Origin of the sequence: Pseudomonas sp. MF7453, assembly GCF_016405455.1 — a bacterium.
Lineage (GTDB): Bacteria > Pseudomonadota > Gammaproteobacteria > Pseudomonadales > Pseudomonadaceae > Aquipseudomonas > Aquipseudomonas paralactis.
In genome coordinates, this window is the sequence record NZ_JAEKCN010000016.1 from 1 (window position 1) to 56706 (window position 56706).

Annotated in this window: 55 protein-coding genes and 1 pseudogene (1 of these 56 only partly in view); 29 read left to right on the forward strand and 27 right to left on the reverse strand. The window is 60.1% G+C overall.

Annotated features, from left to right (window positions below):
* From JFT63_RS22735 to JFT63_RS22755, 5 genes are all read right to left on the reverse strand, one after another.
* Positions 1–562: substrate-binding domain-containing protein (locus tag JFT63_RS22735; protein ID WP_198844822.1), on the reverse strand; the 562-nt coding region annotated here is incomplete at its 3' end.
* A 138-nt stretch (positions 563–700) separates the two neighbouring features.
* Positions 701–1564 (reverse strand): SMP-30/gluconolactonase/LRE family protein, encoded by an 864-nt coding sequence (locus JFT63_RS22740; protein WP_057704153.1) that lies wholly within the window; start codon positions 1562–1564, stop codon positions 701–703.
* Between the two features lie 16 nt (positions 1565–1580).
* The gene (locus JFT63_RS22745) at positions 1581–3161 is read right to left on the reverse strand and encodes an aldehyde dehydrogenase (NADP(+)) (protein WP_198844823.1); all 1581 of its coding nucleotides are present in this window, start codon (positions 3159–3161) and stop codon (positions 1581–1583) included.
* A 10-nt stretch (positions 3162–3171) separates the two neighbouring features.
* The gene (gene araD1 / locus JFT63_RS22750; protein ID WP_198844824.1) at positions 3172–4164 is read right to left on the reverse strand and encodes an AraD1 family protein; all 993 of its coding nucleotides are present in this window, start codon (positions 4162–4164) and stop codon (positions 3172–3174) included.
* 16 nt (positions 4165–4180) lie between these two features.
* Positions 4181–5503, reverse strand: a complete 1323-nt coding sequence (locus JFT63_RS22755) for an MFS transporter (protein ID WP_198844825.1) — start codon at positions 5501–5503, stop codon at positions 4181–4183.
* A gap of 192 nt (positions 5504–5695) precedes the next feature.
* Between JFT63_RS22755 and JFT63_RS22760 the strand changes: the two genes are divergently transcribed.
* Together JFT63_RS22760 and JFT63_RS22765 are read left to right on the forward strand one after the other, a co-directional pair.
* A complete protein-coding gene (locus JFT63_RS22760) occupies positions 5696–7432 on the forward strand; it encodes an IlvD/Edd family dehydratase (RefSeq protein ID WP_057704149.1) in 1737 nt (578 codons plus the stop codon).
* 48 nt (positions 7433–7480) lie between these two features.
* Entirely contained in the window at positions 7481–8203 is a 723-nt protein-coding gene (locus JFT63_RS22765; RefSeq protein WP_057704148.1) for a FadR/GntR family transcriptional regulator, read from the forward strand.
* A gap of 15 nt (positions 8204–8218) precedes the next feature.
* Here JFT63_RS22765 and JFT63_RS22770 read toward each other — a convergent pair whose 3' ends face one another.
* From JFT63_RS22770 to JFT63_RS22780, 3 genes are all read right to left on the reverse strand, one after another.
* Positions 8219–8824 (reverse strand): hypothetical protein, encoded by a 606-nt coding sequence (locus JFT63_RS22770; RefSeq protein ID WP_057704147.1) that lies wholly within the window; start codon positions 8822–8824, stop codon positions 8219–8221.
* 294 nt (positions 8825–9118) lie between these two features.
* Positions 9119–11260, reverse strand: coding sequence for a TonB-dependent siderophore receptor (locus JFT63_RS22775; RefSeq protein WP_198844826.1), 2142 nt, complete (start codon positions 11258–11260; stop codon positions 9119–9121).
* Positions 11261–11445: 185 nt separating this feature from the next.
* Positions 11446–12537: an NADH:flavin oxidoreductase/NADH oxidase gene (locus JFT63_RS22780; RefSeq protein ID WP_198844827.1), complete on the reverse strand. Its 1092-nt coding sequence runs from the start codon at positions 12535–12537 to the stop codon at positions 11446–11448.
* Positions 12538–12628: 91 nt separating this feature from the next.
* Here JFT63_RS22780 and JFT63_RS22785 point away from each other — a divergent pair, with 91 nt between their 5' ends.
* Positions 12629–12928 (forward strand): ArsR/SmtB family transcription factor, encoded by a 300-nt coding sequence (locus JFT63_RS22785; RefSeq protein WP_233102382.1) that lies wholly within the window; start codon positions 12629–12631, stop codon positions 12926–12928.
* Between the two features lie 122 nt (positions 12929–13050).
* On the opposite strand, the gene JFT63_RS22790 is transcribed toward JFT63_RS22785, so the two are convergent.
* Together JFT63_RS22790 and JFT63_RS22795 are read right to left on the reverse strand one after the other, a co-directional pair.
* Entirely contained in the window at positions 13051–14079 is a 1029-nt protein-coding gene (locus tag JFT63_RS22790) for a GGDEF domain-containing protein (protein ID WP_198844829.1), read from the reverse strand.
* Between the two features lie 2 nt (positions 14080–14081).
* Positions 14082–14933: a hypothetical protein gene (locus JFT63_RS22795; protein WP_186561871.1), complete on the reverse strand. Its 852-nt coding sequence runs from the start codon at positions 14931–14933 to the stop codon at positions 14082–14084.
* Positions 14934–15265: 332 nt separating this feature from the next.
* On the opposite strand from JFT63_RS22795, the gene JFT63_RS22800 reads away from it, so the two are divergent.
* Positions 15266–16156: a bestrophin family protein gene (locus JFT63_RS22800; RefSeq protein WP_057704141.1), complete on the forward strand. Its 891-nt coding sequence runs from the start codon at positions 15266–15268 to the stop codon at positions 16154–16156.
* Positions 16157–16240: 84 nt separating this feature from the next.
* On the opposite strand, the gene JFT63_RS22805 is transcribed toward JFT63_RS22800, so the two are convergent.
* Complete coding sequence (locus JFT63_RS22805; protein ID WP_157243940.1) at positions 16241–16450, reverse strand: hypothetical protein; 210 nt, start codon at positions 16448–16450, stop codon at positions 16241–16243.
* A 281-nt stretch (positions 16451–16731) separates the two neighbouring features.
* Here JFT63_RS22805 and JFT63_RS22810 point away from each other — a divergent pair, with 281 nt between their 5' ends.
* Entirely contained in the window at positions 16732–19140 is a 2409-nt protein-coding gene (locus JFT63_RS22810) for a glucose/quinate/shikimate family membrane-bound PQQ-dependent dehydrogenase (protein ID WP_198844830.1), read from the forward strand.
* A 56-nt stretch (positions 19141–19196) separates the two neighbouring features.
* Positions 19197–20441: a carbohydrate porin gene (locus tag JFT63_RS22815; RefSeq protein WP_057704138.1), complete on the forward strand. Its 1245-nt coding sequence runs from the start codon at positions 19197–19199 to the stop codon at positions 20439–20441.
* On the opposite strand, the gene JFT63_RS22820 is transcribed toward JFT63_RS22815, so the two are convergent.
* From JFT63_RS22820 to JFT63_RS22840, 5 genes are all read right to left on the reverse strand, one after another.
* On the reverse strand, positions 20438–21613 hold the full coding sequence (locus tag JFT63_RS22820; protein WP_198844831.1) for a XylR family transcriptional regulator: 1176 nt from the start codon (positions 21611–21613) through the stop codon (positions 20438–20440). The two genes, JFT63_RS22815 and JFT63_RS22820, sit on opposite strands and share 4 nt — an antisense overlap.
* Positions 21614–21807: 194 nt before the next feature.
* Complete coding sequence (locus JFT63_RS22825) at positions 21808–22197, reverse strand: hypothetical protein (RefSeq protein WP_057704136.1); 390 nt, start codon at positions 22195–22197, stop codon at positions 21808–21810.
* Positions 22198–22334: 137 nt separating this feature from the next.
* Positions 22335–22724 (reverse strand): hypothetical protein, encoded by a 390-nt coding sequence (locus JFT63_RS22830; protein ID WP_057704135.1) that lies wholly within the window; start codon positions 22722–22724, stop codon positions 22335–22337.
* Positions 22721–24133 (reverse strand): PAAR domain-containing protein, encoded by a 1413-nt coding sequence (locus JFT63_RS22835; protein WP_057704134.1) that lies wholly within the window; start codon positions 24131–24133, stop codon positions 22721–22723. The genes JFT63_RS22830 and JFT63_RS22835 overlap by 4 nt, the downstream gene beginning before the upstream one ends.
* A 62-nt stretch (positions 24134–24195) precedes the next feature.
* A complete protein-coding gene (locus JFT63_RS22840) occupies positions 24196–24678 on the reverse strand; it encodes a hypothetical protein (protein WP_057704133.1) in 483 nt (160 codons plus the stop codon).
* Between the two features lie 213 nt (positions 24679–24891).
* Between JFT63_RS22840 and xylA the strand changes: the two genes are divergently transcribed.
* The 8 genes and pseudogenes from xylA (at position 24892) to JFT63_RS22880 (ending at position 34212) form a co-directional block, all read left to right on the forward strand.
* Positions 24892–26208: a xylose isomerase gene (gene xylA / locus JFT63_RS22845; protein ID WP_198844832.1), complete on the forward strand. Its 1317-nt coding sequence runs from the start codon at positions 24892–24894 to the stop codon at positions 26206–26208.
* 67 nt (positions 26209–26275) lie between these two features.
* Positions 26276–27273 (forward strand): annotated as a pseudogene (xylF, locus tag JFT63_RS22850) (D-xylose ABC transporter substrate-binding protein).
* Between the two features lie 129 nt (positions 27274–27402).
* Complete coding sequence (gene xylG / locus JFT63_RS22855; protein WP_198707346.1) at positions 27403–28947, forward strand: D-xylose ABC transporter ATP-binding protein; 1545 nt, start codon at positions 27403–27405, stop codon at positions 28945–28947.
* Entirely contained in the window at positions 28948–30084 is a 1137-nt protein-coding gene (locus JFT63_RS22860) for a sugar ABC transporter permease (protein ID WP_057704129.1), read from the forward strand. It begins immediately after the preceding gene.
* A gap of 755 nt (positions 30085–30839) precedes the next feature.
* Positions 30840–31148: a DUF6124 family protein gene (locus tag JFT63_RS22865; protein WP_057704128.1), complete on the forward strand. Its 309-nt coding sequence runs from the start codon at positions 30840–30842 to the stop codon at positions 31146–31148.
* Positions 31149–31393: 245 nt separating this feature from the next.
* On the forward strand, positions 31394–32335 hold the full coding sequence (locus JFT63_RS22870) for an ornithine cyclodeaminase family protein (protein ID WP_057704127.1): 942 nt from the start codon (positions 31394–31396) through the stop codon (positions 32333–32335).
* Between the two features lie 117 nt (positions 32336–32452).
* On the forward strand, positions 32453–33586 hold the full coding sequence (locus JFT63_RS22875; protein WP_198844833.1) for an NAD(P)/FAD-dependent oxidoreductase: 1134 nt from the start codon (positions 32453–32455) through the stop codon (positions 33584–33586).
* The gene (locus JFT63_RS22880; RefSeq protein WP_198844834.1) at positions 33586–34212 is read left to right on the forward strand and encodes a helix-turn-helix transcriptional regulator; all 627 of its coding nucleotides are present in this window, start codon (positions 33586–33588) and stop codon (positions 34210–34212) included. The genes JFT63_RS22875 and JFT63_RS22880 overlap by 1 nt, the downstream gene beginning before the upstream one ends.
* 106 nt (positions 34213–34318) lie before the next feature.
* Here the strand turns inward: JFT63_RS22880 and JFT63_RS22885 are convergent, their stop codons facing one another.
* Entirely contained in the window at positions 34319–35095 is a 777-nt protein-coding gene (locus tag JFT63_RS22885; RefSeq protein ID WP_057704124.1) for an ABC transporter substrate-binding protein, read from the reverse strand.
* 245 nt (positions 35096–35340) lie between these two features.
* Positions 35341–36840, reverse strand: a complete 1500-nt coding sequence (locus JFT63_RS22890; protein WP_198844835.1) for a CoA-acylating methylmalonate-semialdehyde dehydrogenase — start codon at positions 36838–36840, stop codon at positions 35341–35343.
* Between the two features lie 109 nt (positions 36841–36949).
* Between JFT63_RS22890 and JFT63_RS22895 the strand changes: the two genes are divergently transcribed.
* The 6 genes from JFT63_RS22895 (at position 36950) to JFT63_RS22920 (ending at position 45005) form a co-directional block, all read left to right on the forward strand.
* Positions 36950–37891 carry a LysR family transcriptional regulator gene (locus JFT63_RS22895; RefSeq protein WP_186561937.1) on the forward strand — a complete coding sequence of 314 codons (942 nt, stop codon included), beginning with the start codon at positions 36950–36952 and terminating at the stop codon, positions 37889–37891.
* A 281-nt stretch (positions 37892–38172) separates the two neighbouring features.
* On the forward strand, positions 38173–38631 hold the full coding sequence (locus tag JFT63_RS22900; protein WP_032876571.1) for a (2Fe-2S)-binding protein: 459 nt from the start codon (positions 38173–38175) through the stop codon (positions 38629–38631).
* Positions 38631–40865: a xanthine dehydrogenase family protein molybdopterin-binding subunit gene (locus JFT63_RS22905; protein WP_198844836.1), complete on the forward strand. Its 2235-nt coding sequence runs from the start codon at positions 38631–38633 to the stop codon at positions 40863–40865. Before JFT63_RS22900 ends, JFT63_RS22905 begins: the two co-directional genes overlap by 1 nt.
* A gap of 16 nt (positions 40866–40881) precedes the next feature.
* Positions 40882–42222: a c-type cytochrome gene (locus tag JFT63_RS22910; RefSeq protein ID WP_198844837.1), complete on the forward strand. Its 1341-nt coding sequence runs from the start codon at positions 40882–40884 to the stop codon at positions 42220–42222.
* A gap of 464 nt (positions 42223–42686) precedes the next feature.
* Complete coding sequence (locus JFT63_RS22915; RefSeq protein WP_057704119.1) at positions 42687–43013, forward strand: hypothetical protein; 327 nt, start codon at positions 42687–42689, stop codon at positions 43011–43013.
* Positions 43014–43139: 126 nt separating this feature from the next.
* Complete coding sequence (locus JFT63_RS22920; RefSeq protein ID WP_198844838.1) at positions 43140–45005, forward strand: D-arabinono-1,4-lactone oxidase; 1866 nt, start codon at positions 43140–43142, stop codon at positions 45003–45005.
* Positions 45006–45023: 18 nt separating this feature from the next.
* Here JFT63_RS22920 and JFT63_RS22925 read toward each other — a convergent pair whose 3' ends face one another.
* Positions 45024–45173, reverse strand: a complete 150-nt coding sequence (locus JFT63_RS22925) for a hypothetical protein (protein ID WP_167346951.1) — start codon at positions 45171–45173, stop codon at positions 45024–45026.
* Between the two features lie 186 nt (positions 45174–45359).
* Here JFT63_RS22925 and JFT63_RS22930 point away from each other — a divergent pair, with 186 nt between their 5' ends.
* Together JFT63_RS22930 and JFT63_RS22935 are read left to right on the forward strand one after the other, a co-directional pair.
* Entirely contained in the window at positions 45360–45614 is a 255-nt protein-coding gene (locus tag JFT63_RS22930; RefSeq protein WP_057704165.1) for a hypothetical protein, read from the forward strand.
* Positions 45615–45637: 23 nt separating this feature from the next.
* Positions 45638–45916 (forward strand): hypothetical protein, encoded by a 279-nt coding sequence (locus JFT63_RS22935; RefSeq protein WP_198844839.1) that lies wholly within the window; start codon positions 45638–45640, stop codon positions 45914–45916.
* 7 nt (positions 45917–45923) lie between these two features.
* On the opposite strand, the gene JFT63_RS22940 is transcribed toward JFT63_RS22935, so the two are convergent.
* Positions 45924–46424: a CinA family protein gene (locus JFT63_RS22940; protein WP_057704116.1), complete on the reverse strand. Its 501-nt coding sequence runs from the start codon at positions 46422–46424 to the stop codon at positions 45924–45926.
* 26 nt (positions 46425–46450) lie between these two features.
* Complete coding sequence (locus JFT63_RS22945; protein ID WP_416146417.1) at positions 46451–46693, reverse strand: hypothetical protein; 243 nt, start codon at positions 46691–46693, stop codon at positions 46451–46453.
* A 131-nt stretch (positions 46694–46824) separates the two neighbouring features.
* Between JFT63_RS22945 and JFT63_RS22950 the strand changes: the two genes are divergently transcribed.
* The 4 genes from JFT63_RS22950 (at position 46825) to JFT63_RS22965 (ending at position 48562) form a co-directional block, all read left to right on the forward strand.
* Positions 46825–47589: an OBAP family protein gene (locus JFT63_RS22950; RefSeq protein ID WP_186561947.1), complete on the forward strand. Its 765-nt coding sequence runs from the start codon at positions 46825–46827 to the stop codon at positions 47587–47589.
* 98 nt (positions 47590–47687) lie between these two features.
* Positions 47688–47969 (forward strand): hypothetical protein, encoded by a 282-nt coding sequence (locus JFT63_RS22955; protein ID WP_057704113.1) that lies wholly within the window; start codon positions 47688–47690, stop codon positions 47967–47969.
* 99 nt (positions 47970–48068) lie between these two features.
* A complete protein-coding gene (locus JFT63_RS22960) occupies positions 48069–48326 on the forward strand; it encodes a DUF6555 family protein (RefSeq protein ID WP_198844840.1) in 258 nt (85 codons plus the stop codon).
* On the forward strand, positions 48323–48562 hold the full coding sequence (locus tag JFT63_RS22965; RefSeq protein WP_057704112.1) for a hypothetical protein: 240 nt from the start codon (positions 48323–48325) through the stop codon (positions 48560–48562). The genes JFT63_RS22960 and JFT63_RS22965 overlap by 4 nt, the downstream gene beginning before the upstream one ends.
* A 599-nt stretch (positions 48563–49161) precedes the next feature.
* On the opposite strand, the gene JFT63_RS22970 is transcribed toward JFT63_RS22965, so the two are convergent.
* On the reverse strand, positions 49162–50019 hold the full coding sequence (locus tag JFT63_RS22970) for an SDR family oxidoreductase (protein WP_057704111.1): 858 nt from the start codon (positions 50017–50019) through the stop codon (positions 49162–49164).
* Between the two features lie 305 nt (positions 50020–50324).
* Here JFT63_RS22970 and JFT63_RS22975 point away from each other — a divergent pair, with 305 nt between their 5' ends.
* Positions 50325–50777, forward strand: coding sequence for a GNAT family N-acetyltransferase (locus tag JFT63_RS22975; protein ID WP_057704110.1), 453 nt, complete (start codon positions 50325–50327; stop codon positions 50775–50777).
* 6 nt (positions 50778–50783) lie between these two features.
* Here JFT63_RS22975 and JFT63_RS22980 read toward each other — a convergent pair whose 3' ends face one another.
* Complete coding sequence (locus JFT63_RS22980; RefSeq protein WP_057704109.1) at positions 50784–51278, reverse strand: DUF2938 domain-containing protein; 495 nt, start codon at positions 51276–51278, stop codon at positions 50784–50786.
* Positions 51279–51359: 81 nt separating this feature from the next.
* Between JFT63_RS22980 and JFT63_RS22985 the strand changes: the two genes are divergently transcribed.
* Positions 51360–51809: a helix-turn-helix domain-containing protein gene (locus JFT63_RS22985; RefSeq protein ID WP_057704108.1), complete on the forward strand. Its 450-nt coding sequence runs from the start codon at positions 51360–51362 to the stop codon at positions 51807–51809.
* Positions 51806–52255, forward strand: a complete 450-nt coding sequence (locus tag JFT63_RS22990) for an N-acetyltransferase (RefSeq protein ID WP_057704107.1) — start codon at positions 51806–51808, stop codon at positions 52253–52255. Before JFT63_RS22985 ends, JFT63_RS22990 begins: the two co-directional genes overlap by 4 nt.
* Here the strand turns inward: JFT63_RS22990 and JFT63_RS22995 are convergent.
* The 4 genes in view from JFT63_RS22995 to JFT63_RS23010 are tightly spaced (at most 33 nt apart) and all read right to left on the reverse strand, a layout consistent with a single transcriptional unit that may run on beyond the window.
* The gene (locus JFT63_RS22995) at positions 52198–52650 is read right to left on the reverse strand and encodes a hypothetical protein (protein WP_057704106.1); all 453 of its coding nucleotides are present in this window, start codon (positions 52648–52650) and stop codon (positions 52198–52200) included. The two genes, JFT63_RS22990 and JFT63_RS22995, sit on opposite strands and share 58 nt — an antisense overlap.
* Before the next feature lie 11 nt (positions 52651–52661).
* Complete coding sequence (locus tag JFT63_RS23000; RefSeq protein WP_057704105.1) at positions 52662–53786, reverse strand: fimbrial protein; 1125 nt, start codon at positions 53784–53786, stop codon at positions 52662–52664.
* Positions 53783–56380, reverse strand: a complete 2598-nt coding sequence (locus tag JFT63_RS23005) for a fimbria/pilus outer membrane usher protein (protein WP_082629691.1) — start codon at positions 56378–56380, stop codon at positions 53783–53785. Before JFT63_RS23005 ends, JFT63_RS23000 begins: the two co-directional genes overlap by 4 nt.
* A gap of 33 nt (positions 56381–56413) precedes the next feature.
* A protein-coding gene (locus tag JFT63_RS23010; RefSeq protein ID WP_198844841.1) for a fimbria/pilus periplasmic chaperone crosses the window boundary here: on the reverse strand, positions 56414–56706 show its 3' end. It continues 454 nt past the right edge of the window; 293 of the gene's 747 nt are visible here — the last part of the coding sequence; its start codon lies beyond the right edge, outside the window; its stop codon occupies positions 56414–56416.

The window sequence follows — 56706 nt, forward strand, 5'->3', positions numbered from 1 at the left end:
GGGATTTGATCGAGCCGTCGGTGCGCTTCTTGCCGGTGTCGAGTTCGTTGAAGGTGTTGATCACCGCATAGGTGTCCTTCCAGTCCCAACCGCGTTTTTTCGCTTCGGCGGCCATCGCCGCGCCCTGTTTCTGGCCCACTTCAAACGCAGCCATGCCCAGGTACGGCACGTCCTCCATGAAGTTGCCCTTGGCGTCGACAAAGCGGTCATCCACGGCCATCACTTTCAGGCCGTTGACCTTGGCCTTGGCGACGATGGCCGGGCCCAGGGACACGTCCGGTGGGCAGATCACAAAACCCTTGGCGCCGTTGGCGGCCAGGCTGTCGATGGCCGAGAGGGTCTTCTCGCCATCGGGCACGGCGATCTTGATCACCGTGAAGCCATGCTCCTTGCCGGCTTTTTCGGCAAAGGCCCATTCAGTCTGGAACCAAGGCTCTTCGGCCTGCTTGACCAGAAAACCGATCTTCACTTCTTCAGCAGCCAGCAACAGGCCGCTCAAGCTCATGGCCGAGACCGCCACAGCGGCGCAGCACAGGGAACGCAAACCACGACGATGATTCATACGGGTGACTCCTTGTTGTTGTTTTAGGTAGAGCTTTGTAGGAGCAAGCTTGCTCGCGAAAAACCCGAGGGCGACGCGTTCATTCAGCATGAACGCGTTATCGTTGACGTTTTTCGCGGGCAAGCCCGCTCCTACAGGTTATCCAGCGAAGCGGTGACAGGGTTTGCCTGGCACATCGACTTCAATCGCCAACAGCGCACCGTCCAAAGGGTGGTCCAAGGGACTCGCGGCACTGGTGATATACAAGGTGGTGAGGCCGGGCCCACCGAACACGCAGCTGGTGGGACGGCTGACCGGCAGTTCGATGATGCGATCCACTTCACCCGAGGGCGTCAGACGCAGCAAGCAACTGCCGTCCCAACGGGCATTCCAGATGTAGCCCTCGCTGTCCATGGCTGAGCCGTCCGGCCCACCGCGCTCGTGGGGTGCAAACCACACCTGGGCGGGTTCGAGCTGGCCGTCGGCCTGGATCGAATGCTGATAGAGCGTGCCGTCCATGCTGTCGCCGAAGTGCACCTGGCTGCCCTCCTCGTTCCAAAGCAAGGTGTTGGGAATGCCCAGGCCGGTCAGCAACGGCGTGACGCGCGCATCGGCATCGACACGAAACAGGCCACCGGAACGCCGGGTGATGGGCAGGTCTTCGCCCTGCTCACCGATATTGTTCTGCATGGTGCCCAGCCACAGCCGGCCCTGAGCATCGCAGCGCGCTTCGTTGCCACGGTTGCCCGGCTGCGGGTCGGCCACGCACAGCAGGGTCAGCGCTTTCGTCGCCAGGTCCAGGCGGTACACGCCGCTGCTCAAGGTCACCAACGCATCGCCGCTTTCACACGGAATAAACGCCGAGACATGCTCGGGCAACTGCCACACCTGCAACTGCCCGTCCATCCAGCGCAGAGCCTGTTTGGCGGCGATATCCACCCAATAAAGCGCCTGGGATCGAACATCCCAGAACGGCCCTTCGCCCAACCGCGCACGGTGTGGGGTGACTGCGCTCAACGACATGAAACCTCCTGATGACTTACAGCGATTCTCGAGACGGTGCGCCATCCACCAAGCGCTGGATACGCAACGGGTTGGCGTTTTTCAACGCGTCGGGCAGCAGGCTATCAGGGTAATTCTGGAAGCACACGGGGCGCAGGAAACGGTCGATGGCCAGGGTGCCGACCGAGGTGCCCCGGGCGTCGGAGGTCGCCGGGTACGGCCCGCCGTGCACCATCGAATCGCAGACTTCCACCCCCGTGGGGTAACCATTGAGCAGGATGCGCCCGACCTTCTGCTCCAGCAGCGGCGTCAGCTCGGCGAACTGTTGCAGGTCAGCCGGTTCGCCGATGATCGTGGCGGTCAACTGGCCGTGCAGCCCACGCAGGGCGGCGCCGAGCTGGGCCTGGTCGGCCACTTCGACAAACACCGTGGTAGGCCCGAACACCTCTTCTTGCAGCACTTCGTCGCCGTCGATCAACAAGCGTACATCCGCCTTGAACAGTTGCGGTTGAGCCTGGTTGCCCGCTTGCGCGCTGCCCGCCAAATGCTGGACGCCCGGGTGAGACAGGAGTTTTTCCAGACCCTTGCCGTAGCTGGCCAAAGTGCCGCTGTTGAGCATGGTTTGCGCCGGTTGCTCACCGATCAATTGCGCGACCTGCTGCGTAAACGCGGTGAACGCAGGCGTTGCGATACCGATCACCAGTCCGGGGTTGGTGCAGAACTGGCCGCAGCCTTGCACCACCGAGGCCGTCAGGTCACGGGCGATGCTCTCGGCGCGCGTTTGCAGGGCCTGAGGCAGCACGATGACCGGGTTGATGCTCGACATTTCGGCAAACACCGGGATCGGTTGCGGGCGTGCGGCCGCCATATCGCACAGGGCGCGACCGCCCTTGAGCGAACCGGTGAAGCCAACCGCCTGGATGGCCGGGTGCTTGACCAACGCTTCACCGACACCGCCGCCGAAGATCATGTTGAACACGCCCGCAGGCATTTCGGTAGTTTCGGCTGCACGGATAATCGCATCGGCCACGTGCTCGGCGGTCGCCATGTGCCCGCTGTGCGCCTTGAACACCACCGGGCAACCGGCGGCCAGCGCAGCGGCGGTGTCACCACCGGCGGTAGAAAACGCCAGGGGAAAGTTACTGGCGCCGAACACGGCCACCGGGCCCAGGCCGATACGGTATTGGCGCAGGTCCGGACGCGGCAACGGCTGGCGATCCGGCAGGGCTTTGTCGATACGCGCACCGTAGAAATCACCACGGCGCAGCACGGTGGCGAACAGGCGCATCTGGCCGCTGGTACGCCCGCGCTCGCCTTTGATGCGGGCGGCCGGCAATGCGGTTTCGCGGCAGACCAACTCGACAAAATCATCACCCAGGGCGTCCAGTTCATCGGCCACCGCATCCAGGAACTGCGCACGCCGTGCGGCGCTCAAGGCGCGGTAGGCCGGGTAAGCGGCCGCTGCGGCTTTGGCGGCGGCATCCACCTCTTGCGGGGTGGCCTGGAAGAAATCCTGTGGCAAGGCTTCGCCGGTGGTGGCATCGATACTCTGCAGCTTGACACTGCCGTTGGCGCTGCGCTGGCCGCCGATGTAGTTGTGGCCGAGAAACTGGGTCATGGAGATCTCCTTAAAGGGTGGTGACTTGGCCGGGTTCGAATACCGCGTCCACCGTGCCGATACCGTTGATCAATGGCGCACCGAATTCGGCCTGGCTGATCTGGAACACATCGCCCGGTTGGGTACGTATACCGTCGGCGAATGACAGGGTGGCGGTGCCGAAGAAGTGAATATGCACATCGCCCGGTTTGAGGAACTGGCTGTATTTGAAGTGGTGGTATTCAAGGTTTTCCAGGCTGTGGCACATGTTGGCCTCGCCGCTGAGGAACTCGTTCTGCCAGATCACTTCGTCGTTACGCAGGATGCGGCTGGTGCCGGCCAGATGCGCGGGCAACTCGCCCACGCGCAGCTCCGGGCCATAGCTGCAACTGCGCAGTTTGGAATGGGCCAGGTACAGGTAGTTCTTGCGCTCCATCACATGGTCGGAGAACTCGTTGCCCACCGCGAAGCCCAGGCGATACGGCTTACGGTCGTGACCGATCACGTAGAGGCCGCCAATTTCCGGCTCTTCGCCGGCGTCTTCGGCAAACGGCGGCACCGGGAAGGCTGCGCCTGGGCGCACGACGATGCTGCCGTCGCCCTTGTAGAACCACTCCGGTTGCACACCGGCCTGGCCAGCCGCGGGTTTGCCGCCTTCCACGCCCCATTTGAAGATGCGCATGGTGTCGGTCATCGCACTGTCGTCACCGGCCTGCTGGTGCATCTTGTCGCGGGCCGAGGCACTGCCCAGATGGGTCAGGCCGGTGCCGCTGATCAGCATATGGGCTGGGTCCGGGTGGTCCAGCGGCGGCAGGATTTTCAGCTCGGCCAGCAGCGCCGCGTAGTCATGACTGGCGCCCAGGCCCAGGCTCTGTACCTTTTGCTGCAAGTTAACCCCGGCTTCGATGGCGGCCAGGGCCAATTCGCGCACGCTGTGTGCGCCCTGCACTTCCCGCAGGGTGTTGCCTCCCACCACGCCGACGCGGCGCTCACCGTTGCTCAACTCGAACTGAACTAAACGCATACAGGTTCTCCTGGATTTAAGTACGTGTGGCGCCACGGGCGCTGGCGGCAAATTGATCGACGGGCAGGACGTGCTTGCGCTCCAGCAAGCGGTAGACCACAAAGGTCAGCAGCAAGCCGAACAGCATCACGCCGCACAGGAAATACAGGCCCGAGGCCAGGTTGCCGGTGTATTCCTTGAGCGCGCCGATCACGAACGGGCCGATATAGCCGCCAAGGTTGCCCACCGAGTTGATCAAGGCGATGCCGGCCGCCGCGCTGGCTCCGGCAAAAAACCGCCCTGGCAAAGTCCAGAACACGGCGGTGCAGGAAAACATCGCAAACGCCGCCAGGCACAGCGCAGCCATCTGCAGCACCGGCACACTCAGCCAGGCGCTGCAAAACAGGCCGATGGCGCCGAGCACATAGAGCACGGCGAGGTGGCCGTAACGGTCGTTCAAACGATCGGAACTGCGCGGGATGATCAGCAGGCCGATGATGCCGAAGATATACGGCACCGCAGAGATGAAGCCGGTGGTGAGGTCGCTGCCACCGAACTGCTTGATCAGGGTCGGCAACCACAGGCCCAGGCCGTAGATGCTCAGGGTCACCGGCAAATAGAACAGTGCCAGCAGCAGCACGCGTTTGTCTTTGAGCGCATGCAGCGGGTTGCCATGCCGGGTCTGCCCGTAGGCTTGCAGGTCTTTTTCCAGCTCACCGGTAAGCCAGGTCTTCTCTTGCTCGCTCATCCAGTTGACCTGTTTGGGACCGTCGGGCAGGTAGCGCAGCACCGGCCAGGTCAGCAGGATCGCCGGGGTGCCGATCACGATAAACAGCCACTGCCAGCCGTGCAGGCCGAGGATGCCGTCCATGCCGAGCAAACCGCCGGACACGGGGCCGGTGATCATCATTGCAATGGGTTGGGAGAGAATGAATAGCCCGAGGATCTTGCCGCGATGGCGCACCGGGAACCACTGGGTGATGTAGTACAGCACGCCAGGAAAGAACCCGGCTTCCGCCGCGCCCAGCAGAAAGCGCATCACGTAGAAACTGTGCGGCCCTTGCACGAAGGCCATGCCGATGGTGATGGCGCCCCAGGTAATCATGATGCGCGCGAACCAGCGCCGTGCGCCGAAGCGGTCGAGCATCAGGTTGCTGGGGATCTCGAACAGAAAGTAGCCGATGAAAAACAAGCCTGCGCCCAAGCCATAGGCAGCATCACCGATGCCGACGTCGGCGCCCATGTGCAACTTGGCGAACCCTACAGCGGAACGGTCCACATAGGCGATCAGGTACAGCAGGATCAGGAAGGGAATCAGTTTCAGCGTGAAGCGCCGAATAAGCCGCAGTTCCTGGCTCATGGGGGTCGATCTCCGATTGTTGTTTTTATAGAAGCTCGGGGGACGCCTCTCGCGAAATCCGCCAGGGTCATACCTCAGTTGAGAAAGACTATATAGTATGACTATTTGCAAAACAACACTTCCAAATCAGCGATTTTGCGCTTATGTTTAAGCACGCATAGAACATATAGTCATACAATAAGAGAATCGATCATGCCTGACAAAAAGCCCGGCCTACGCTCCGCCCAGTGGTTTGGTACCGCCGATAAAAACGGCTTCATGTACCGCAGCTGGATGAAGAACCAGGGCATTGCCGACCACCAATTCCATGGCAAGCCGATCATCGGCATCTGCAACACCTGGTCGGAGCTGACCCCATGCAACGCGCATTTCCGCCAGATCGCCGAGCACGTCAAGCGCGGCGTGATCGAGGCCGGCGGTTTCCCGGTGGAGTTCCCGGTGTTCTCCAACGGCGAATCCAACCTGCGCCCTACCGCGATGCTCACTCGCAACCTGGCGAGCATGGATGTGGAAGAAGCGATTCGCGGCAACCCGATTGATGGTGTGGTGCTGCTGACCGGCTGCGACAAAACCACCCCGGCGCTGCTGATGGGCGCCGCCAGTTGTGATGTCCCGGCTATCGTGGTCACCGGCGGGCCGATGCTCAATGGCAAACACAAGGGCCAGGACATCGGCTCGGGCACGGTGGTGTGGCAGCTGAGCGAGCAGGTCAAGGCCGGCACCATCACCCTGGATGACTTCCTCGCGGCCGAAGGCGGTATGTCGCGCTCGGCAGGCACCTGCAACACCATGGGCACCGCATCGACCATGGCGTGCATGGCCGAGGCACTGGGCACGTCCCTGCCCCACAACGCGGCGATCCCGGCGGTGGATGCGCGGCGATATGTGCTGGCGCATATGTCCGGTATGCGTGCGGTGGAGATGGTGCGCGAAGACTTGAAGCTGTCGAAGATCCTCACCAAAGAAGCGTTTGAAAACGCGATTCGCGTAAACGCAGCCATCGGCGGTTCGACCAACGCGGTGATTCACCTTAAAGCCATCGCCGGGCGCATCGGCGTGGAGCTGGACCTGGATGACTGGACCCGCATCGGGCGCGGTATGCCGACCATCGTCGACCTGCAACCCTCGGGGCGCTTCCTGATGGAAGAGTTCTACTACGCCGGCGGCCTGCCTGCCGTGCTGCGTCGTCTGGGTGAAGCCAACCTGATCCCCCACCCGAACGCCTTGACCGTCAACGGCAAGTCTCTGGGCGAGAACACCAAGGATTCACCGATCTACGGCCAGGACGAAGTAATCCGCACCCTCGACAACCCGATTCGCGCCGACGGCGGCATCTGCGTGTTGCGCGGCAACCTGGCGCCGTTGGGTGCGGTGCTCAAGCCATCCGCCGCCAGCGCCGAACTGATGCAACACCGTGGCCGTGCGGTGGTGTTCGAAAACTTCGACATGTACAAGGCGCGCATCAACGACCCGGAGCTGGACGTGGATGCCAACTCGATCCTGGTCATGAAGAACTGCGGCCCCAAGGGTTACCCAGGCATGGCCGAGGTCGGCAATATGGGCCTGCCGGCCAAACTGCTGGCCCAGGGCGTGACCGACATGGTGCGTATTTCCGATGCACGCATGAGCGGCACCGCCTACGGCACGGTGGTCTTGCACGTGGCCCCGGAAGCTGCTGCCGGCGGGCCGTTGGCGACTGTGAAGGAAGGTGACTGGATCGAACTTGATTGCGCCAATGGCCGCCTGCACCTGGACATCCCCGACGCCGAGCTGGCGGCACGCATGGCTGATCTGGCGCCACCGCAAAAGCTGATCGTCGGCGGCTATCGCCAGCTGTATATCGACCATGTGCTGCAAGCCGACCAGGGCTGCGACTTTGACTTCCTGGTGGGCTGTCGCGGAGCAGAAGTCCCACGGCATTCCCACTAATTGGGATGCTATGATGCGGCGAATTTAAGCCAGAGCCTGCCCGTCGTTATGGATCACCAGCCGCCCAAGCCGCGCAAGAGCCAGCATGCCCAGATCGTTCAGGACCTGGGCATGCACATCGTTTCCGGTCGCTTCAAGCCCGAGGAACGGTTGCCCATGGAAGCCACGCTGTGCGAGGAATACCAGGTCAGCCGCTCGGTATTGCGCGAGGCGACGCGAGTGCTCAGCGCCAAGGGCCTGGTGTATTCCAAGCCACGGGTGGGCGCGGTGGTACGGCCACGCTTGAAATGGCACCTGCTCGACCCGGACGTGCTGTCCTGGTTGATGCAGTCCACGCCCCACAGTGAGTTCTTCAACACCCTGGCCGGGGTGCGGCGCATCCTCGAACCGGAAATCGCCGCCATGGCAGCGACTACCGCCACCGATGAAGACATCGCCACCATCGAACACGCCTACCAGGGCATGGAAACCGCCAAGACCCACGAGGACCTGTTGCAGGCCGACCTGGACTTCCACCGGGCGATTGCCGACGCCACCCGTAACGACCTGCTCGCCTATATGTGCAACATGCTCTCGCTGCCGCTGCGCGAGTCGATCAATATCACCAACCGCCGCCCGGATATCCAGGGCCTGAGCCTGCCCCGGCACAAGGCAATCCTCACCGCCATCCAGAACCGTGATGCGCTGGGTGCAAGGCATGCCTCGCTGGTGCAACTGGATGACACGCGGGTGGCGCTGGATACGGTGATGAATGTGTTGACGCCTTTGTAATCCGCGCTGGCGCACTCATTCCTGATTGTTACTGTTGTTGTTGGCTCTGGGGCAAGTGTTATCACCCTCTTTTTTCAGCGCCAGCACTGCCTGTCGCTCAGACAACAAATGCGTAATGGCCCCGCCGATAGCGGCGGAAATAAGCGCCAGGGCCTCTTTGGGCAGATTGATCGCCGCCCAGGTCAACCCGCCGATCAGCAGGATGACAAACAGGATGTTGAAGCGCGACACGCCGAGTTTGATCGAGCGCACGATATCGGAGGTGTCTTGCATTTTTTCGAAGCGTTTGAGGTTTTCAAACTTGCGCACCGATTCCAGCGTTTCCAAATAGTGTGTTTCGGCCCTCTTCAGTTTCTTGATCACATCGGCCTCCGTCATGACCTCCTCGATCTCGATCCTGACCAGGCTGATATTGGCCGCTGGCCGACTAAGGATTTCCGAACTCAACGAACTCTCGGCAAGCTCGGCCAAGAGATACGTGTATGACGTCTCGCTGATCTCCTTGGCATATTTTTGCATGGCTGAGGTGTAGCACTTGGTGGCGTACCGGGTGAACAGCCGTTCGGCATCGTTGGTTTTTTTAATCAGTTCATCGGTTTCACTGGCCAGTTCCCGTTCCATTTTTAATATCCCTATTAAGCGTGGCTTCGAAAAGCGATAAGCGCCGACTACTACGCTGACACGTTAGCGGCAAACATCCCTCGCGGGGCGTTCACTGTCTACTGTCAAACCTGACAGTAGCGCACATGAAAAGGTGTGAGGGAGCTTGCTCCCACGCCTGTGTAGGAGCGAGCTTGCTCGCGAAAAACTCACAGGCGCGGCTTTTATTCAGGAAGCTTGCGCTATCGTTGACGATTTTCGCGAGCAAGCTCGCTCCTACAGAGGGCGAGCCTACATTTGGAACCGTGTACAGCGTCAGAGGGTGTAGGAGATTCCGACCTGCACTGTGCGTGGCGCACCGGGATACGCGTAGATATTGCCGAACGCGCCTTCCTCATACTCGCGGTTGAACAGGTTCTTCACGTCCAGGTTCAGGCGCACCTGCTCGTTGACCTTGTAGTAACCCAGCAGGTCGACCACGGTGTAGGCGTCCATCGAGAAGGCCGTATTAGCAGTCTGGCCGGCGCGCTGGTCGACGTACTTGCCGCCCGCGCCCAGGCCCAGCCCTTTCAGTGCGCCGTCCTGGAACTCGTAGACGTTGAGCAGGCTGAAGCTGTTGCGCGGGATGTTCATCAAGCGGGTGCCGGAGCGCAGCGTGGTGTCGCGGGTCACTTCGGCGTCCACGTAGGCGTAACCGCCAATCACACGCCACTCGGGTGTGAGGTTGCCCGCCACGTTCAGGTCAAATCCGCGGCTGCGCACCTGGCCGGTCGCGACATTGAGAGTGCTGGTGGGATCAGCCGGGTCGATGGCCAGCACGTTTTTCTTTTCGATCTGGTAGATAGCGGCGTCGACGCTCAGTTGGCGATCAAGTGCTTCCCACTTGATCCCCATCTCGTAGGACTTGCCTTTCTCCGGCGCGAAACCACCGCCTTCGCGGCTGGCGCCGGTGTTGGGCTTGAACGAACGGGCGGCGTCGGCATAAACCGCGACGGTATCGGTGAGGTCGTAGATCACGCCCACACGCGGGGTGACGGCGTTGTCGGCGGCCTGCCAGTTTTTATCGCGTGACACATAGTTTTCGTAATCATGCTCAAAGCGTTCGAAGCGCGCACCGGCCAGCACTTTCAAACGTTCGGTCAAGGCGACCTGATCCTGCACAAAAGCGGCGTAGGTCTTGAGGTTTTCTTTATCGTGGGTGGGCGTGCGGGTCAGTGCCGGACGCGTTTGGCCGTACACCGGGTCAAAGATGTCAATTGGATAGGTGCCGGCATCAGCGCTTGAACGCTGAATGATCGACTTATAGTCGTAATCCTCGTACTCGATACCGGTGAGCAAGGTGTGATCGAACCCGCCGGTGGAGAAGTGGCCGGTCAGATTGAGCTGATAGTCCTTGTCGGTCCATTCCAGCTTGCGGTAGTTGAAGTTGCGTTGCAGGGTCCGGCCATCGGCGCCCAGGCTACCCGGCCCATTGGCCTCGATGGCGTTGCCCTTCAGGCTGCCGTCCAACCATTGGAAACCGCCGCCCAGGGTCCAGTTGTCGTTAAGCGCGTGTTCGAAACGCAACTGCGCCATGTTGTTGTCGTTGTGCAGTTTGCCGGCATCCTTGTCGCCCCAGAATGTATCGCGCGAGGGGGTGCCACGCTGGCTGGGGAAACGCGTCAGGCCGCGGTCCAGCGGGTGGTTGTTGCGCATGAAATCGCCTTCGAAGGTCACCTTGGTGTCATCGGTGGCCTGCCAGGTGATCACCGGCGTCACGCCGTAGCGCTCGGTCTCGACATGATCACGGAAGGTGTCGCCGCCCTCGCCCACTACGTTGAGGCGATACGCCAGGCGGCCCTCTTCGTCCAGCGGGCCGGACGCATCCAGGGTGCCGCGCTTCATGCCCTGATCATTCAACTGGCTGCCCAGGGTCACGGTGCGTTCGGCCAAGGGTTGCTTGGACACCACGTTGAACGTACCACCGGGGTCGCCACGGCCGTAAAGCATGGTCGCAGGGCCACGCAAGACCTCAAGACGTTCGATGGTGTTGGCATCCGGCATGTTCGGGTAACCGCGGTTGATCGGGAAACCATTGCGGTAGAACTCACCGGTGGTGAAGCCACGCACGGTGAAGGTGGTCAGGCCCTGGCCGCCAAAGTTGTTGGCGCGGCCCACGCCGCCGGCATAGTCAAGGGCATCTTGCAGGCGTGTTGCGCCGATATCCTCGACCACATCTTTGGAGACCACGCTGATGGACTGCGGGGTTTCATGAATGGAGGTGTCGGTGCGCGTCGCACTGGCTGAACGGGTGGCGTGGTAGCCCTGGACCGGGCCTTGCGCCGTCTCGAAGTGCGCGGTGGCAGTCACATTGGTGGCTTGCAGTTCGATACTGGCTTTTTCAGCAGGAGCATCCTCTGCCCAGGTGAAGGGGGAAAACGCCTGAAGCACACAGATTGAAATCAGGGTACGACGCATGGATGTAAACCTAGTGAATGAGCCAGATGGGGCGGCAAACCTGCCAATAATTCGCCGCGCATCATATCTCAGCGCATTCTCGTTTGATATCGGTTCTCATTTGTTATTTTTCGAGTATCGGCGTTGTAACGAGCGGCGAAAAAAAGCCACTCAATCGAGTGGCTCATATCACCGGCTGGCTGGCCTCAACGGTAGCGTTCCAACCAATGCGCGTAAGGCGCCGGCAAGGTCCAGGACGACTTGTCCACGCCCAGCTCCTTGGCAGCAAAATACGCCCAATGCGGATCGGCCAAGTGCGCACGCCCTACCGAAACCAGATCCAGGTGACCGGCCTGCAGCGCGCCTTCGGCCAGTTGCGGAGTACCAAAACCCCACGCCGAAGTCACCGCAATACCGGCCTCACGGCGCACACGCTCAGCGATTGGCCCCATGAACGCCGGGCCCCACGGGATGTTGGTGTCGGGGATGGTGAAGCCGACACTGACGCTCAACAGGTCCAGGCCACCGGCCTTGAAGCGGCGCGCCAGTTCGATGGATTCAGTAAGTGTCTGCTCGTCGCGGCCGTCGTATTCGATCACGCCAAAGCGTGCGGTCAGTGGCAGGTTTTCCGGCCAGACTTCACGCACGGCGGCCAGGGTTTCCAGGAGGAAACGGCTACGGTTATCGAAGCTGCCACCGTAGGCATCGGTGCGCTGGTTGGAGTGCTCGGAGAAAAAGCTCTGGCCCAGGTAACCGTGGGCGAAGTGCAGCTCGATCCATTCAAAACCGGCATCGCGGGCGCGACGGGCGGCATCGACGAAGTCTTGCTGGACGCGGGCGATGTCTTCCAGGGTCATAGCACGCGGCACGTTGGGCAAATGGGCGCCAAACGCAATGGCCGACGGCGCGATAGTTTCCCAACCGCGGGCATCGGACGCCGGGATGTGGTCATCGCCTTCCCATGGGCGGTTGGCGCTGGCTTTACGGCCCGCGTGGGCGATCTGGATGCCCGGCACCGAACCTGCGGCCTTGATGGCCTTGACCATCGGCACGAACGCCTGTGCATGGGCATCGCTCCAGATACCGGCGCAGCCAGGGGTGATACGTCCTTCCGGCGCGACTGCCGTGGCCTCGACCACCAGCAGGCCGGCGCCGCCACGGGCCATGCCGGCCAGGTGCACGTGGTGCCAGTCGTTGACCATGCCGTCCTCGGCCATGTATTGGCACATCGGCGGGATGGCAATGCGATTGCGCAAGGTAACGTCTTTGAGTTTGAACGGTTCGAACAATGCGGACATCAGATACTCCGAGAGAAGGGTGTGTGATTCGATAGTTCGATGGTAATCGAACTATGGTATTGAACGCTACCCCCCTGTTATGATCCGCCCCATGCGAGCCTTCAAACACCCTACCCTGCAAGAATTAACGCTTGAGCGCGTGCTTTACGCCCTGAGCGACCCCGTGCGCCTGGACATCGTGCGCTGCCTGGCCGGCGTGGCCGAAGCCACCTGTGGTGAACTGGACGGCGGGCGGCCCAAGTCCAGCATGTCCCACCACTTCAGGGTGTTACGTGATGCCGGCCTGGTGCACACGCGCAATGTGGGCACCACCCATATGAACTCGTTGCGCCATGAAGAGCTGGAAAGCCGCTTTCCCGGCTTGCTGGCGAGTGTTCTCGCGCAATCCTAGCCGGGGCTTGGCCTGTGTAGGAGCGAGCTTGCTCGCGAAAAACGTCAACGATGACGCGTGCTTTCTGAATAAACGCGGCGCCTGTGGTTTCTTCGCGAGCAAGCTCGCTCCTACGGCCCTCCTCAGGACGCCACAGGTTGCAGCCGCCCGCCATTAATATGCACACAGTCCTTGCCATTGCGCTTGGCACCGTAGAGGTTTTTGTCCGCCATCTTGAGCACCGCCGATAGCTCGTCACCTGGTGTGAAGCGTGCCATGCCGGCACTGCAGGTGTAGTTGTGAGGCGCGGCGACACTTGAGCGTATGGCCTGCAACAAATCCAGCACGAAGTCGCGGGCGAAGCGCGGGTCATCGTCCTGCAACAACACACCGAACTCTTCCCCGCCGATCCTGCCAAAGCTGTGGCTGCCTTTAGCGTTTTTCAGGCACACGGCCATGGCTCGCAGAATCTTGTCACCGACATCGTGACCGTACAGGTCATTTTTTGCCTTGAAGCTGTCGATATCCAACATGATGAAGTAGCCAGCCTGGCCGCTGTCGAGCAACTGTTCGAAGCTTTGCATAAAGGCACGACGGTTAAGGATGGAGGTCAAGTAATCGGTCTCGGCCAAGGCGCGAAACTCGCTTTCCACCAACAACACCGAACGCAGGTTCTTCAAATACGAATAACTCAGGATAAAACCGATAGAGACCGACGATGCACAAAATATCAGCAGATAAGCCTGTGTCCCCGCATATGTATCGGCCTGCATCGGCGACCATAAGATGAGCCAGACCAACAGCGCGCCGACCAGATAGTCCTGAACACTGATAAACAAGATAGCGCTGCCGACCACCAGGGTGACGGCCAGGGGCAAACCGTAGATACGCAATTCCTGATTCAAGCCAATCACATAGGCAAACCCCACCGACAACATCACGATGTAGGTAACTCCCAGCACTCGCCACAACAGGAAGTTGGCGGTTCTGCAGTGAAACCGGCACACCAGCAACAAGCCAATGGTGACGCCCAACATCGACAGGTCGAACTGCATGGCCGGATGAATCAACCAAATACCGATCCAGGCAATGATCCCGATCCACTCCGCTTGCGTCACCGCAGGCGACAACAACCTGCGCATCCTGGGCCTTAACTTCAAGTTAGCAGGCATCCTTACGCTCCCATCTCAATAGCATGCAGGCCCAGCGCAAATGAAAAGGCCATAAAGCGTTTTACCAGGCTGACGAAGGGCGGCAGCACTTCCAACCGGGTCTTGGAGTGAGCTTTGAAATACCCCTTCTCGACGCCCTCCTGGACCATTCGAATAATGTGGGTCTTGGACACGGAAAGTTGCTTGGCCAAGGCCAGGTAGGACGATGACCGGAACGTGGCCCGGTCATTTTCCGGTGCGAAGGCATCGTTATAGATGGCCAACATCAACAGGTGCCCGGCGTCTCTTTTCACCAGCCAATAACACTCGGGTAGCAGAACATCCACCGTAAGATCGGCGTCGAGAATAATGGCAAAACCCTTGAAATAGAGCGACAGGAAGCCACGGTCATCCAACTCGCGCATTTGCCGGAAAATCGCCCTTTCAGGGTACAGCCGCGCCAATGACTCGGTGAGCGAGGTCAACATCAGACGCGCTTCACGACAGGCCTCATCCGACGGCGCGTAAACCCGGAAGCGACTGTCTTCCGGGTGCGGTGCAACCTCCATGAAGCCCAGCGCCCGCAATAACAGGAACATCGATTCCAGGCTGTTTTTCGAACAATACCTGCGCGTCACACACAGGGTTTTAACTTCCGACAATAACGGTACGGGCGTGGCGAAGTATTCACTCAATAACGCAAACGACACCATCAAACGGCTGTATTTAAGTGCACTCTTGTAGAAAAACGGCCTTCGGGAATAGGGCACGAGCAGCACGTGGTAATGCGCTCTCAGGCACGATTCAAAATCCTTATGACGTTCGAGCGCTTGCGCGGTATTACACATAGCCGACTTCAACGAACTGACACGCATGAAAGAGCCCTGATCATCCAACTTGATTCCACTGATCTCAGCTACGAAATCCCTGCAGCCCGGCCCCAAAACAAAATCACGTGGTAAACCCTGCGGTTAATGGCTTTTTGCCTCGAACGCAATGTACAGCGATTGCCGGACAAGACGTCATCAGTACCAAAGTTGTTCCAGATTCAAGTGGGCCTTGCGCACGCAGTTGCGCGTAACTTCCCGTTACATTCACCCAAGCCACTGACTCGCCGACGAATCGATTCAGCAAGCTGCGAACCTTTCTCCCTGAAGTGGCGTCGTAACAAAGCATTGTTGCCAACCGCCCGCCGCGAGGTTCTCGTTTGAAAGCTGCCCTCATGAAGAAATACCGTCTGATCATCAAGACCATGGGCTATGTAGGCTGGTCCCTGTTCTGGCTGTTGCTATGGGATGTGGCGGTCACTGTGGACTTCATGTTGTTTCTCACCACCAAGATCAACCTGCCGCTGATGCCCCTGACATTGCTGGGCTCGGCGCTGGTGGTATTAATCAGTTTTCGCAACAGCAGCGCGTACAACCGCTGGTGGGAGGCGCGCACGTTATGGGGGGCGATGGTCAATAATTCGCGCAGCTTTGCGCGCCAGGTGCTGACGCTGCTGGATGACCCCGACCGCGAAGTCAATCCGATCAAGTCCACGCTGCTGCGCCGCCATGTGGCCTATGTGAATTGCCTGGCCGCCCACCTCAAGGGCCAACCCTGCCCGGATGAAGTGCGCGCATTTATCCCCGCCGAGGAGTTCGCTCGCAATGGCGCCACCAACAATTTTGCCAATGACATCCTGACCGGTTCTGCGGCGTTGCTGGCCAGGGAATACAAGGCCGGCCACCTGGACAGCATTCGCCTGGCGCGGCTGGAGTCGACCCTGGTCGACCTGTCCAATGCCCAGGGCGGCATGGAGCGCATCGCCAATACGCCACTGCCCTACCCCTACGTGTATTTCCCGCGGCTGTTCATCTCGCTGTTCTGCCTGATCGTGCCGGTGGGCCTGGTGGAATCCCTCGGCTGGTTTACCCCGCTGGCTTCCACCGTGGTGGGCTTTATGCTGCTGGCCATCGAGCGTATCGGCACCGACCTGCAAAGCCCATTTCGCTCCAGCGAGCATCAGATCCAAATGGAGGCGATTTGCGAAACCATTGAGAAGAATCTGCAATCGATGCGCCGTGACGCACTGGCAGGCGATCAAATCGGTTGAGCACCCTTTCCCCCTGAAGTACTTGCCTTCACCCGAAAAATACGGCGAGGCGAGTGCAAGGGGACCTGAAACAAGGCACCCGCTTTATAGCGCTAGTCCACCAAGCTTGCCGTCGTTACGGGCAAACGTGACCTTGTCTCCCACTTTGAGATACGGATTGTGGTCAACAATGATAAGCACCTCTGCGGTTTCGTCGTCGGGCTTAATCCTCACATGATAACTGCTGAATTGCTGAAAGAAATATTCTTTGATCTCGGTAACTGTGCCGGGGTGCAGCGTAATTTTAATTGTCATGGTGTTAGGTCTCATCGTGAGTGGGGATATTTGTTCTGACACCATTGAACCCCTCTTTAAAACTCGCTTCTACTGTCAAGGTTCACAGGTATCACGAGCGCCGCACGGTGCGATTCTCCGTTTATTGCTTGGAGACGCTTCCCCCCAAGGAGGACGTTCTGCGCGACCTCTCCTCATCATCGCCGCACCTGTAAAAGACTATTACCAGGAACAATGTACTAACCAGTTACTTATCTTGCTAAAATCGCGTCTTTGCCCTCTCTCACTCGAGCCTATTCGACATGAAACGAGCATCGCGCGCCGCTGGCGTCTCTAGATTTCTACTCCTGGGCCTGGGCGTTGTCATCGCCCTGCTCGGCCTTGCGCTCGCCGTCGGCGGCGCCAAACTCGTGAGCCTGGGAGGCTCCTGGTACTTTCTGGCCGGTGGCGTGGTCATGGCGGTCTCCGGCCTGCTGATCGCTCGGCGCAAGCCTGCCGGTGCCTGGCTGTTTGCCGCGTTTCTGGCCGGTACCGCCGTATGGGCAGTAGCCGACGTGGGCCTGGTGTACTGGCCGCTGTTCTCGCGGCTGTTCATGTTCGCGGTAATCGGCGTGGTGGTGGCGCTGGTGTATCCGTTGCTGGCCGGCAAACCGGCGCGTGGCGCTTATGCGGTGGCGGCCTTGTTGGCCGTCGGCGTGGCGGTGGCGGCAGGCAATATGTTCGTCGCTCACCCAAGCGTGGCGCCGACCGGTGCCGGCCCTGGCATCACGCCGGTAGCCGAAGCCGAGGCACAGAAAGACTGGGCGCATTACGGTAACACCGAAGGCGGCAGCCGCTTCGCCGCGCTGGACCAGATCAATCGCGACAATATCGACAAACTCAAAGTCGCCTGGACCTACCACACCGGTGACGTGGCCCTCAGCGACGGCAACGGCGCAGAAGACCAGCTGACGCCCTTGCAGATCGGCAACAAAGTCTTCATCTGCACCCCACACAACAACCTGATCGCCCTGGACGCCGACACTGGCAAGGAGCTGTGGAAGAACGAGGTCAATGCCCAGTCGGCGGTGTGGCAACGTTGCCGTGGCATGGCCTACTTCGACGCCACCGCGCCGATTGCCCAACCGACCCAGCCCAACAGCTCGCCGATCATCGCCGCCAGCGTGCCTGCCGGTGCGCAGTGCCAGCGTCGCCTGCTGACCAACACCATTGATGCGCGCCTGATCGCCGTAGACGCCGACACCGGCAAGTTCTGCGAAGACTTCGGCACCCACGGCCTAGTGGATTTGAAGGCTGGCCTGGGTAATGTGCCGGACAGCTACTACCAACTGTCTTCGGCACCCTTGATCGCCGGCACCACCGTCGTCGTCGGTGGCCGTGTCGCCGACAACGTGCAGACCGATATGCCAGGCGGCGTGATTCGTGGTTTTGATGTAATCAGCGGCCAGATGCGTTGGGCGTTCGACCCAGGCAACCCTGAAGACAAGCAAGCGCCGGCCGCTGGCAGCACCTATGTGCGCAGCACCCCCAACAGCTGGGCGCCGATGTCTTACGACCCGCTGATGAACACCGTTTTCCTGCCGATGGGCAGCTCTTCCACTGACATTTACGGCGTGGAACGCACCCAACTGAACCATAAATATGGCGCCTCCGTGCTGGCGCTCGACGCGTCCACCGGCGCCGAAAAGTGGGTCTACCAGACCGTCCACAACGACCTGTGGGACTTCGACCTGCCGATGCAGCCGAGCCTGATCGACTTCACCCCGCCGGGCAGCGACAAGGCGGTACCGGCCGTGGTGATCGGCACCAAGGCCGGGCAGATCTACGTGCTCGACCGCGCCACCGGCAAGCCGCTGACCGACGTGCAGGAAGTACCGGTCAAAGCCGCGAACATTCCCAACGAACCCTACTCCCCAACCCAGCCAAAATCGGTGGGTATGCCGCAGATAGGCGCGCAGACCCTGACCGAGTCGGACATGTGGGGTGCCACGCCGTACGACCAACTGCTGTGCCGCATCGACTTCAAAGGCATGCGCTACGACGGCCTTTACACAGCGCCAGGCACCGATAAATCCCTGAGCTTCCCGGGTTCCCTGGGCGGCATGAACTGGGGCAGCATTTCCACCGACCCGGTACACGGTTTTATCTTCGTCAACGACATGCGCCTGGGCCTGTGGATCCAGATGATACCGTCGCAGAACAAGGCCCAGGCTTCTTCCGGGGGTGAAGCGCTGAACACCGGCATGGGCGCCGTGCCGCTCAAGGGCACGCCGTATGCGGTCAACAAGAACCGCTTCCTGTCGGTGGCCGGTATTCCATGCCAGGCACCGCCATTCGGCACCCTGACCGCCATCGACATGAAGACGCAAAAGGTCGCCTGGCAAGTGCCGGTGGGCACGGTTGAAGACACCGGCCCCCTGGGCATCCGCATGCACCTGCCGATCAAGGTCGGCCTGCCGACACTGGGCGGTACGCTGTCCACCCAAGGCGGCCTGATCTTTATCGCCGGCACCCAGGACTTCTACCTGCGCGCCTTCAACAGCGGTAACGGTGAAGAAATCTGGAAAGCCCGCCTGCCCGTCGGCAGCCAGGGTGGCCCGATGACCTACGTGTCGCCGAAAACCGGCAAGCAATACATCGTCGTCACCGCCGGCGGCGCGCGCCAGTCCACCGACCGTGGCGACTACGTGATCGCCTACGCCCTGCCGTAACTGCCCTCTGTTCGCGCGGTGCTCCCGCACCGCGCTTTGTGTTTGGAACCCCCCGCATGAACCCTACTTCTCATACGTCCCTTGGGCGCCTGGTGCTCGGCCTGGCGTTGACTGCCGCCCTGCCCGTTCAAGCCGACGACACCACCTTGACCGGCGACTGGGGCGGCCTGCGCCGGGAGCTTGACGCGCAAGGCATCCGCTTTACCGGCGACTACAGCGGCGAGACCGCCTACAACGCCCATGGCGGCCAACATCGCTCGGCGCGCTATTCGCAAAACCTCAAGCTTGGCGTGCAGTTCGACCTGGGCAAGCTCTACGGCTTCAACAACGGCGACCGCATTCAGTTGACCATCAACGACCGACGCGGCAACAGCGCTTCTGAAGACCTGGTGGGTAACCGCCTGCCGATCCAGGAAAACTACGGCGGCCTCTACACACGCCTCACCGAGTTGAGCTACGAACGCACCCTGTTCACCCCCGCGCTCAACGTCAAGCTCGGCTACATGGCCATGGGCAATGACCTCGGCGGGCTGGACAGCGGCATTTTGTGCAATTTCATGAACGCCGGTTTCTGCGGGCATCCGCTGAACATGTCGGGCGGCAGTGGCTGGGCCAACTACCCGAATGCGCACCTGGGCGCGCGGGTGAAATATGACTTTTCGCCAAACTGGCAACTGCGGGTGGCGGCGTTCAACGTCGACCCTTCCAGCAATGGCAACTCCAGCCGCGCCTGGCACCTGGGACCCAAGCACACCACCGGCACCGTGGTGCCCATCGAACTGATCTACAAACACACGGGCAACCTGCCGGGTGAATACAAGCTCGGTTATTACTACGACAGCTCCGATGTAAAACGCATTGGCAGCAACAAGGACGTCAGCGGGCGTGGCGGTCACTACCTGTTGATCGACCAGGCGGTGTGGGCCTCCCAAACCTCCCAGGGCCGCAGCCTGCACGCCTTCGGCCAATACTCCGCCGCCAGCGAAGCGGCTTCGCCGTTCACCAAGTGGTATGGCGCGGGGCTGGTGCTGTACAAACCGTTCGAAGGTCGCCCGCGGGATACCGTCGCCCTGGGTTATGGCCGTGCAGTGCCCAACCCGCGCAGCCGGGATAACGCGGATGCGGCCTACGCCAACCTGGACAACGCTGAACAGCTGATCGAACTCAGCTACGGCTACCAGGCCACGCCGTGGCTGACCCTGCGCCCGGATGTGCAATACATCATCGAGCCGGGGGCGTTTTCCGCACAGAACATCGACAACGCGCTGGTGCTCGGCTTGCAAGTCAAGGCGGTGTTCTAAGCGGTGTCCTGCTGGTATTGCCTGGGCGTACAACCGAACTCGCGACGAAACACCGTGTGCAGGTATTGCGCCGACTTGAACCCACAGTTCTGAGCAATATCGGCGATCGCCAGCGCTTGGTTCTCCAGGCCCTTGGCGGCCGCCGCGAGTTTGAAGCGCAGGATCTCGTCATGCACGCTGCACCCGCGCACCTTGCGAAAGTGCGCTTCCAATGACGAGCGTGAGACGCCGACATAGGCAGCGACCTGGTCGGTCTTGATCCCCTGGCACGCGTACTGGCGGATAAACAACAACGCCTGCATCACATAAGGGTTACCCAAAGGCTGATGCAGGCTGGAGGCTTGCACGTTGATCGCGTCCGGCGGCACCAGCACCTGCGTACCGGCACAGGGTTTGCCATGCAGCATCTGGTGCAGCAAGGCCGCAGCGGTACGGCCCATGGTCTCGGTGCCCTGGATCACCGAACTCAGCGGCACCCGCGTGAGGGTGCGAGTCAGCGGGTCGTTGTCGATACCGATCAACGCCACCTCCTCCGGCACCGCAATGCCCGCCGTCAGGCAGGCTTGCAACAACTGCCGGGCGCGGGCATCGGTGACCGCGATAATGCCGATGGGCTTGGGCAGGCTATGCAGCCAGGCAATCTGCTGCTCCACCGCGCTGTCCCACAACGGCGCACTGGTACCCAGGCCGCGATAGATTTCCACCGGCAATCCATCGCGTTGCACCAGGCCGCGAAAGGCTTTCTCACGCTCCTGCGCCCAGCGATTGGCCTGGGCCTCGGGCAGGCTGAAACAGGCAAACCGCGTCAGCCCGGCCTCGATCAGGTGTTCATAGGCCAGCTTTATCAAGGCGTGGTTATCGGTCGCCACATAGGGAATGCCTTTGGGGTACGCGCTGACGTCCTCATAAGACCCGCCCACCGCCACCACGGGTATCTGGCTCCCGGCCAGCGCCTCGCCAATCAGCGGGTCATCGAAGTCAGCAATGATGCCGTCTCCCTGCCAACGCTCGATACCGCGCAGGCGGCAGAGAAAATCCTCTTCCAGGAACAAGTCCCAGGATGCGCGGGTACTGCTCAGGTAATTGCCGATACCGGTGATGATGCCGCGGTCGTAGATTTTGCTGCCGTTGAAGAGCAAGGCGATGCGGTGCACGGGCGGTAGGGTTTTCATTGTTTTTGTCCTGGGGCCGGTGGGTGCAGATTAGGCGGGTGGGTCGGGGTTCTCAATGGGTAGGTGGGAGAATTGGCTAGCATAAACAGTGCCTCGATCTGAGGTTTACCTCGGCGTACCAACCGAAACCAATGATGCGGCAGGCTGAGGTTGGAAATGCCGAGGCTTTACAGTCATGTTTGTCGCTCTTCAAACTACCTTAACTTAAGCAGTGCAACACCGATTAACATCCAAATGAAGGCAATGATCATTATCTTCAAATTAACGGTGAGACGACGCTTTAAGTAAGGTGGAAAATTTTTCAGATCGACTGGGTCCAATTCTCCAAGAATGAGAGAAGCTTTTGGCCACATTATCATTCCAGTGATTTTCGACATTTCCAAGAGAGACCAAATCAAACCTCGTTTTCCGAGACTTGGGCCCCAGATATAAATATAACGGCTGTTCTTTAAAGCCTCTTTTATGGCATCCAAATGTCGATGGGTCAGGTAAAGGCTGTATGCAAGAGTCCAAGCTGCAAGCAGCATGGGGCCGCCCAGAAAAGCGATTGCAACCCACGGAGACCACGTGTCGATATTGCTCATGGTTGATTAAGCCGATAGCATTTCTCTCTAAATAGTTTCACCAATCACCTTCCAGGCGTACCAACCGAGATCTAATGACTTTCAGGCCACGACTGGGACGCCAATAACACTTACGGCCAAGGCCGTCACTACCCAAACTACCTATATTTCACCAGCAAGGCTGCAACTATTCCCCAAGTTAGGGCTGTGAAGGCCATGGTCGTAATGGTAGTAAGGTGTCGCTTCAAGTAAGGAGGAAAATTTTGAAGATCAATTGGATCCAGCTCCCCGTTTATAATAGAAGCCTTCGGCCACACCACCATTCCGGCAATTTTTGCCATTTCCAGTAGGGACCAAATTAAACCTCGCCTCCCCAAACTATTTCCCCAAATATAAATGTAGCGACTATTTTTTAAAGCTTCCTTGATAGCATCCAAGTGACGATGGGTCATGTACAGACTGTAAGCAAGACCAATTACGGAGAGCAGACCGGGACCTCCCGTGATAATGATCGCGACCCACCTTGGCCAAGTATCGATGCTGGTCATGGCTGTGTAGCCTCGTAAATCATTTCGCCTATGTATTCGCCACCTATACCACCGGCAGTAGTCCCCGCCCAAGCTCCGGCTCCGACTAAAGCTGCAACACAGACGACACCTCCGATACCACCTGTAGCTACGCCAATTCCCAGGCAGACTGGAGCACTGGCAGCACCCGCTGCCCAACCGCTGAAAACACCAAGAGCGGTGGATAAGCCGAACTTCCCCGCTTCCGTAAACTTGATCCTCTTGCACGCCTGCGCAGAGTCGCCGTTACACACTTGCTGAACAGCCAATAACGAAGACACCCCACCAAGGCCTATACCGATGTAACCACCTGCCTTCATATACTTCGTGGCACGACTAACAGCCTCCACGTGAGCCGCATACCCCGGAATCTGCCCCGGCCCGCCGGCCTTGTCCCAGTGATGCACCAGGCTGCGGCTGGAAATACCCAGGGCCGTTTTCAACTTCGGGTGATCGCCCAAAGTTGTCTGGCCGCGCAGGCGCGTGGAGTTAAGCAAATGGGCATCCAGCTGGTTCATCAGCCGCTGACGATCAGCAAAGAACTGCGGTGATCTAAGGTGGCCGTGCTGCCGATAGCTTTCCTGATGCAGGCGCTCCATCGCCTGGAGTGTGTCGCGCAGATTACTCAGGTGCTTCTCCATCACCACCGCACTCACGCCGAGCCAGGTTGAGGTATGGCCGATGAAACCGGCGATTTCGGCGCCGTGGCGAAACAGGAAGTCGGCCTCGTCTGGCGTCAAGGCATCCAGGGAGGCATCGACCTGCCGAGCGGCCTGCATCAATTGCGCTTCCTGATAGGTGCAGGAGGTATTGCTCGGATCGCTGAGCACGATCATCGAGCCGGCTTTGACGTGACTTGTATTGGGATTCAGTGATTGAAACTTGCGCATCACAGCCGGGTCACGAATCGGAAACAGCGTGGCCTCCAGTGCTTCGCGAGTCATGCTTTTGGGCACGATATAAAAACCTGGTTCCTGGCTCGAGAGGTTGTTAAATGCGGGCGGCGCCGAATGGCTTGTCGGTGTGTAAGCGTTTTGAGACGGCGCTGCCCGGTGAGTCGTTGGCCGGACCGGCTCGGCGGCTTGCCTGTTGGCACTCACCACCGAGCCACCTCTGCTGTGATACTTGGCTGAAAACACCGAAGGCACCAGCTCGGCTTTACAGGGACAGTCACTGTAGCTATCCAAGGTACCGGCCATAAGCCGGCCATGGCTATTCATGAAGGAAATGCCACCGACGATCCTATAAGTTTGGCCATCCTTGCCACAGGTAACTCGGTCACCTTCGCACGCATGGAAAAGGCCATGTATATTGATTCTTTTATCGCCGTCCAGCACTTCCCCGCCGCAGGTGGTTTTATCACCCAGGCCAATGAAATAACCTACGCTCATTGTTTTTTCCTTAATCTGTTCCGGACGTCCCGGCATATTTTCAACAGGGCATTGCGCCCCTGCTACTTCATAGACGGTAGAAAGTCTTCCGCCAGTGGAACGCCCTGACGTTCAATAAATATTGATGAGTCTTGAGGCGTATTAATAATCTGGTCGCCATTGCTGAGATAACTGCCTACCAGCGCGAGATGGCCATTATCTTCGCCCGATCCTGTCACGATAGGCGCTTGAGTGCCGTCGGCATATTCCACGTAATCACCCTTGTGTGCCGCACGTACTTGCGAGCCGTCGGCCAATCTAAACTCAAGCCCCGAAGCGCTTTTCTTGATGACACCACCGTTACGGGTCTGACTGCCTTCGGCGGCAATTCGGTAAATAGCAATAGGCGGGTGAGCGTTGCAATAAGCCTGCTGATCCTTAACGAGCTGCAAAGCGCGCTCATTGAAGTTGGATAACTGCTGCTCCGTAAAGGGTGATTTATTTAATTGATTGAGTAAGTCAGGCGTCATTTCATTGGTATATGGCGAAAAGTGCGTTGCGTTCATGATGTCCTCCTAATTGGTGGTCTTAGCTGACACCCGAACTTTGAAGAGGCATATCCCCACCGTAAAGTCAGACGTTTCCTTAAATCCTGTACTCCCTGAGCCGTTCTGAGCCCTTCACTCAAAATCGCACTACCCCTTGGTGATTTTCATAATCGGCACCCCAGGTGCCGTTGCTAGTATCCAGACACCGCCCAGAACAATAAGGAAACCGCCATGCCGTACTTCCCCGGTGTCGAGAAGGTTCGCTTCGAAGGCCCTGCCAGCGCATCCCCCCTCGCCTTTCGCCATTACGACGCCAACAAGCTGATCCTCGGTAAACCCATGCGTGAGCACCTGCGCATGGCCGCCTGTTACTGGCATACCTTTGTGTGGCCAGGGGCGGATATGTTTGGCATGGGTACGTTCAAGCGCCCATGGCAACGCAGTGGCGATCCGATGGAGCTGGCGATGGGCAAGGCGGAGGCGGCCTTCGAGTTTTTTTCCAAGCTGGGTATCGACTACTACAGCTTTCACGATACCGACGTCGCACCGGAGGGCAGCTCGCTCAAGGAATACCGCAACCATTTCGCACAGATGGTCGACCAGCTGGAGCGCCATCAGGAACAGACCGGCATCAAGCTGCTGTGGGGCACCGCCAATTGCTTCAGCAACCCGCGCTTTGCCGCCGGGGCCGCGAGCAACCCAGACCCAGAGGTATTTGCCTACGCCGCCGCCCAGGTGTTCAGCGCGATGAATGCCACGCTGCGCCTCAATGGCGCCAACTATGTGCTGTGGGGTGGCCGTGAGGGTTATGAAACCCTGCTCAACACCGACCTCAAGCGCGAGCGCGAACAACTCGGCCGGTTTATGCGCATGGTGGTGGAGCACAAGCACAAGATCGGCTTTACGGGTGACCTGTTGATCGAGCCCAAACCCCAGGAGCCGACCAAGCACCAGTACGACTACGACAGCGCCACGGTGTTCGGCTTCCTGCAGGAGTACGGCCTGGAGAAAGAAATCAAGGTGAACATCGAGGCCAACCACGCAACCCTGGCCGGGCACAGTTTTCATCATGAGATCGCCACCGCGGTATCGCTGGGGATCTTTGGCAGCATCGACGCCAACCGCGGCGACCCGCAGAACGGCTGGGACACTGACCAGTTCCCCAACAGCGTCGAAGAAATGACCCTGGCCACCTATGAAATCCTCAAGGCCGGCGGGTTCAAGAACGGCGGCTACAATTTCGACTCCAAGGTGCGCCGCCAGAGCCTGGACGAGGTGGACCTGTTCCACGGGCATGTGGCAGCCATGGATGTACTGGCGCTGGCCCTGGAACGTGCGGCGGCGATGGTGCAGAACGACACGTTGCAGCAGTTCAAGGACCAGCGTTACGCCGGGTGGAACCAGCCATTGGGCCAGGCGGTGCTGGCAGGTCAGTTCAGTCTGGAATCATTGGCTGAACATGCGTTTGCCCACGAGCTGAATCCGCAGGCCGTGAGTGGTCGACAGGAGATGCTTGAGGGCGTTGTGAATCGGTTTATCTACACCTGAGCGCCCTCGCCACAATGAGAGTCTTCACCTAGTGTCTTTTCCAACAACAATAAAAGGACGCACCACCATGAAGTCATTCAAGCGCACCCTGCTCGCCACTGCCCTGGCCCTGCTCGCCTTGCCGGTGATGGCCGATCCAGCCCATCCTAAAATCGGTTTCTCCATTGATGACTTGCGCCTGGAGCGCTGGTCCCGCGACCGCGATTACTTTGTTGCGGCGGCGGAAAAACTCGACGCCAAGGTGTTCGTACAGTCCGCCGATGCCAACGAGCAGAAGCAGATTTCCCAGATCGAAAACCTGATCTCCCGGGGCGTCGATGTGATTGTGATCGTGCCGTTCAACGCCACGGTGCTGACCAACGCCGTCGCCGAAGCCAAGAAGGCCGGGATCAAAGTGGTGTCTTACGATCGCCTGATCCTCAACGCAGACATCGACGCATACATCTCCTTCGATAATGAAAAAGTTGGCGAAATGCAGGCCAACGGCGTGCTGCAAGCGGCGCCCAAGGGCAATTACTTCCTGCTCGGCGGCGCACCGACGGACAACAACGCCAAGGTGCTGCGCGAAGGCCAAATGAAGGTGCTGCAACCGGCCATCGACAAGGGAGATATCAAGATTGTCGGCCAGCAGTGGGTCAAGGAGTGGAACCCTACCGAAGCCTTGAGCATTGTCGAAAACGCCCTGACCCGTAACGACAACAAGATCGACGCCATCGTCGCCTCCAACGACGCCACCGCCGGCGGCGCGATCCAGGCCCTGGCCGCACAGAAACTGGCGGGCAAGGTGCCGATCTCCGGCCAGGACGCTGACCTCGCGGCGATCAAACGCGTGATTGACGGCACCCAGACCATGACCGTCTCAAGCCGCTCAAGCTGATCGCCACCGAAGCCGCCAAGCTTTCGGTGCAACTGGCGCGCAGTGAAGAACCGACCTACAGCTCGCAGTACGACAACGGCAGCAAGAAAGTCGACACCATCCTGCTCACCCCGACGCCGCTGACCAAAGCCAATATCGATGTATTGGAAAAAGACGGTTTCTATACCAAAGAGCAGATCGGTCTGTAGGAGCGGGCTTGCCCGCGAAAAACGTTAACGATAACGCAGCGCTATCGGGCAACCCGTGTCGTCTATGAGTTTTTCGCGAGCAAGCTCGCTCCTACAGTAGTGTCGTCAGCCCTTGTGTGAGCAATAGTAATGCCCGACTACCTGCTGCAAATGAACGGCATCGTCAAAAGCTTTGGCGGTGTCAACGCCCTCAATGGCATCGATATCAAGGTACGTCCGGGCGAATGCGTCGGGCTGTGCGGTGAAAACGGTGCTGGTAAATCCACCCTGATGAAGGTGCTGTCGGCGGTCTACCCCTACGGCACCTGGGCGGGTGAAATCCTTTGGGACGGGCAGCCGCTCAAGGCCCAGTCCATCCGCGAAACCGAGGCTGCCGGCATCGTCATTATTCACCAGGAACTGACCCTGGTGCCCGACCTCTCGGTGGCCGAGAACATCTTCATGGGCCACGAGCTGACCTTGCCCGGCGGGCGCATGAATTACCCGGCAATGCTGCAGCGCGCCGAGGCCTTGATGCGCGAACTCCAGGTGCCGGACATGAATGTGGCACTGCCGGTGTCGCAATACGGCGGCGGTTACCAGCAGTTGGTGGAAATCGCCAAGGCCCTCAACAAGCAGGCGCGCCTGTTGATCCTTGACGAGCCCTCCTCGGCCCTGACCCGCTCGGAAATCGAGGTGCTGCTGAACATCATCCGAGGCCTCAAGGCCAAGGGCGTGGCCTGCGTGTATATCTCGCACAAGCTCGATGAAGTGGCGGCAGTGTGCGACACCATCGCCGTGATTCGCGATGGCAAGCACATCGCAACCACCGCCATGGCCGACATGGACATCGCGCAGATCATCACCCAGATGGTCGGCCGCGAGATGAGCAACCTCTACCCCACCGAGCCCCATGCAGTGGGCGAGGTGATTTTTGAAGCGCGCAACGTCACCTGCTACGACGTCGATAACCCCAAGCGCAAGCGTGTCGACGATATTTCCTTTGTGCTCAAGCGCGGCGAAATCCTCGGTATCGCAGGCCTTGTGGGCGCCGGGCGCACCGAACTGGTGTCGGCCCTGTTCGGTGCGTACCCAGGCCGCTACAGCGCCGAGGTGTGGCTGGACGGCCAGGTCATCGATACGCGCACGCCGCTCAAATCGATCCGCGCCGGGTTGTGCATGGTGCCCGAAGACCGCAAGCGCCAAGGCATCATTCCCGACCTGGGCGTCGGCCATAACATCACCCTGGCGGTGCTCGACACCTACGCGCACCTGAGCCGCATCGACGCCGAGGCCGAACTGGGCAGCATCGATCAGCAAATCGCGCGTATGCACCTCAAGACTGCCAGCCCGTTCCTGCCGATTACCAGCCTGTCCGGCGGCAATCAGCAAAAGGCCGTGCTGGCGAAAATGCTGATGGCCAAGCCCAGGGTGCTGATCCTCGACGAGCCCACACGCGGCGTGGATGTAGGCGCCAAGTATGAGATCTACAAACTGATGGGCGCGCTGGCAGCCGAAGGCGTGTCGATCATCATGGTCTCTTCGGAGCTGGCCGAAGTGCTCGGCGTGTCCAACCGCGTCCTGGTGATCGGCGACGGCCAACTGCGCGGTGACTTCATCAACGAGGGGCTGACCCAGGAACAGGTGCTCGCCGCTGCGCTCAGCCAACACAATAACAATCGGAAGACCGCGTAGATGAATCAGGTCAAACACCTTTTCACCCGCTACAAAATGCTCGCCCTGGTGATTGCCGTGGCGTTCATCTGGCTGTTTTTCAGTTGGCAGACCGAGGGCGGCTTCGTCACGCCGCGCAACTTGTCCAACCTGCTGCGGCAGATGTCGATCACCGGCATATTGGCGTGCGGCATGGTGTTGGTGATCATCAGCGGCGAGATTGATTTGTCGGTGGGGTCGTTGCTCGGGCTGTTGGGCGGGCTGGCGGCGATTCTCGACGTGGTTTACCACGTGCCGCTGCTGGCCAACCTCAGCCTGGTGGCGCTGTGCGGCTTGATGATCGGCCTGGCCAACGGTTACATGACCGCCTACCTGCGCATCCCCTCGTTTATCGTCGGCCTGGGCGGGATGCTGGCGTTTCGCGGGATTTTGCTGGGGATTACCGGCGGCACCACCATTGCGCCGGTGTCGCCTTCGCTGGTGTATGTAGGCCAGGGGTATTTGCCCCACACCGTCGGCCTTGGGCTTGGGGTGTTGCTGTTTGCCCTGACGGTGTTCCTCACCTGGAAACAGCGGCGCAACCGCGCACTGCACGGCTTGGCCGCGCATTCACTGATGCGTGACGGGTTGCGCGTGGTGCTGATCGGGGCGGTGCTGGCCGGGTTCGTCACCACGCTCAACCGCTACGATGGCATTCCGGTACCGGTGCTGTTGTTACTCATACTGCTCGGCGTATTCAGCTACGTCACCCGCCAGACCGTGTTCGGGCGCCGGGTGTATGCGGTGGGCAGCAATATGGAAGCCACACGCCTGTCGGGCATCAATGTGCAAGCGGTGAAACTGTGGATCTTCGGCATCATGGGCGTGATGTGCGCGCTCGCCGGCCTGGTGAACACCGCGAGGCTGGCGGCGGGTTCGCCGTCGGCGGGCAACATGGGCGAACTCGACGCCATCGCCGCGTGCTTTATTGGCGGCACTTCGATGCGCGGTGGGTCGGGCACGGTGTATGGCGCGTTGTTGGGGGCGTTGGTGATTACCAGTTTGGATAACGGCATGTCGATGCTGGATGTGGACAGCTACTGGCAGATGATCGTCAAGGGCAGCATTTTGGTGCTGGCGGTGTGGGTGGATGTGAGTACGCGCTCGGGCAGGCGGTAAGTTATCCGCCAGAGCACCACTGATCACCCTGTGGGAGCTGGCTTGCCTGCGATGGCGGCCTAACAGTCGACATCTATCTGCCTGACACTCCAATGATCCCACTGTGGGAGCGGGCTTGCTCGCGAAGGCGGCCTGACAGTCAACACAGTTGGATGGTGTACATATCCATTGCTGCGGTCACGGCCACTTAGGGTTCCGCCCTGACGGCGGCTCACTTTTGAGAAGCCGGAATGCCGGCCCAGACAAAAGTAAGCAAAACGCTCTTGCCCCACCACTCGGCACCTCGCCTAGGCTCGGTGTGCCCGTAATCCGCCAGCGTGGTTTGACGGGGCGCCTAAGATCAAAAGCAGATCAAGATCAAGAGCGGCTCGCTTCGCATCGTGGTTAGCGGCGATCGCAGGCAAGCCACATTGATCGCATTGCACGCGTGGGTTAGTGGCATTTGGTCATGGTTTGTAAAGGGCCAGCAAGGCGTGTCTCTTTAAATTGCAGGACATTTCCTAGACAATCCTTGCCGCCTTGTGCCTGCTGGAATCGGTGGCTAGTCTGCGGTCCGTCACTGCCAAATCAGTGATCGGGTTTAGTCGCCCGGATTCGAGCAAGCGTTTGGTCCCATAACGTTTTTATGGTGGCTGTGCGCGGGGCGCCTTCGGGTGCGCCGGATGCTCTGGACCGGTCGACTAACCTGCGTACAGCCGCCACCCTACGTTTAGTCGCGAAGCGTGTCGGCTCCATGATCATTCCGGAGCTATACCATGAATAAAGTACTACCTGATCCACCCATCGATCCCGCAAAAGACCGCGCCGCGTTCAACCGCGCCATCGACCATTACCTGCCTACCCAAGGCTTCCACTGTGTCAACGAAGACCTGAGTTTCGAAGACGCCCTGCTCTACACCGCCAGCCTGCTCGACAGTGCCTCTGCCACGGCACTCGATTGCGGTGAGCTGCTGCAAAGCCCTGAACGGGCGAAGATCCTGGCAGTGTGGCATTTGCTCGAAATTGCCAAGACCACAGTTGATCGCTCAATCGAGTGCCTGACCAGCACCAAGGCCACTGCCTAAACGCGCTTAAAACTGTGGGAGGGCACAAGCCTTAGTACCACCTGTAGGAGCGAGCTTGCTCGCGAAAAACGCAAAGGCGCCGCGTTTATTCAGGAAGCACGCGTTATCGTTGACGTTTTTCGCGAGCAAGCTCGCTCCTACAATGGGTGGGGGGACAGCCCTCATAAGCCTCATTTTTCCCTCGGGTTATTGCGGACAAAAACTAAAAGTCCATAATGGACAAATTAGTTCATCCGGAGAACCCCATGTCCACGACGCCCCTCGTTATCGACCAGGCCCAGGCTCGTACCTTGCTGGCTCAAGTCGACGTGCCGTTGATCTTGCGCAAATTGTTTTGCGACCTCGCCGCCGGGCAAGCGGTACAGCCGGCGCAACAATTGGTGGAGTTTCCCCAGGGTGCCGGGGATTTCATCAACTACCTGGGCGTACTGGCCGAAGACGGGGTGTACGGGGTCAAAACTTCGCCCTACATCGTGCGCGAGCAAGGCCCGTTGGTGACGGCCTGGACCCTGTTGATGTCGATGCACAGCGGCCAGCCGTTGCTGTTGTGCGATGCCGCTGAATTGACCACTGCCCGCACCGCCGCCACCACGGCCTTGGCGGTGGATGCGCTGGCCCCGGCGGCGGCGCAACGCCTGGCGATCATCGGCAGCGGCAAGGTCGCCCAGGCGCACCTGCGTTACGTACAGAACCTGCGCGACTGGCAGCAAATCCGCCTGTACTCGCCGAGCCTGAGCAGCGCCAGCGCCGAAACGCGTATGCAGTGGGCCTGCCTGGACCCGCGCCTGACCCTCGCCGCCACCTGCGAGGCCGCCCTGGAAGACGCGGATGTGATCCTGCTGTGCACCTCGTCCGCCGGCCCGGTCATCGACCCGTCACGCTTGAGCAAACCCGCGTTGATCACCTCCATCAGCACCAACGCGCCGCGTGCACATGAAGTGCCGCCACACTGCCTCAACCAGATGCACGTGTTCTGCGACTACCGCCAGACCACCCCGGATTCGGCCGGTGAGATGCTGATCGCCAGCGAACAGCACGGCTGGGACAAACGCACGATTGTCGGCGACTTGCCCGAATTGTTCAGCGACATGGCCCAACGCCCGGCCTACGACCGTCACGTCTTTTTCCGCTCCATCGGCCTGGGCCTGGAAGACATCGCCCTGGCCAATGCCCTCTACAAACTGTAGGAGCGAGCTTGCTCGCGAAGACCTCACAGGCACTGCGTTTACACAGGATGGACGCGTTATCGTTAACGTTTTTCGCGAGCAAGCTCGCTCCTACAATGCTTATTTCAGGAGTTCTTCATGAGCCAGGCAGACTTCATCATTATCGGCGGCGGCATTGCCGGCGCGTCCACTGGTTTCTGGCTGTCGCAGCACGCCAAGGTGTTGGTGCTGGAGCGTGAAAACCATCCCGCCTATCACTCAACCGGGCGCTCGGCGGCACTCTACACGGCCGCGTACGGCACCCCGCAAGTGCGTGCGCTGACCCTGGCCAGCCGGGCGTTTTTCGACCAGCCACCAGCAGGTTTCTGCGAACACCCACTGCTCACACCCCGAGGCGAAATGACCGTCGATTTCACCGGCGATCCTGCCGAACTCGATAGCCAATACCTGAGCGCCAAAGCCACCGTGGCACAGGTGGAACGCTTGAGCGCCGACGAGGCCTGTCAGCGCTTGCCGATCCTGCGCCGGGAAAAAGTCCACGGCGCAATTTATGACCCAACGGCGTGCGACATCGATACCGACGCCCTGCACCAGGGCTACCTGCGCGGCATCCGTCGCAACCAGGGCGAAGTACGCACCGACAGCCATGTATTGGGCTTGAGCCGTGACGCCAATGGCCTGTGGCATGTGCGTACCCAGGATGCGACCTTCACCGCGCCGGTCATCATCAACGCTGCCGGCGCCTGGGCCGACCATATCGGCGGGCTGGCAGGCGCAGCCTCCATCGGCTTGCAACCCAAGCGCCGCTCGGCGTTTATCTTCGCCGGCCCGGACGGCGTCGATACCCATCACTGGCCGATGCTGGTGGCCCTCGACGAAGCCTTCTACATGAAACCCGACGCCGGCATGTTCCTCGGCTCGCCGGCCAATGCCGACCCGGTCCAGGCTCAGGACGTGCAACCCGAAGAACTGGATATCGCCATGGGCATCTACCAGATCGAGGAAGCCACCACCCTGACGATCCGCCGCCCGACACGCACCTGGGCCGGCCTGCGCAGTTTCGTAGCCGACGGTGATTTGCTCAGCGGTTTTGACCCCCAGGTGCCGGGGCTGTTTTGGGTCGCGGCGCAGGGCGGTTATGGTATCCAGACCTCCCCGGCCATGGGCCAGGCCAGCGCTGCGCTGGTGCGCGGCGAACCGCTGCCCGAGCAGCTCACGCGGTTCGGGCTGGACGCTGGTATGCTCTCCCCCGTCCGCCTGGAGCCCCATTGATGAACACCGCTGAACAAGACAAGGTCATGCAGAACTTTCGGGCGATTGCCGATGCGATCGCCACGCTGTTCTTTCCCCATGCAGAAGTGGTGCTACACGACCTGCGCACGCAAACCGTCGACTATATCGCCAACAACCTGTCCAAGCGCAGCCTGGGTGACGACTCGTCGCTGGAGGACATGTTGGACGGCGACGTCAGCGAAGTGAATATCGGGCCTTATGAAAAGCTCAACTGGGACGGTCAGAAAATCCGCAGCCTGAGCACCGTGCTGCACGACCACAAAGGTCGCAGACTGGCCGTGCTGTGCATCAACCTGAACATCTCACTGCTGGAAAACGCCAAGGCCGCGCTGGATCTGTTCCTGTCGCCGAGCAAGCTGATCGCCCAGCCGGACGCGCTGTTTCGCGATGATTGGCAGGAGCGTATCAACACCTTTCTGCATGGCTGGCTGCGTGAGCGTCAGTTGAGCCTGAACCTGCTGACCCGCGATCACAAACGTGAGCTGGTGTTGGCGCTGCATGCCGAAGGTGCGTTCAAGGGCAAGAGCGCCTCCAACTATGTCGCCAACGTACTGGGCATGGGACGGGCGACGGTCTATAAGCATTTGAAAGAATTAAAAGCTTGACCACCTGTAGGAGCAAGCTTGCTCGCGAAGGACCTCAACGATAACGCGTGCGTGCTGGGTAAACGCGGTGCCTGTGAGTCCTTCGCGAGCAAGCTCGCTCCTACAATCAGTCGCCGTAGATATCGGCCTTGAAGTACTGCTGTGAAATCTTCTGGTATTCACCACTGGCACGAATGCCGTCGATGGCCGCGTTCAACTCGCTGACCAACGCCGTGTTGCCCTTGCGCACAGCAATTCCCGAGCCCTCACCGACGTATTTCGGATCCTTGAGTTCCGGGCCCACAAACGCATAACCCTGGCCGCGTGGCATCGACAGGAAGTCACTCAGGGGGATGGTGTCGGCAAAAATCGCATCCAGGCGCCCCGCTGCCAGGTCCATGTAGATTTCTTCGTTATTGCTGTAGCGCTTGACGTTGATGCCCTTGGGCTCGAACACCTCGGTGGCATAACGGTCGGTGGTGGTGGCGCGTTGAACGCCGACGTTCTTGCCCTTGAGGCTGGCGTACTGGTCATCCACCACCGCGCCGTCCTTCATCACCAGGCGTGAGGAGGTGAAGTAGTACTTGTGGGTGAAATCCACCGACTTCTTGCGGTCTTCGTTGATGGTCATGGACGACAGCGCCATGTCGATTTTCTTGACCTTGAGGGAAGGAATCAGACCGTCAAACTCACCTTCAACCCACACGCACTTGACCTTCATTTGCGCGCACAGGGCGTTGCCGATGTCGTAGTCAAAACCGACGATCTTGCCGTCGCCCGTCTTGGACGCAAACGGTGGGTAAGCCGCCTCGATACCGATGCGCAGGGTTTTCTCGGCGGCCAGCAGGTGGCTGGAAGCGAACAGGCTCAGGGCCAGGGCGGGAATAAGGTGGCGTTTCTTCATGATCGGGTTCTCGCGGGTTGTTGTTGGTTTGGCAAGAGTGAAGAAAAACGAGCAGCAACTGTTTTGTACTTATAATTCCATACTGGACTTTTAAGATCACCGCGTCAATTCAGAGCGAACCCATCCAAAATGTGGGAGGGGGCTTGCTCCCGATAACGGTGTTTCAGGCACAAAGACAGTGACTGACACTCTGCTATCGGGAGCAAGCCCCCTCCCACACTTGGACTTGCAGTACTTGTAAGACCTTACCTGGAGACTGGCATCGCAAACTCCGCACCCTGTTCAATGCTCTCCGACCAACGCTGCATGATCGACTTCTGCTTGGTGTAAAAACGCACTCCCTCGGTTCCGTAGGCATGCATGTCGCCAAACAGGCTTTTCTTCCAGCCGCCAAAACCATGCCAGGCCATCGGCACCGGAATCGGCACGTTGATGCCAACCATGCCCACTTCGATGCGCCGCGCAAATTCGCGGGCGATGTTGCCGTCGCGGGTGAAGCAGCTGACGCCGTTGCCGAACTCATGGTCGTTGACCAGCTTCACGGCCTCGGCAAAATCATTCACACGTACGCAGGCCAGCACCGGACCGAAGATTTCTTCGCGGTAGATGCTCATGTCTTGGGTCACATGGTCGAACAAGGTCGCGCCGAGCCAGAAGCCGTTTTCCAGGCCCGGTTCGGTGGGCACGTAGTCACGGCCATCGAGCAGCAATTTTGCGCCAGCCTGCACGCCTTGCTCGATATAGCCGCTGATGCGCTCCAGCGCGGCCCGCGACACGATAGGGCCCATCTCGGCTTTCAAGTCGCGGCCATCGGTAATGCGCAGGGTCTTGGCGCGCTCACTCAAGGCCGCTATGACTTTATCCCCCACGTCCCCCACCAGCACCGCCACCGAAATGGCCATGCAGCGTTCGCCGGCACTGCCATAAGCCGCGCCCATCAGTGCGTCGACGGTACGCTCGATATCAGCGTCAGGCATCACCACCATATGGTTTTTCGCCCCGCCCAGGCCTTGTACACGCTTGCCGTTGCGGGCGCCGCTCTCGTAGATGTACTGGGCAATCGGCGTGGAACCGACAAAACTCACGGCTTTAACATCCGGGTGTTCGATCAGCGCATCCACCGATTCCTTGTCGCCCTGCACCACGTTGAACACGCCTTTGGGCAAGCCCGCTTCACGCAGTAATTCGGCCATGAACAACGCGGCGCTCGGGTCGGTGGGGCTTGGCTTGAGGATGAAGGTGTTGCCCGCCGCGATGGCGATCGGGTACATCCACATCGGCACCATCACCGGGAAGTTGAACGGCGTCACCCCGGCCACCACGCCCAGCGGCTGGCGCATCGTCCAGTTGTCCATGCCCCGGGAGACCTGGTCGGAGTGCTCGCCCTTGAGCAGGTTGGGGATGCCGCAGGCAAATTCGAGAATATCGATGCCACGGTCGACTTCGCCCTGGGCGTCGGTGAAGACCTTGCCGTGCTCGGCAACAATGATGCGCGCCAGGTCGTCCTTGCGCTCACGCAGCAGGTGCAGGTACTCGAACAGCACACGGGCGCGGCGGATCGGCGGGGTGTCGGCCCAGCCGGCGAATGCGGCCTGGGCGGCGGCGACGGCTTCGCCTACGGTCTGGCGGCTGGCCAGGGCCACACGTGCGGTCACTTCGCCGGTGGCCGGGTTGTAGACGTCCTGATAGCGATCATCGCGGCTCACGCGCTGGTCGTTGATGTAGTGCTCGATAGTCGTGGTCATGGCAATGGGTCCCAGGTGAGTTGCGTTGGGACACACGATAGGCTTTCGGTTTGTTCCAAACCAGAGCAGAATCCAGAACTTATTGTCCTTATATGCGAACAATACATTCATGGAAAAGGCAGAAATCGAAGGGCTGTGGACCCACATTCACTGGTTGTCGGTGCTGGAAGAACAAGGCACCTACACCGCCGCCGCTGCACGGTTGGGGGTGAGCAAATCGGCGGTCAGCCAGCGCATCTCCGATCTGGAGAAAGCCACCGGTACGCGTCTGGTGACCCGCACCACCCGCAGCGTGCGGTTGACCGAAGCCGGGGTGTCATTGACCCGTGAAGTGCGCAGCGCCTATGCGCAGATCGCCCGCAGCTTCTCGTCGGTGCGCGACTCGGTGGGCGAAATTCGCGGCCTGGTGCGCCTGACTGCCCCGGTGGCGTTTGCCCGGCAACAATTGGTGCCGCACCTTTCCGGTTTTTTGCAGCAGTACCCCCGAGTGCGCGTCCAACTCGACGTGTCCGATGCCTTGAGTTCGCTGGCGGCCGAAGGCTACGACCTCGCGGTGCGCCACGGCTTCCAGGTGCCGGAAACACACGTGGCGTGGAAGCTGTGCGACACCACCTCGGTACTGGTGGCCACCCGGGACTACCTGCAACACCACGGCGAACCGCGAACCCCGGCCGACCTGGGCGCCCACAACTGCCTTTACTACCCACGGGGCAGCGACCAACCGGCCTGGACCTTCGAGCGTGGCGGCAAAAACATCGAGCGCATCACCGTACCCATCGCCGGCAGCTTTTCCACTAACAACAGCGAAGCCTTGCGCGACGCGGCGCTCAACCACCTGGGCATCGCCCTGCTGCCAGACTTCAGCGCCCATGCCGCCCTGGCCAGCGGCAAGCTGGTGCACGTGTTGAAGGGCTGGACGCTCAAGGGTGCGTTTGCCGATGAAATTTATCTGATTCGGCCCTATTCGCCTCATGTACCCAAATCGGTGACAGCGCTGGTGGGGTATTTGAAGGAAAAACTGTCGAGCGGGTTTCAATTCACTGGCGGCTGATGAAGGCTCTTGTAGGAGCGAGCTTGCTCGCGAAAAACCCATAGGCGCCGCGTTTATTCAGGAAACACGCGTTATCGTTGACGTTTTTCGCGAGCAAGCTCGCTCCTACAGAGGACAGTGACCCAATCCTGTTGAATTCTTGCCTGATCCTCTGAACTTGAAGGCGATTGCATAGATAGCTGTTGCGCGGTGGTCTAGAGTTCGACGATGGGCGACGTGCAGTCGCACCACTCCTATAAGAATTTTGCAGCACCAACCGATGATCAGCAGGTGAGCCAGCCATGGAATTACGTATTAACCAAAAGGCCTATCAAGTCGAGGCCGAGGCGGACACGCCGTTGTTGTGGGTGATCCGCGACAACCTGGGCCTGACCGGCACCAAGTACGGCTGCGGCCTGGCCCAGTGCGGCGCCTGTTCGGTGCTGGTGGACGGCAATGTGGTGCGCTCGTGCGTGACGCCGGTGGCCGGCGTGGTCGGCCGCGAGATCACCACCATCGAAGCCATCGAGGCCGATGAGGTAGGCAAGCGCGTCGTCTCGGCCTGGGTCGAGCACCAAGTGGCGCAGTGCGGGTACTGCCAGTCCGGGCAGGTGATGGCGGCTACCGCGCTGCTCAAGCACACCCCTGCTCCCTCCAAAGCGCAGATCGATGCGGCAATGGTCAACCTGTGCCGCTGCGGCACTTACAACGCCATCCATGCCGCCATGGATGGCCTGGCCGCCGGGAAGGAGACTGCCTGATGAAGATGTCCGAGATCCTGCCCGACGTTAAATTTGAAGCGCCGATCAACCTGTCGCGGCGGCGTTTTCTTGCCAGTACCGCTGTGGGTGCACTGGTCATCGGCTTTGGCTTGCCCCTGGGCACGTCACGGGTGCAAGCCGCTACCGGCGCCGCTGAACGCGGCACCCAGGTACCGGCGTTCCTGGAGATTCGTCCGGACGGCAGCGTGCGTCTGCTAAGCCCGTTCATGGAAGGCGGCCAGGGCACCCACACCGCCATGGCACAAATTATCGGCGAAGAGCTGGATGCCGACCCTGCCACCTTTATCGTCGAAGCCGCCCCGCCGGGTGAAGCTTACGTGGTGATGGAAAACGGCCTGCGTATCACCGGCGGCAGCATGTCGGTGCGCATGAGTTACCCGACCATGCGCCGCCTGGGCGCCCTCGCCCGCGCCATGCTGATGCAAGCCGGCGCCGAGCAACTGCGCGTACCGCTCAGCGAGTTGACCACCCAGCCTGGCCGCGTGGTACACGCCGCTTCCGGCCGCTCGGTGGGTTACGGCGAGCTGGCCGGTCGTGCCCTCGACATGCCGGTGCCCGACCCGGCCACCATCACCCTGCGCGATCCGAGCCAGTTCCGTTGGATCGGCAAGCCGGTTAAACGCCTGGACGCTTATGACAAGTCCACCGGCAAGGCGCTTTACACCATCGACCTTAAAGTCGACAACATGCTCCACGCCGCCGTCCAGCACGCACCGCGCCTGGGCATGAGCGTGGGCGGCCTGCGTAACCAGGCCCAGGTCGAGGCCATGCCGGGCGTGCATTCGGTTCACACCTTGCCAGGCGCCGTGGCCGTGGTTGCCGAACGCTGGTGGCACGCCAAGCGTGCGGTGGAAGCGATCCAGGTGCAATGGCAGGAAGCCTCTGCCGACTCGACCGTACGAGCGATGCCGGCGGATTTCTCCAGCGACAAATACCGCGACTTCCTCGCTACCCAGCAAGGCCCGGCACGCGACGACGAAAACCAGGGCGATGTGGCCGGCACACTGGCCGGCGCCAAGACCCGAGTCGAGGCCACTTACCATAACCAATACCTCAACCATGCCCAACTGGAGCCGCCTTCAGCCCTGGCGCGCTTTAACCCCGACGGCACGCTTGAGGTGTGGCTGCCCAACCAGGCGCCGGATATGTTCCGTGCCGATATTGCCAAGCGCACCGGCCTGAGTAACGAGCAGATCACCCTGCACTCCCCGCTGCTGGGGGGCTTTTTTGGGCGGCATTTTCTGTACGACTCGGCCAACCCTTATCCGCAGGCCATCGCGCTGGCCAAGGCAGTTGGCCGCCCGATCAAGCTGATCTGGAGCCGTGAAGAAGAGTTCCTGCGCGATGTGCTGCGCCCGCTCGCGGTGGTCAAGTTCCGCGCTGCGCTGGATGACAAGGGCCTGCCGGTGGCTATCGAAGCGGTCAGTGCCACCGAAGGCCCGACCGAAGCCCTCAGTGGCAAACAGGGTGAGCAGATCGACCCTACCGCCCTGGAAGGTTTGTCGGGCAAGAGTTATGCGATCCCCAACAAGCGCATCGCGCAGATTTACGTCAAGGGCGCGCCGATGCTCGGCTACTGGCGTTCGGTGGGTAATTCCCTCAATGACTTCTTCTACGAGTCATTTCTGGATGAGCTGGCGGACAAAGGTGGCCACGACCCGTATGAGTTGCGCCTGCACCTGCTGCGCGACAACCCGCGGCTGACCACCTTGCTGCAAGCGGTGGGCGAGCTGTCCGGTGGCTGGAAGCGTGGCCCCTACACCGCAGAGGACGGCACGCGCCGCGCACGCGGGGTGGCCATGGCTTCGCCCTTTGGCTCGCACGCGGCGGTCGTCGCCGAAGTGTCGATCGAGAACGGCCAGGTCAAGGTCCACCATATCTGGGAGGCCATCGACCCGGGCAGCATCGTCAACCCGGCGATCATTCAAGCTCAGGTCAGTGGCGCGGTAGCCCTGGGGCTGTCGCAAACATTGCTGGAGGAAGCGGTGTACGTGAACGGTATGCCACGGGCGCGTAACTACGATCTGTATCCCATCCTGCCGCCCTCGCGCATGGCGCAGGTCCACGTGAAGATCATTGAGAGCGGCGAAAAGATGGGTGGCATCGGTGAACCGCCATTGCCTGCCGTGGCACCGGCGGTAGTCAATGCGGTGGCACAGTTGACCGGCCAGCGCATCCGCAGCTTGCCCTTGAGCCGTCACACCTTCAGTTAACCCACAGGGAACGCCCATGAACAACCGCCGATTCGCAAGAACCGCAGGCTGGCTGGCGCTGCCCTGCCTGGTCGCCGCAGGCCTGCTGGCCTGGTACGTGACCCGTGAGCCCGCCTCGCCGTTTGAACAGCAACAGGCCACCAGTTTCGACCCGGCTTTGGTCAGTCGCGGCGAATACGTCGCGCGGGTAAGTGACTGCGTGGCTTGCCACAGCCTGGCCGGCAAGCAGCCCTTCGCCGGTGGCCTGGAAATGGCCACGCCATTGGGGGCGATCCACGCCACCAACATCACCCCCGACCGCGAGCATGGTATAGGCACCTACAGCCTGGCCGACTTCGATCGCGCTGTGCGCCAGGGCGTGGCACCGGGCGGCCGTCGGCTGTACCCGGCCATGCCCTACCCGTCTTACGTAAAACTCAGCGACGACGATGTGAAGGCACTGTACGCGTTCTTCATGAAGGGCGTGCAACCGGCCAACCAGCCGAACATCCCCAGCGATATTCCCTGGCCGCTCAACCTGCGCTGGCCTATCGCCCTGTGGAATGGCCTGTTTGCGCCCACCGCCACTTACGCCGCCAAGCCCGACCAGGACGCGCTGTGGAACCGTGGCGCCTATATCGTCCAGGGCCCTGGCCACTGCGGCAGTTGCCATACCCCGCGTGGCCTGGCCTTCAACGAGAAAGCCCTGGACGAATCGGGCGCGCCATTCCTCGCCGGTGCACTGCTCGATGGCTGGTACGCCCCCAGCCTGCGCCAGGATCCCAACACCGGCCTGGGCCGCTGGACCGAAGCGCAGATCGTGCAGTTCCTCAAGACCGGGCGTAATGCCCATGCCGTGGTCTACGGCTCGATGACCGAAGCCTTCAACAACTCCACGCAGTTCATGCAGGACGATGACCTGGCCGCTATCGCCCGCTATCTCAAATCCCTGCCCGGCGACCCACAGCGCGACGGCAGCCCCTGGCAGTATCAGGCGGTGACGGCGAGCCAGGATGCCCCCGGCGCGCACACTTACGCGACCCGTTGCGCCTCGTGCCACGGGCTCGACGGCAAAGGCCAGCCCGAATGGATGCCGCCTCTGGCCGGCGCTACGTCGGCGCTGGCCAAGGAAAGCGCCTCGGCGATCAACATCACCCTCAACGGCTCACAGCGCGTGGTAGCCGCCGGGATGCCGGACGCCTACCGCATGCCGGCGTTTCGTGAGCAGCTATCGGATCAGGAAATCGCCGACGTGCTGAGCTACGTGCGCGGTACGTGGGGCAACAACGGCGGCGCCGTCGATGTGAAGGCGGTGGGCAAGTTGCGCGGGCATACCGATCCGGCGAGCAGCAGCCCGATCATCCTGCATATGCGCTGAGGTAAAAAGTGCAACGCTTCGGACCATTGGCGGGCCGGGGCATTGCATACCGCAGAGAACAGGCTCCGCGACGGGTATTTCCGATATTGAGCTTATAGCTAAATAGTTTTCCACTGAACCTGGCAGGTCATCCGCACCGCGACTAACCTCACCTCAGTGTCAGAAAGGACTCAACCCAGCAGCCAAGGAGGCTAACCCCGTCCAACATCATCCTGATGCCCTCCAACCTTGTGTTGGCAGTTACAAACAAGATATCCCATCTAATAAGTGATGTAGGTCAGTGTGCGACAAACCGCTCACTCACTTGACAGCAGTCAGTAAACGGGGCGCGAGGCGACCCGTTTGATTTCTGGGTTCACTATCGCCTCTCAGCAGTGCAATCATCTCAAGTAATAAAAACCTGTCGCGAAGAGACAGGGCTGACGTGTACTCATTCCACCTAACTGCAACAGCAGGAGATAACCATGAGACAAGTTCAAAAAATCACCGTCAACAATAAGGGCGGTTACGTATTTAACTTCAAGGTCCAATGGCTCAAGAGCGACGGCAAATGGTACACGTCCACTTGGAACAGCGGCGACTACCCGGTGGCGCAATCTCGGACCACACCAAACCTGGAAACCATCGGCGTACCGCCCGACGCGCTGGCCGTCACGGTATATGGGCATGCACTGGCGGGGTCATCCGGCCAAGGTACGCCGTTTGTGGGGTATGCAGCCAATGGCCAGATCGCGACCTATGATGCAGTAGGAACAACTATCATTGGGTTCGCAATTAACTTGATCGAATAACCTACGTTCTTTTCCGTTGGATACCCGGAACCAACTTTTCGTGACTTGCCGTTAGAAGTTGGCGCCGGCGTTCCTTTTTAACACCCCACCCATCTCATATTAAAAACCACGTAACAGGAAACCAACATGAAACAAGTCGAGCGCATTGGTTGCCTTAACAACGGCATTTTCGTCATGAACTTTTCGATTCAGTGGCTGGATTCGACAGGCCAATGGCATACCTGCGATTGGAACAGTGGCAACTTCGAAAATGGTTTATACAAAGTCAGCCCTTCACTGGCATCACTAGGCATTCCGGCGGATGCAATCGGCGTCACTCCTTATGTGTCCGCCGTCGCCGGCATCCAAAATCGGGGAGAGCCGTTAGTCCAAACAGCCAATAACGGCAGGCTGGCCGCCTATGAAGTAACGGGCACGACCCTGAACTTCAAGGTTCAGCCGCTACCGTGGAAAAACTGGGCCCAGAACATCGTCGATACCCTGGAAATCGATGGTCAAGGCTACTTCTCCCCCACTCATCTCGCCGAGCTTCAAGACATCATTCGCCAGGCCGACGCGGCGGGCGCGACGGTGCGCGTATCGGGCCAACGGCATGCACAGCCGGCCCTGGTTGCCGAAGACAATCGCAGCGCCCCAAACCCCCGCCGCTGGCTTATCGACCTGTCTTGTTACGCAGACTTGGGGCCCCATGGTGATCAGTCAATGGTGCTCAACGCCACCGAAAATACGATCACCGTGAACACCGGCGTGCGCGAAGATGAGCTGGATGCCTTCCTCACCGCCCATGACATGATGCTACAGACCGCCACCGCCGGCGGCTTCTTCAGCCTCGGCGGGATGACAGCCGTCGATGTCCATGGGGCCACGATCAACGCACCGATCTTTGCGGAAACCGCCTCGGCGTTCACCCTCATGGGGCCGGACGGTCAGGTGCGTATCATTGATGCGCAAACGCCTGCAGTCAGCGGATGGTCGCCCTTGCAGTTCGCGCGCGTGTCTCTGGGTGCATTGGGAATCGTCACCTCCGTCACCCTTGAGGTATTGCCACGTCCATGGGCCACGACATTGAACTCAGGCAAGGAAAAGAACATTGTCTGTGACAACGAGCAAGCATTCATCGCCCGGTTCAAAACGCTGCTCACGGAGCATGACCGCGTTGAGTCCTTTCTCAATCCCTACACCGACAACTTCCTGGTGTTGTGGTGGGACGTGGTTGCATCGCCTGCGACGCAGGTTCCAAACCTGAAGAAAAACGTACCGAATGCGTGTGCCCTCGCGGGAGAAAACGTGTTCGGGGCGCCCTACCTGATACCGTTTGAACCCATCGTCGAGCCTCCCCTCATCGCTGCTCAGTATGGCGGTAACACCACCACCGCAAGCGCGATCATTGATGCAGGGTTCCTCACCATCGAAACGCTCTTCGATGAAGCCGCGGCGGTCTACTCCGACTTGTGGCTGACCAAAGCTTCACGCGTCATTTTCATGTCGTACTTTATCGAGCTACCGGCGCTGGATGACAGTGGCCTGAGTAAAGCCTGGCAAGGGCTTGATGCGGTGAGAACACGTATCAAGGGCTCCAGCGACTTCCTGGTCGTTGCCCCGCTGGAGTTCCGCTTTGTGCGGGGCGGCGATACGGCGTTGGCCGGGACATACACGAAAACCCCCAATGCCACTTTCGTAAACCTTGACCTTATCGGGTACGTGCCTGCTACCCCGGCATCTGATTACCCGGGTCGCCTGCTGGATTTTTTTGCAGCTATCGAAAGAGCCTGGGTTGACCTGGGAGGGATGCCCCATACCGGCAAAATGTTCGCCTTCTATGACCCCACTCAACCCTCGCAAACGTCCTCTGCCCCCTTCAACCCGGCCTTTTTGAAGAACCTTGCACAGCACCGAAGCCAGAGAACCGACGCCTTCAACGCCTTTCGCAAGGTATGCGATCCAAAGGGCGTTTTTTACAACACTTTTGTCGCCACGCTGCTGGGAGACTGAACAACCTCAAGCGCTCTTTTACTTGCTTTGGTCGGCCTTGCCTTCCTGCATCTGCACCGAGGACTTGCTGCCGCTGGTGTTGTCTTTGGTGGTGTTATTGGAACTGTCGAAACAGCCGTGGAGCATGAACGCACTGCAAAGACCCAGGCACATATAGAGCTTCTTCATGAGGTTTCACCTATAACGGATAGAGAAGGCAAGCGTCAGCCATACCCAATATGGCTGACGCAGGTGACCAGGGTTCAACAAATAGATGGAGCCCCTGACGAGTGGCTTGCCATCAACTCGCTAGCATTTACGTGCAACCTATTTGAGCTAACCTTGATCCGTTCAAGCCTGCTATCCGGTGACCCCATGGACACGTTGACCAAAGCGCAAATCCAGCGCGCGCTTGCGAGGCGGCTGCGCAACTGCCGTGTCTCCTGCACGATCAATCCGGATAACAGCCTGTCGGTGACGGTGCTCGCGCCCGATGCCAATCAGTTCACCATTGCCAACATCAACCGTGCTCTTTATCACGGCGAGTCAGGGATCAATCGGCTCGTTCGGGAAATCCTCGAAGACATGGTGGTTTCGCGACAATCATCCCGCCTCTCCTCCGTGGAGTAATGCAAAACACAACGAGGCTTGCCATGCACGATGATGCTGTTAACCCCTTTCAACGCCTCAAAATCGACTACCTGCAAGACACGCTCCTCGGCGTGACCCCCCTTTCTTGCGAGTGCATGGCAAAGGTTGTGCAAGCGGGTGCGAGCGTTTCGCTGCAAATCCTGGCGCCGTGGCCGGAGCAACTATTGAAGGCCCACACGGTTTCGATCAAAGGCGAAAGCTGCACTTATCATGGCATTGTTGTTGACGCCAGTAAGAACGACGCCAGTGAGCTGCTGTTGAATATCGAACTGCAGGGCTAGCGGCCCGCTAACCCCGCTCCCCCGCCAAGGCCCGCTGGTGAAAATGCGGCAGCCATTTCAACGCATGCAGCGCCGCATACAGCTGCACCTGCTCCCGGGTGCCCATGAAACGCTCTTTGCGACTGAATACACTCAACGCCTTCCCGGCTCGATACGCCCAGGCAAAACAAACGGTCCCGGCCGGAATACCGTCCTTGTCGTCAGGCCCCAGCAAGCCGGTGGTGGCGACTGCGATGTGCGCCGAGCTGTCTCGCAAGGCACCTTCGGCCATTTCGCGGGCCACCTCGCAACTGGTGAGGTTGAAGGTTTCAATCGTGTACGCACGCACGCCCAATAAGCGTTGTTTGGCTTGCGGTGAGTAGACGACATAGCCGCTCTCGATACATGCCCCACCGCCCTCGATTTCAGACAGCAGCGTGATGATCTTGCCTGCCGTGCACGACTCGGCGCTGGTAAGCGTAAGCTCGCGGGTTTTCAGATAGTCGATGGTGGAGGCGGCGATGGACATGGGTTCTATCCTCCTGCACAGGGCGCTCACAACGTTGCAAGGTAGTCGGCAAGGGTCAGCGCGCAGGCTTGAATCGCACCGTCGACCACCAGTTCATAACCATGGGTGTTTTCCGTCGGGATCGCCAGGCAACCCGCACAAGGCGAAGTGCCGTTGCTCATGACGGCACTGGCGTCCGACGCGAAATCCACCAGTAGCGCGTATTGAGGCGCATAACCACAGCGTTGCGCAGCCGCTGCGAGGCCAGTGACTTGGGCGTTGTTGAACACTTATAAAAAATGACCCGGCACGCTGAAGGGTTGTTCCATAATCTTGCGCGCCGCCTCCCCCATATCCGGTTGAACACCCTCCTCGACAGGCTTTCTAGATGTTCTCTAACTGCCCATGGAGGGAATCCCCAATGAACATCCACCGCCTGCAACCTGCGCTCCCATCGCTGTGCCTGGCCATTTGCGTCGCCTCGCTGACGGCTTGCGCGGGCAATGACTCAGCCTCCAACGTGGTGGCGCCGGGTGACGCCAAATCGCCAGGCACGCGAGCACTCGATACCGGTGCCGCGCTGCTGCAGTCGCGCCCGCCCATCGACGCGCTGAATGCCTATCTGGACGGCTTTCACTTCTACAACGGCCACCCCGACGTGCAGATGGAAGCCCACCACTACTGCGCCATCCTTAACGAGGAAGTGATCCAGTGCGTGATTTACGACGGCAACCGCAAGGACGCCAAGTTGATGGGCGTGGAGTACATCATCAGCGAGCAACTGTTCAACAGCTTGCCGGCCCCGGAGAAAGCCTTGTGGCATAGCCATGTGCATGAGGTGAAGTCCGGCCAATTGGTCGCGCCCGGCATTCCAGAGGTGGCCGAGCACGCGCTGATGGAGAAACTGGTGCACACCTACGGCAAGACCTGGCACACCTGGCATACCGACCTGCACAAACGCCTGCCATTGGGTGTGCCTCAACTGATGATGGGCTTTACCGCTGACGGCCAGGCCGATCCGAAGATGGTTGCCGAGCGCGATCAGCGCCTGGGCATCGACAGCACCGAGAAAAAGCGCTCACGCGCCGATATAGCCCCACCGGCAGTCGCACCCGGTGCAGACGCCTGGCGCCAGGGCACGATCATCCAGATCGACGACCCCACCGCAACGCCCCACACGCACTGACGGCGCCGCCGGGTCATTTGGATTGAACAATCACTGACCCGCGCTTGCCACACAAGAACCCGGGCGCATCCGCCGCCCTTTGCATGAGGTATTGCAAGATGTCTTACGACTATCAAGGCCCCGCCAGCATCATCACGGCTTCTCGTCACTTGGGAACTCAGGCGGATGAACGCCTTAACGAACACGTTGACGTAAATCTGACGAGTAGCGGCAAGCCTACCCTGGTCCGCCTGGACTTTGACACTCCCCTGCAGTGGCCCGGCAATCCCAACTTTGTCACGGTGAACATGCCGGACGGCACTTCCGTCAGCGGTGTAATCGCCGAAATAGAGCGGCCCGCTGACGGAGCCGGGTGGGTAACGTTTACCGTGGATGACTGACTGCCATACCGCCGCCCGCCCCCCATCGAATTGTCCGACAAGTTCTTTGAATTTTTTTTGACGCCAAATATCTGTAGTTCATGAGCATAGGGAGGCCTCATGAAAACCAACGAGCTATTTACCATCAAGTACCAACTTTACGGCGAGCCGAGGTCCTTTATCGTGCGTACGGCACGCATGAACAATGCCGAAGCATGGCACTGGGCCAGTTGCGATGCCGGCGTGGCGGTCATCCCCAGGTTCGGTCAAAACAACCTCAAGCGCGTGTCCAAGCCGATGGCGGAAAAATACGGCATTACCGATGTGCGCTGGTGCGGGGCAGAAGAAATTCAGTGGGCGGAGGGCGTTACACAATGAACAGTCAGGTGCTGGATTACACAACCAGGCAAACGTGGGATGAGGAGATTGCGCAGAACACCCAGATGTTTTTCGAAGCGGATCGACTGGATGCGCAGGCGTATAACATCATCGAACACTACAGCGGCGATGCAACGACCTGGGCGCGCTTCACGGAGGCGAAGAAGCGTGCGGATGCGCAGCGGACTGCGGCTTATCGAGAGTGGATGCGTATACGGCGTGCGATGAGAACGTAGGAGCGAGCTTGCTCGCGAAAAACGTTAACGATAATGCGTAAACCTGAAGGGACGTGGCGCTCGTGAGTCTTTCGCGAGCAAGCTCGCTCCTACAAAAAAGACACGCCCCGTCCGGGGCGTGTCAGTCAACAAAGCGTGGACTGGTTTGTCGCTATCGGGGGCATGGGTGTCTACACACCTTTGGTGTGACGCCGGACCTGTGGGAGGGGGCTTGCCCCCGATGGCGGCCTAAGAGCCGACCAGGATGCTGGACTTTGACCGAGTACATATCCGTTATTTGAGTCACGGCTGCTATTGGTTCCGCTTTTACAGCGGGTCACTTTGGAAAAGAGCCGGAATGCCGGCCCAGCCCAAAGTAACCAAAGGGCTCTTGCCCCACCACTCGGCACCTCGCTTAGGCTCGGTGTGCCCGTAATCCGCCATGGATTTGGGGGGGCGCCTCAGATCAAAAGCAGATCAAGAGCAAGATCAAGAGCGGCTCGCTTCGCATCGTGGTTAGCGTCGGCAGTGGCTACAAAAGTTGTGTAGATACCCATCGCTATCGGGGGCAAGCCCCCTTTCACATTTTAACGCTGCTTGAATCAGGGGGATGTGCCGATTCAAAGAATCGGCTTGCCCCCCGTCACGCCATAGCGCTCGCCAGAGATGTAACTGCCTTCATCCGACGCCAGCAATACATAGATGGGCGCCACTTCCACCGGCTGGCCTGGGCGGCCCAGTGGCGTGTTGCCACCGAAATGCTTCACCGACTCCTCGGGCATGGTGGACACGATCAACGGCGTCCAGATCGGCCCCGGCGCTACGCTGTTCACCCGAATTCCACGCTCGCCCAGCATCTGCGCAAGGCCGGCGGTGAAGTTGGCAATGGCACCCTTGGTGGCCGCATAGGGCAACAGGGTCGGGTTGGGCATATCGGAATTGACCGACGAGGTGTTGATGATCGAACTGCCTTGCGCCATATGCGGCAACGCTGCCTTGCAGATGCGGAATATCGCCGTGATATTGACGTTGAAGGTTTTCACCCAATCCTCGTCGGGAATGTCCTCCAGAGACTTATAGGTCATCTGGAACGCAGCGTTATTGACCAGCACATCGATACGGCCGAACTTCTCGACAGTGTCATTCACGATCGCCGTGCACTGCGCCGCGTCGCCCAGGTCACCGGGCAATAACAGGCACTGGCGCCCCGCCGCTTCGACCCAGCGAGCGGTCTCCTTGGCGTCCTCGTGCTCGTCCAGGTACGACACCGCGACGTCCGCCCCTTCGCGGGCAAAGGCAATCGCCACCGCGCGGCCGATACCGCTGTCGGCACCGGTGATCAATGCAATCTTGTTGGCCAGACGGCCCGAGCCTTTGTAGCTTTGCTCACCGCAATCAGGCATTGGGTCCATCTTGCGCTGGTCGCCCGGAACGGGCTGCTGCTGGGGATTGAAGGGTGGTTTTGGGTAGTGGTTCATCGGATTCCCTCCTGTGTATGGATACTGTTGCGAGGGCGTGCCGAGCGCGATAGTTCAGAGAAATTTTCATAAAATCGGATAACCGTTGCCGACAGATTTCCCTTTTTGTTGTAGAAGCGAGCTTGCTCGCGAAAATCGTCAACGCAGACGCGTACTTTCTGAATGAACACGGCGCCTGAGAGTTTTTCCCGAGCAAGCTCGCGCCTACCGTTGCGTAATAAAAATGTGCTATCCCTATGCGCTAGGGACTCATACATGAACGTGAAGCCGGCACTCGCCACGTAGAAGAAAAAACCAGAACGCCCATGACTGAACACCGCTCCCCCACCGCCACAGAGTGGCTGATCCGCCAGGCCCAACCCGACGACGTACACGCCCTGGTTGAACTGGACGCCTACGCGGCTGCCCATGCCCACCGCCGCGTGTTTATCCACGACGCCGTGGTTAACCAGCAATGCCTGGTGGCAGCCAACGACCACGCGTGCGCCGGGTACCTGGTGCTCACCCACGACTTTTTCGATCACGGCTTTATTGCCCTTGTGGTGGTATCACCGACCTGCCAGCGCCAGGGTGTGGCCCTGCGCCTGCTGGCGGCGGCCGAGGCGGCCTGCAAGACGCCGAAGTTGTTCGCCTCCACCAACGCCTCCAACCACGCGTCCCAGGCATTGATGACAAAGGCCGGATTCATACCCAGCGGGCAAATCGAGAACCTCGACGAAGACGACCCCGAGTGCGTGTACGTCAAATTCCTGCGCTGATCTGCATCAGACCCAGGCCCAGGCGATCACCCACGCCGCCAGGTAAAGACCCACACCAAACACGCCGTGGTTGATCAGGCTACGCAGTCGGTTCTTGCCTGGCGTCGGCGTCCTGGACGACGCAAACCCGGCCCCCATGGCCGGCTGTATCACAAACAGCGGAACGGCCACTGTCACAACACCCCACGCCAGTGCAGGTACAAAAGTCGGCGCCAGCAACCACGCATCGCCTTCAATCCACACCAGCACCCACGCGAACACCACTCCGGTGACGTAATGCGCGATCCAACCCAGGGCTACTTCACCTCGAACGGGAAGCGCTTGCCCAATGCTTGAGTGCGCAAATCGCCCCCGGCACGCATGGCCGACCCAACGGCCTACGAACGCAAAATTCAGGGTCGGAACGCCAAGCACCTTCATCAGCAGCATCCACATATCCATCACCACGGTAGCCCCTGCCCCCAACAACACCACCTGCGCAACCCCTTCCAACGCTGTCATACCTACCTCTTAGTCATGGACCCATTCAACCTGCGCAGGCATCATAGAAGTTGAAGTCAACTTCAAGTCAATGGTCTGCCAATGGATATCACCGAGGTCGTCAAACGCACGGGCATTGCTGCCCATACGCTGCGTTTTTATGAAAAGAAGGGGTTGATTACATCGACCAGCCCGCCCGGTGCTCGCCGTCATTTCGCAGCAGCGGTCGTTGAGCAGTTGGCGGTCATCGCCCTCGGGCAGGCGGGTGGCCTGTCGCTGGACGAGATACACGCCATGCTGTCACCCAATGGCCAGGCCAATGTGGATAGAGCGGTGCTGCTGTCCAAGGCCGACGAGATTGATGCCACGGTCAAACACCTGCAGGCGATGAGCCGGGGCTTGCGCCATGCGGCCGCCTGCCCTGCCCCCAACCACGCACAATGCCCGACTTTTCGCCGCCTACTCACCATCGCAGCAGCAGGAACCTTCAAGCGCGGCGGCGCCGGTCTCGCCAGGGTTCGGCCTGCTCACTCAAACACTGAGGCACTATGATTCGCCACTTTCAACCTGCCGACCTGGAACCCGTCCTGGATATTTGGCTGCAAGCGTCCATCCTGGCCCACCACTTTATCGACCCCGCCTTCTGGCATGACCAACTGGGCGCCATGCGCGAGGTCTACCTGCCCAGCGCCGTGACCCGTGTGTTTGAAGCCGACGGGAAAGTGCTGGGCTTCAGTTGCGTATATGAAGACACCCTGGCGGCGCTGTTTGTCGCGCCTGAGCATCAGGGCAGTGGTATCGGTACACAATTGCTCAAGGACGCGCAGGCAGCCAGAACCTCACTTCAACTGAGCGTGTATTCGCAGAATGTTCCCAGCCTTCACTTCTACAAGAAGCACGGTTTTATCGCACTCAGAGAGCAACGGGACGAACACACAGGTCACCCTGAAACAGTGATGGGCTGGGCGCCTGATGGATTATTTGACCCACTGCCCTGATTACTCCAACCCGTATTGCACTCGACCTTTCCCATAAACGCCGCCAGCGCCTCCGGATCAGGCAACGGCGCCGCGCTGATCAGCACGTTGGGCACATGGCACCACGCAAGCGCGGGCGAAGCGCGTTCGCCCTGACCATAGATCAACACATGACGAATCTGTGGGTTGTCCCTGATGAACCAGAGCAAATCGAATTTCACGCTGTGCGCCAGGGCGGCATTGATGATCAGCACATCCAGCGGCGTATCGCCGAACTCCACAGCACTGAAGACTTCATCCAGCCGATGTATCGGCGCGATACGGTAATAGCCCAACTGGTTCAACGCCCGCTCGATTTTCAAGCGAAAGAAGTGCTGCCCATCGGCAATCAGAATGCGTAGCGCTTTATTGGTCATGTTCCCACCGCTCACTGATAAATGATCGTGAAGGTTGCCGACGCATTCGCCGGCCCCGGCGTGACCTTGGCCCCGGTTTGCAGGTAGCGCGCTCGCAGTGGGATGGCATAGCTGCTTTCGGTACTCCTGAGGGTCAGGCCCGTGTTTTGATTGATCGCCAATGGCAGGGCAACGCTGTTGCTGGTAGCGACCTGAATGCCGACGCCCGTCGCGGCAGGCGCGGTGCCGGCCGCGCTCGGGTCGAGGCTCAGAATGCCGTTGCCTGCATTGATGGCCGTCCGAGCCGGGTCGATGCGGTATTGCAGTGTGTTGTTGACGCGGGTTCCGCTGGTGCCGGTGCCTGTGGGTGAGCTACCGCCTTGCGAAATCCAGCCGGGACCCGCGGCGGAGAATATGCCGTTGAACGCCGGGCAGTCATTTAGCGCAATGGAGAAGTCCGTCCAGCCGGTGGAGCTGTTGAGGCCAGTGAATTTGTTGACCAGGTGGGTGCCCATGGGCACCGAGACATCCGGTGTGCTGCAGGTGCGCGAGACGATCTGGATGCTGCCGGAAATGCCCATCCTGAAGCCGGTCATTCTGGCGTCGCCGAAATTGCCGAACAGATTCACGATCGGCAATGTGTTGCCCACCAGCACGCCCGGCGTCACCTCGCCGATCTTGATCAAGATCAGTTCAAAGTTCGAAGGCCCGTCAAACGGCACGATGCATCTGAAACCATCCGAACACGTGGTCCATGCCTTGGTGCTTTGCCTGGGCAGCGGGCCACCGTTGCTATTGAAAGCAACGCCCAATCCGGGAAGGCTGGTTTTGTAGACCTTATTGGCATAAGTGCCACTGGTCACATTGGCCAGGGCCTGGCTGGATTCAACGGTAAGGTCGGTCCACTGCTGAAACGGCGCGACAAGACATTCCAGCTTCACTGCCTGGCCCAAGGCCATACTGAACTTCTGACGGTAAACCTCAGTGCCCACCGGCACATCCCGCCCGACGGTGATAGCCGAGATTTGCAACGGCATGGAGCCCACGGCAGGCCGGGTACCTTCCATGTAGGAACAAGTGACCGCCATGGCCGTGCCGGCCGTGGCCCACAAGGCCACACCCAACAACCCCAGTTTGATCAAAGAGCCGATATTCATAACGCTACCTTTTGCTGGGTGTTGGGCTGCACGCTGTCAGCGACCTGTTTGCCGGCTGCACACACGGCGTCCACTTGTTGCAGTTGTTGCCCATCGCCGGGGCCAGGCGGGATCGTCAGCGCACACTGCTGCTGCGCCTGGCTGCCCCAGTTGACCAGCAAGCGGCGCGTTTCGGGTTTGATTCGCGCATACAGTTGACCGCCCTGCCCGACCACGCCCACGGTGGCCCCCTCGCCATCGGTCACGCCCGCGCCGAAGGGCAAGCTGCTGCCGTCGTCCAGGCGCACATTGAGCAACACCGCGCGGCCCTGGTTGGTGGTGTATTTGAGGTGCACGACTGCACCGGCACGCGGTGCGGTCTGTTGGCTGGTTTCACTTAGCTCTACGTCCAGAGAGCTGCCGATCGGGTCGATCGCCACCTCGTTCAATTCATACGGGCGCAGGTAGGGCACCACGGCGTTGCCGCTGCCGTCGAGCCTCAGGCCCGGATAGCCGGAGACCTTCGCGCCCTCGGCGCCTGGGGCGCTGACCACGGCCATGGTTTCGCCGCGATAAGGCGTCATGGTCACCCCGTCGGCATGGGCTACCATAGTGCCGCTGGCGCCCACCGACGCGCTGGTATAGCCATCGCCCCGGCCCAGGGCGGCACTGAGCATGGCGCGGGCGCCGGTGTACTGGCCGTTGAGGGCTGCGCTCTTGGTATTGCTGCCACCGTCATGGCCGAAGGTAGCGCCGTAGCCGTACTGGCGGTCCTCGCCGGCGGTGCCGCTGATACCCGCCTGCTCGCTGTAATGGCCTCGGGTGTCCCGGCCCAGCTGTGCCGTCACTTGCGGCCCATAGCCCGGACCGCCGAATTCCAGGGGCATGCTCATGGTCAGCAGAAAACTGTTTTCCATATCGCCCAGGCCCATCCGGCTGCGGTTGGCGTTCAGGCTGAAACTCACCCGGTTGAACTGCTTGCTGTAGCTGAACTGGTACTGCACGTCGCTGCCCTGCTGGTTCCAGTAGTTCTGGGCATAGCCGCTGATCGACACCTGACCCCAGGGCCCGAAGCTTTGGTCGGCGGTGACTGACAAGCGGCTGCGCGGGCGGCCGAACTCGCTGGTGTCCCAACCGTTTTTTTCGGCATCGAGCAGCTGCACGGCATTGCTGAAGTCCAGGTAGTCACGGGTAGAAAAACGATAGGCCGCTACCGAAAAGTTACTGCCGGTACTGAGGATGTTCTTGCTGTAGGACAGGCGCATGCTCTGCCCCTTTGCCCGGCCGGCAGCCAAATCGGTCTGCGCGTGCGTCACGTCCACCGCCATGGCGCCAATCGGCGTGCCGAACGCTACGCCTGTGAGGATGGCCGCGTAGTCATCGCTCGATTGCACACCGCCAAAGCCGGTGAAGGTGTTGTTCAGGCCATATTGCAGCGTGCCTTGCAGCAGGCGCGTCTGCTCGTCAACGAAGTTGTTGCGGGTTTCCCCGGCGGTGACACTGAAACGCGAGGTGCCAGGGCGCAGCAACTGGCTGACCGAGGCGTAGGGCACAATAAAGTTTTGTTCGGTACCGTCCGCCTCGGCCACGCTCACGTTGAGGTCGCCGCCGTAGCCGGTGGAGTACAGATCGTCAATCACGAAGGCGCCGGGGGCGACCGTGGTTTCCAGCAGCACGTTACCCGCCTGGCGAACGGTGACGCGTGCGTTGGTGCGCGCGATACCTCGAATAACTGGAGCGTACCCGCGCATGGAATCGGGCAACATGCGGTCATCACTGGCCAACTGCACGCCGCGATAAGACAAGGTGTCGAAGATCTCACCGCTGGTGTTGGACTCACCCACAGTCAGCTGGCTTTTCAGCGCAGTGATATCGCGTTGCGCGTAGCTGTCCAACGCCTGGTACTGGCTACCGTTGCGCGATTGCCAGCTCATCGAGGCATTGTGACGCAAGCGCCAGTCGCCCAGATTGAGGCCGGCATTGAGCCCCAGGAACGCCGAGTCATTGGTGCCGCTGCGGGTGCGGTTGCGATTGGCATTGAAGTTATAACTGAGCATCCCTGCAGTGACGCCACGGTCCCACAGCTCAGGGCTGACGTAGCCGCGCGAGTTACGCTTCAAGGCCGCCTGAGGGATGCTGAGGTCAAGTGCCTGGTTCTCCGGGGAGAAGTTCGCACTGGCGCCCTGAATCAAACTGCTCAACGCCGCGCAGCCTGGCCCCTCAAGCGCCTGGCTGGCTTCGGGTGACAGTTTGGCGATATTCACACCCTGGCGCTCAAGCAAGCCATGGTCCATGCACACCACCGGCTTGCTGCCGTCGGGCTGAGCCTCGATACGAATGTCCTGGCGACTGTTCAACTGGCCGTTGAGCATAACGTCCGCACGGTACTGCCCCGGGGTCACCGGGTTGCCGGCCTGGTATTTGCCGAGGTCAAGATTGCGTGAGTCTTCCGGCAGGAATGCATCGTTGAACTGCACCTCTTGCGCCAACGCGGCGTGGACGCCCCAGGCGCCTGGCGTGACGGCCAATACCTTGAGTATCAAGCGGGTGAGCGGATTCAGGGCGAAGCGAGGCTGCGCCCCCAGGAGCGGCCTGGAGCGGGAAGAGGTCTGCATAAATGACTCGCGGGTAAAGACGTCAGGAATGGTTCAGGGCTTGAGTGCTGTCCGAGTCGGGACCAGCGCGCCGTAATCGTTGATTGCGCTGAACTCCACCTGTGCGCCTGGGGCTGGTCGGGTTTTAAGAGTCGGCAGCGGGAATTGCCGGGTTTGACCCGGGCCCACCATGCCGTCCTCACTGCGCGCACGCTGACCGCCGGCCACCAAATCCAGTTCGACGAGCGATACGTGAAACGCCGACGGGTTGAACGCTTGCAGGGCCAGGCCCTGGCCATCGCGGGCCGTCACCAGTTGCCACTGCACCTGCTCGATCGCTTCGCTGG

Coding starts and splice junctions, on each gene's coding strand:
- JFT63_RS22740 (WP_057704153.1), bottom strand. CDS start 1,564: ATGTCGTTGAGCGCAGTCACCCCACACCGTGCGCGGTTGGGCGAAGGG.
- JFT63_RS22745 (WP_198844823.1), bottom strand. CDS start 3,161: ATGACCCAGTTTCTCGGCCACAACTACATCGGCGGCCAGCGCAGCGCC.
- araD1 (WP_198844824.1), bottom strand. CDS start 4,164: ATGCGTTTAGTTCAGTTCGAGTTGAGCAACGGTGAGCGCCGCGTCGGC.
- JFT63_RS22755 (WP_198844825.1), bottom strand. CDS start 5,503: ATGAGCCAGGAACTGCGGCTTATTCGGCGCTTCACGCTGAAACTGATT.
- JFT63_RS22760 (WP_057704149.1), top strand. CDS start 5,696: ATGCCTGACAAAAAGCCCGGCCTACGCTCCGCCCAGTGGTTTGGTACC.
- JFT63_RS22765 (WP_057704148.1), top strand. CDS start 7,481: ATGGATCACCAGCCGCCCAAGCCGCGCAAGAGCCAGCATGCCCAGATC.
- JFT63_RS22770 (WP_057704147.1), bottom strand. CDS start 8,824: ATGGAACGGGAACTGGCCAGTGAAACCGATGAACTGATTAAAAAAACC.
- JFT63_RS22775 (WP_198844826.1), bottom strand. CDS start 11,260: ATGCGTCGTACCCTGATTTCAATCTGTGTGCTTCAGGCGTTTTCCCCC.
- JFT63_RS22780 (WP_198844827.1), bottom strand. CDS start 12,537: ATGTCCGCATTGTTCGAACCGTTCAAACTCAAAGACGTTACCTTGCGC.
- JFT63_RS22785 (WP_233102382.1), top strand. CDS start 12,629: ATGCGAGCCTTCAAACACCCTACCCTGCAAGAATTAACGCTTGAGCGC.
- JFT63_RS22790 (WP_198844829.1), bottom strand. CDS start 14,079: ATGCCTGCTAACTTGAAGTTAAGGCCCAGGATGCGCAGGTTGTTGTCG.
- JFT63_RS22795 (WP_186561871.1), bottom strand. CDS start 14,933: ATGCGTGTCAGTTCGTTGAAGTCGGCTATGTGTAATACCGCGCAAGCG.
- JFT63_RS22805 (WP_157243940.1), bottom strand. CDS start 16,450: ATGACAATTAAAATTACGCTGCACCCCGGCACAGTTACCGAGATCAAA.
- JFT63_RS22810 (WP_198844830.1), top strand. CDS start 16,732: ATGAAACGAGCATCGCGCGCCGCTGGCGTCTCTAGATTTCTACTCCTG.
- JFT63_RS22815 (WP_057704138.1), top strand. CDS start 19,197: ATGAACCCTACTTCTCATACGTCCCTTGGGCGCCTGGTGCTCGGCCTG.
- JFT63_RS22820 (WP_198844831.1), bottom strand. CDS start 21,613: ATGAAAACCCTACCGCCCGTGCACCGCATCGCCTTGCTCTTCAACGGC.
- JFT63_RS22825 (WP_057704136.1), bottom strand. CDS start 22,197: ATGAGCAATATCGACACGTGGTCTCCGTGGGTTGCAATCGCTTTTCTG.
- JFT63_RS22830 (WP_057704135.1), bottom strand. CDS start 22,724: ATGACCAGCATCGATACTTGGCCAAGGTGGGTCGCGATCATTATCACG.
- JFT63_RS22835 (WP_057704134.1), bottom strand. CDS start 24,133: ATGAGCGTAGGTTATTTCATTGGCCTGGGTGATAAAACCACCTGCGGC.
- JFT63_RS22840 (WP_057704133.1), bottom strand. CDS start 24,678: ATGAACGCAACGCACTTTTCGCCATATACCAATGAAATGACGCCTGAC.
- xylA (WP_198844832.1), top strand. CDS start 24,892: ATGCCGTACTTCCCCGGTGTCGAGAAGGTTCGCTTCGAAGGCCCTGCC.
- xylG (WP_198707346.1), top strand. CDS start 27,403: ATGCCCGACTACCTGCTGCAAATGAACGGCATCGTCAAAAGCTTTGGC.
- JFT63_RS22860 (WP_057704129.1), top strand. CDS start 28,948: ATGAATCAGGTCAAACACCTTTTCACCCGCTACAAAATGCTCGCCCTG.
- JFT63_RS22865 (WP_057704128.1), top strand. CDS start 30,840: ATGAATAAAGTACTACCTGATCCACCCATCGATCCCGCAAAAGACCGC.
- JFT63_RS22870 (WP_057704127.1), top strand. CDS start 31,394: ATGTCCACGACGCCCCTCGTTATCGACCAGGCCCAGGCTCGTACCTTG.
- JFT63_RS22875 (WP_198844833.1), top strand. CDS start 32,453: ATGAGCCAGGCAGACTTCATCATTATCGGCGGCGGCATTGCCGGCGCG.
- JFT63_RS22880 (WP_198844834.1), top strand. CDS start 33,586: ATGAACACCGCTGAACAAGACAAGGTCATGCAGAACTTTCGGGCGATT.
- JFT63_RS22885 (WP_057704124.1), bottom strand. CDS start 35,095: ATGAAGAAACGCCACCTTATTCCCGCCCTGGCCCTGAGCCTGTTCGCT.
- JFT63_RS22890 (WP_198844835.1), bottom strand. CDS start 36,840: ATGACCACGACTATCGAGCACTACATCAACGACCAGCGCGTGAGCCGC.
- JFT63_RS22895 (WP_186561937.1), top strand. CDS start 36,950: ATGGAAAAGGCAGAAATCGAAGGGCTGTGGACCCACATTCACTGGTTG.
- JFT63_RS22900 (WP_032876571.1), top strand. CDS start 38,173: ATGGAATTACGTATTAACCAAAAGGCCTATCAAGTCGAGGCCGAGGCG.
- JFT63_RS22905 (WP_198844836.1), top strand. CDS start 38,631: ATGAAGATGTCCGAGATCCTGCCCGACGTTAAATTTGAAGCGCCGATC.
- JFT63_RS22910 (WP_198844837.1), top strand. CDS start 40,882: ATGAACAACCGCCGATTCGCAAGAACCGCAGGCTGGCTGGCGCTGCCC.
- JFT63_RS22915 (WP_057704119.1), top strand. CDS start 42,687: ATGAGACAAGTTCAAAAAATCACCGTCAACAATAAGGGCGGTTACGTA.
- JFT63_RS22920 (WP_198844838.1), top strand. CDS start 43,140: ATGAAACAAGTCGAGCGCATTGGTTGCCTTAACAACGGCATTTTCGTC.
- JFT63_RS22925 (WP_167346951.1), bottom strand. CDS start 45,173: ATGAAGAAGCTCTATATGTGCCTGGGTCTTTGCAGTGCGTTCATGCTC.
- JFT63_RS22930 (WP_057704165.1), top strand. CDS start 45,360: ATGGACACGTTGACCAAAGCGCAAATCCAGCGCGCGCTTGCGAGGCGG.
- JFT63_RS22935 (WP_198844839.1), top strand. CDS start 45,638: ATGCACGATGATGCTGTTAACCCCTTTCAACGCCTCAAAATCGACTAC.
- JFT63_RS22940 (WP_057704116.1), bottom strand. CDS start 46,424: ATGTCCATCGCCGCCTCCACCATCGACTATCTGAAAACCCGCGAGCTT.
- JFT63_RS22950 (WP_186561947.1), top strand. CDS start 46,825: ATGAACATCCACCGCCTGCAACCTGCGCTCCCATCGCTGTGCCTGGCC.
- JFT63_RS22955 (WP_057704113.1), top strand. CDS start 47,688: ATGTCTTACGACTATCAAGGCCCCGCCAGCATCATCACGGCTTCTCGT.
- JFT63_RS22960 (WP_198844840.1), top strand. CDS start 48,069: ATGAAAACCAACGAGCTATTTACCATCAAGTACCAACTTTACGGCGAG.
- JFT63_RS22965 (WP_057704112.1), top strand. CDS start 48,323: ATGAACAGTCAGGTGCTGGATTACACAACCAGGCAAACGTGGGATGAG.
- JFT63_RS22970 (WP_057704111.1), bottom strand. CDS start 50,019: ATGAACCACTACCCAAAACCACCCTTCAATCCCCAGCAGCAGCCCGTT.
- JFT63_RS22975 (WP_057704110.1), top strand. CDS start 50,325: ATGACTGAACACCGCTCCCCCACCGCCACAGAGTGGCTGATCCGCCAG.
- JFT63_RS22980 (WP_057704109.1), bottom strand. CDS start 51,278: ATGACAGCGTTGGAAGGGGTTGCGCAGGTGGTGTTGTTGGGGGCAGGG.
- JFT63_RS22985 (WP_057704108.1), top strand. CDS start 51,360: ATGGATATCACCGAGGTCGTCAAACGCACGGGCATTGCTGCCCATACG.
- JFT63_RS22990 (WP_057704107.1), top strand. CDS start 51,806: ATGATTCGCCACTTTCAACCTGCCGACCTGGAACCCGTCCTGGATATT.
- JFT63_RS22995 (WP_057704106.1), bottom strand. CDS start 52,650: ATGACCAATAAAGCGCTACGCATTCTGATTGCCGATGGGCAGCACTTC.
- JFT63_RS23000 (WP_057704105.1), bottom strand. CDS start 53,786: ATGAATATCGGCTCTTTGATCAAACTGGGGTTGTTGGGTGTGGCCTTG.
- JFT63_RS23005 (WP_082629691.1), bottom strand. CDS start 56,380: ATGCAGACCTCTTCCCGCTCCAGGCCGCTCCTGGGGGCGCAGCCTCGC.